Origin of the sequence: Nannocystis exedens (genome assembly GCF_002343915.1) — a bacterium.
Classification (GTDB): domain Bacteria; phylum Myxococcota_A; class Polyangia; order Nannocystales; family Nannocystaceae; genus Nannocystis; species Nannocystis exedens.
In genome coordinates this window covers 11171350-11227127 of sequence record NZ_NETK01000001.1, presented here as the reverse complement: position 1 = coordinate 11227127, position 55778 = coordinate 11171350, and the positions used below count along the sequence as shown (strand labels likewise).

At 71.3% G+C, this 55778-nt stretch carries 59 protein-coding genes (2 of these 59 only partly in view); 26 read left to right on the top strand and 33 right to left on the bottom strand.

Going from position 1 to position 55778, the window contains the following annotated elements; genetic code table 11:
• Positions 1–659, bottom strand: the 5' portion of a protein-coding gene (gene nadB, locus NAEX_RS43790) for an L-aspartate oxidase (protein ID WP_096333421.1). 955 nt of this gene lie to the left of the window's left edge; the window shows 659 of its 1614 coding nt (coding positions 1–659); it begins with the start codon at positions 657–659; the stop codon falls past the left edge of the window.
• A gap of 89 nt (positions 660–748) precedes the next feature.
• On the opposite strand from nadB, the gene NAEX_RS43785 reads away from it, so the two are divergent.
• From NAEX_RS43785 to NAEX_RS43775, 3 genes are all read left to right on the top strand, one after another.
• The gene (locus tag NAEX_RS43785; RefSeq protein WP_096333420.1) at positions 749–1495 is read left to right on the top strand and encodes a lytic transglycosylase domain-containing protein; all 747 of its coding nucleotides are present in this window, start codon (positions 749–751) and stop codon (positions 1493–1495) included.
• A 78-nt stretch (positions 1496–1573) separates the two neighbouring features.
• Positions 1574–2173: a CDP-diacylglycerol--glycerol-3-phosphate 3-phosphatidyltransferase gene (gene pgsA, locus NAEX_RS43780; RefSeq protein ID WP_211302571.1), complete on the top strand. Its 600-nt coding sequence runs from the start codon at positions 1574–1576 to the stop codon at positions 2171–2173.
• The gene (locus NAEX_RS43775; RefSeq protein WP_096333419.1) at positions 2170–3435 is read left to right on the top strand and encodes a chorismate-binding protein; all 1266 of its coding nucleotides are present in this window, start codon (positions 2170–2172) and stop codon (positions 3433–3435) included. Before pgsA ends, NAEX_RS43775 begins: the two co-directional genes overlap by 4 nt.
• A gap of 475 nt (positions 3436–3910) precedes the next feature.
• On the opposite strand, the gene lspA (NAEX_RS43770) is transcribed toward NAEX_RS43775, so the two are convergent.
• The 5 genes from lspA (NAEX_RS43770) to NAEX_RS51685 all read right to left on the bottom strand — a co-directional run bounded on the left by lspA (NAEX_RS43770) (position 3911) and on the right by NAEX_RS51685 (position 8167).
• Complete coding sequence (lspA, locus tag NAEX_RS43770) at positions 3911–4501, bottom strand: signal peptidase II (RefSeq protein WP_096333418.1); 591 nt, start codon at positions 4499–4501, stop codon at positions 3911–3913.
• Positions 4502–4633: 132 nt separating this feature from the next.
• Entirely contained in the window at positions 4634–5170 is a 537-nt protein-coding gene (lspA, locus tag NAEX_RS43765) for a signal peptidase II (protein ID WP_096333417.1), read from the bottom strand.
• Between the two features lie 580 nt (positions 5171–5750).
• Positions 5751–6647 (bottom strand): hypothetical protein, encoded by an 897-nt coding sequence (locus NAEX_RS43760; protein WP_096333416.1) that lies wholly within the window; start codon positions 6645–6647, stop codon positions 5751–5753.
• Positions 6648–6689: 42 nt separating this feature from the next.
• A complete protein-coding gene (locus NAEX_RS51690; protein WP_256254110.1) occupies positions 6690–7571 on the bottom strand; it encodes an NAD-dependent epimerase/dehydratase family protein in 882 nt (293 codons plus the stop codon).
• 11 nt (positions 7572–7582) lie between these two features.
• A complete protein-coding gene (locus NAEX_RS51685) occupies positions 7583–8167 on the bottom strand; it encodes a hypothetical protein (protein WP_170136508.1) in 585 nt (194 codons plus the stop codon).
• A gap of 467 nt (positions 8168–8634) precedes the next feature.
• On the opposite strand from NAEX_RS51685, the gene NAEX_RS43750 reads away from it, so the two are divergent.
• Entirely contained in the window at positions 8635–9231 is a 597-nt protein-coding gene (locus NAEX_RS43750) for a hypothetical protein (RefSeq protein WP_096333415.1), read from the top strand.
• A gap of 39 nt (positions 9232–9270) precedes the next feature.
• Here NAEX_RS43750 and NAEX_RS43745 read toward each other — a convergent pair whose 3' ends face one another.
• The 7 genes from NAEX_RS43745 to NAEX_RS43715 form a co-directional block, all read right to left on the bottom strand.
• Positions 9271–10182 carry an NAD-dependent epimerase/dehydratase family protein gene (locus NAEX_RS43745; RefSeq protein WP_096333414.1) on the bottom strand — a complete coding sequence of 304 codons (912 nt, stop codon included), beginning with the start codon at positions 10180–10182 and terminating at the stop codon, positions 9271–9273.
• Positions 10179–11090, bottom strand: a complete 912-nt coding sequence (locus tag NAEX_RS43740; protein ID WP_096333413.1) for a lysophospholipid acyltransferase family protein — start codon at positions 11088–11090, stop codon at positions 10179–10181. The genes NAEX_RS43745 and NAEX_RS43740 overlap by 4 nt, the downstream gene beginning before the upstream one ends.
• A gap of 261 nt (positions 11091–11351) precedes the next feature.
• Positions 11352–12452 carry a DUF4215 domain-containing protein gene (locus NAEX_RS43735; RefSeq protein WP_143141292.1) on the bottom strand — a complete coding sequence of 367 codons (1101 nt, stop codon included), beginning with the start codon at positions 12450–12452 and terminating at the stop codon, positions 11352–11354.
• 162 nt (positions 12453–12614) lie between these two features.
• A complete protein-coding gene (gene sucD / locus NAEX_RS43730; protein ID WP_096333411.1) occupies positions 12615–13508 on the bottom strand; it encodes a succinate--CoA ligase subunit alpha in 894 nt (297 codons plus the stop codon).
• On the bottom strand, positions 13505–14704 hold the full coding sequence (gene sucC / locus NAEX_RS43725) for an ADP-forming succinate--CoA ligase subunit beta (RefSeq protein WP_096333410.1): 1200 nt from the start codon (positions 14702–14704) through the stop codon (positions 13505–13507). Before sucC ends, sucD begins: the two co-directional genes overlap by 4 nt.
• Positions 14704–15669 carry a malate dehydrogenase gene (mdh, locus tag NAEX_RS43720; protein ID WP_096333409.1) on the bottom strand — a complete coding sequence of 322 codons (966 nt, stop codon included), beginning with the start codon at positions 15667–15669 and terminating at the stop codon, positions 14704–14706. The genes sucC and mdh overlap by 1 nt, the downstream gene beginning before the upstream one ends.
• Before the next feature lie 178 nt (positions 15670–15847).
• Positions 15848–17665, bottom strand: a complete 1818-nt coding sequence (locus NAEX_RS43715) for a M20/M25/M40 family metallo-hydrolase (protein WP_096333408.1) — start codon at positions 17663–17665, stop codon at positions 15848–15850.
• A 583-nt stretch (positions 17666–18248) separates the two neighbouring features.
• Between NAEX_RS43715 and NAEX_RS43710 the strand changes: the two genes are divergently transcribed.
• Entirely contained in the window at positions 18249–19445 is a 1197-nt protein-coding gene (locus tag NAEX_RS43710; protein WP_143141293.1) for a PQQ-binding-like beta-propeller repeat protein, read from the top strand.
• 264 nt (positions 19446–19709) lie between these two features.
• Here the strand turns inward: NAEX_RS43710 and NAEX_RS43705 are convergent, their stop codons facing one another.
• Positions 19710–21416, bottom strand: coding sequence for a M3 family oligoendopeptidase (locus NAEX_RS43705; protein WP_143141294.1), 1707 nt, complete (start codon positions 21414–21416; stop codon positions 19710–19712).
• Between the two features lie 545 nt (positions 21417–21961).
• Positions 21962–22585 (bottom strand): TetR/AcrR family transcriptional regulator, encoded by a 624-nt coding sequence (locus tag NAEX_RS43700; protein WP_096333405.1) that lies wholly within the window; start codon positions 22583–22585, stop codon positions 21962–21964.
• Between the two features lie 92 nt (positions 22586–22677).
• Here NAEX_RS43700 and NAEX_RS43695 point away from each other — a divergent pair, with 92 nt between their 5' ends.
• Positions 22678–24240 carry an FAD-dependent monooxygenase gene (locus NAEX_RS43695; protein ID WP_096333404.1) on the top strand — a complete coding sequence of 521 codons (1563 nt, stop codon included), beginning with the start codon at positions 22678–22680 and terminating at the stop codon, positions 24238–24240.
• Between the two features lie 6 nt (positions 24241–24246).
• Here the strand turns inward: NAEX_RS43695 and NAEX_RS43690 are convergent, their stop codons facing one another.
• A complete protein-coding gene (locus NAEX_RS43690; RefSeq protein ID WP_096333403.1) occupies positions 24247–24609 on the bottom strand; it encodes a hypothetical protein in 363 nt (120 codons plus the stop codon).
• A gap of 76 nt (positions 24610–24685) precedes the next feature.
• On the opposite strand from NAEX_RS43690, the gene NAEX_RS43685 reads away from it, so the two are divergent.
• Positions 24686–25468, top strand: coding sequence for a dienelactone hydrolase family protein (locus tag NAEX_RS43685; RefSeq protein ID WP_096333402.1), 783 nt, complete (start codon positions 24686–24688; stop codon positions 25466–25468).
• A 115-nt stretch (positions 25469–25583) separates the two neighbouring features.
• Here NAEX_RS43685 and NAEX_RS43680 read toward each other — a convergent pair whose 3' ends face one another.
• The 9 genes from NAEX_RS43680 to NAEX_RS43640 all read right to left on the bottom strand — a co-directional run bounded on the left by NAEX_RS43680 (position 25584) and on the right by NAEX_RS43640 (position 31985).
• Positions 25584–26165 (bottom strand): PepSY-associated TM helix domain-containing protein, encoded by a 582-nt coding sequence (locus NAEX_RS43680; RefSeq protein WP_096333401.1) that lies wholly within the window; start codon positions 26163–26165, stop codon positions 25584–25586.
• A complete protein-coding gene (locus NAEX_RS43675) occupies positions 26158–26880 on the bottom strand; it encodes a molybdopterin-dependent oxidoreductase (protein ID WP_096333400.1) in 723 nt (240 codons plus the stop codon). The genes NAEX_RS43680 and NAEX_RS43675 overlap by 8 nt, the downstream gene beginning before the upstream one ends.
• Before the next feature lie 43 nt (positions 26881–26923).
• Entirely contained in the window at positions 26924–27328 is a 405-nt protein-coding gene (locus tag NAEX_RS43670; RefSeq protein WP_096333399.1) for a hypothetical protein, read from the bottom strand.
• On the bottom strand, positions 27325–27507 hold the full coding sequence (locus tag NAEX_RS43665; protein ID WP_096333398.1) for a hypothetical protein: 183 nt from the start codon (positions 27505–27507) through the stop codon (positions 27325–27327). Before NAEX_RS43665 ends, NAEX_RS43670 begins: the two co-directional genes overlap by 4 nt.
• 98 nt (positions 27508–27605) lie before the next feature.
• Positions 27606–28337: a response regulator gene (locus NAEX_RS43660; RefSeq protein WP_096333397.1), complete on the bottom strand. Its 732-nt coding sequence runs from the start codon at positions 28335–28337 to the stop codon at positions 27606–27608.
• 279 nt (positions 28338–28616) lie between these two features.
• Positions 28617–30113 carry an AAA family ATPase gene (locus NAEX_RS43655; protein WP_096333396.1) on the bottom strand — a complete coding sequence of 499 codons (1497 nt, stop codon included), beginning with the start codon at positions 30111–30113 and terminating at the stop codon, positions 28617–28619.
• Positions 30110–30853, bottom strand: a complete 744-nt coding sequence (locus tag NAEX_RS43650; protein ID WP_096333395.1) for a hypothetical protein — start codon at positions 30851–30853, stop codon at positions 30110–30112. Before NAEX_RS43650 ends, NAEX_RS43655 begins: the two co-directional genes overlap by 4 nt.
• A gap of 1 nt (position 30854) precedes the next feature.
• On the bottom strand, positions 30855–31331 hold the full coding sequence (smpB, locus tag NAEX_RS43645) for an SsrA-binding protein SmpB (protein ID WP_096333394.1): 477 nt from the start codon (positions 31329–31331) through the stop codon (positions 30855–30857).
• A 15-nt stretch (positions 31332–31346) separates the two neighbouring features.
• Positions 31347–31985, bottom strand: coding sequence for a ComF family protein (locus NAEX_RS43640; protein WP_096333393.1), 639 nt, complete (start codon positions 31983–31985; stop codon positions 31347–31349).
• 321 nt (positions 31986–32306) lie between these two features.
• Between NAEX_RS43640 and NAEX_RS43635 the strand changes: the two genes are divergently transcribed.
• The 7 genes from NAEX_RS43635 to NAEX_RS43605 all read left to right on the top strand — a co-directional run bounded on the left by NAEX_RS43635 (position 32307) and on the right by NAEX_RS43605 (position 37659).
• Positions 32307–32792, top strand: a complete 486-nt coding sequence (locus tag NAEX_RS43635; protein WP_143141598.1) for a hypothetical protein — start codon at positions 32307–32309, stop codon at positions 32790–32792.
• A gap of 278 nt (positions 32793–33070) precedes the next feature.
• Positions 33071–34186 carry a GRAS family protein gene (locus tag NAEX_RS43630; protein ID WP_096333391.1) on the top strand — a complete coding sequence of 372 codons (1116 nt, stop codon included), beginning with the start codon at positions 33071–33073 and terminating at the stop codon, positions 34184–34186.
• A complete protein-coding gene (locus tag NAEX_RS43625) occupies positions 34183–34725 on the top strand; it encodes a hypothetical protein (RefSeq protein ID WP_096333390.1) in 543 nt (180 codons plus the stop codon). Before NAEX_RS43630 ends, NAEX_RS43625 begins: the two co-directional genes overlap by 4 nt.
• 1 nt (position 34726) lies before the next feature.
• Positions 34727–35653 carry a PP2C family protein-serine/threonine phosphatase gene (locus tag NAEX_RS43620; RefSeq protein ID WP_096333389.1) on the top strand — a complete coding sequence of 309 codons (927 nt, stop codon included), beginning with the start codon at positions 34727–34729 and terminating at the stop codon, positions 35651–35653.
• The gene (locus NAEX_RS43615) at positions 35650–36165 is read left to right on the top strand and encodes an ATP-binding protein (RefSeq protein WP_096333388.1); all 516 of its coding nucleotides are present in this window, start codon (positions 35650–35652) and stop codon (positions 36163–36165) included. Before NAEX_RS43620 ends, NAEX_RS43615 begins: the two co-directional genes overlap by 4 nt.
• Positions 36162–36569 carry a hypothetical protein gene (locus NAEX_RS43610; protein ID WP_096333387.1) on the top strand — a complete coding sequence of 136 codons (408 nt, stop codon included), beginning with the start codon at positions 36162–36164 and terminating at the stop codon, positions 36567–36569. The genes NAEX_RS43615 and NAEX_RS43610 overlap by 4 nt, the downstream gene beginning before the upstream one ends.
• Before the next feature lies 1 nt (position 36570).
• Positions 36571–37659 (top strand): adenylate/guanylate cyclase domain-containing protein, encoded by a 1089-nt coding sequence (locus tag NAEX_RS43605; protein WP_096333386.1) that lies wholly within the window; start codon positions 36571–36573, stop codon positions 37657–37659.
• Positions 37660–37854: 195 nt separating this feature from the next.
• Here NAEX_RS43605 and NAEX_RS43600 read toward each other — a convergent pair whose 3' ends face one another.
• From NAEX_RS43600 to NAEX_RS43580, 7 genes are all read right to left on the bottom strand, one after another.
• The gene (locus tag NAEX_RS43600; RefSeq protein ID WP_170136507.1) at positions 37855–38439 is read right to left on the bottom strand and encodes a YdcF family protein; all 585 of its coding nucleotides are present in this window, start codon (positions 38437–38439) and stop codon (positions 37855–37857) included.
• A gap of 11 nt (positions 38440–38450) precedes the next feature.
• A complete protein-coding gene (locus NAEX_RS43595; RefSeq protein WP_143141589.1) occupies positions 38451–39398 on the bottom strand; it encodes a hypothetical protein in 948 nt (315 codons plus the stop codon).
• Between the two features lie 213 nt (positions 39399–39611).
• Positions 39612–39737: a hypothetical protein gene (locus NAEX_RS54160; protein ID WP_256254122.1), complete on the bottom strand. Its 126-nt coding sequence runs from the start codon at positions 39735–39737 to the stop codon at positions 39612–39614.
• A gap of 71 nt (positions 39738–39808) precedes the next feature.
• Positions 39809–41890, bottom strand: coding sequence for an alpha/beta hydrolase (locus tag NAEX_RS43590; protein ID WP_096333383.1), 2082 nt, complete (start codon positions 41888–41890; stop codon positions 39809–39811).
• A 233-nt stretch (positions 41891–42123) separates the two neighbouring features.
• Complete coding sequence (locus NAEX_RS43585; RefSeq protein WP_170136506.1) at positions 42124–43413, bottom strand: tetratricopeptide repeat protein; 1290 nt, start codon at positions 43411–43413, stop codon at positions 42124–42126.
• Positions 43414–43575: 162 nt separating this feature from the next.
• Positions 43576–43719: a hypothetical protein gene (locus NAEX_RS51680; RefSeq protein ID WP_170136505.1), complete on the bottom strand. Its 144-nt coding sequence runs from the start codon at positions 43717–43719 to the stop codon at positions 43576–43578.
• Positions 43716–44525, bottom strand: coding sequence for a helix-turn-helix domain-containing protein (locus NAEX_RS43580; protein WP_096333381.1), 810 nt, complete (start codon positions 44523–44525; stop codon positions 43716–43718). Before NAEX_RS43580 ends, NAEX_RS51680 begins: the two co-directional genes overlap by 4 nt.
• Before the next feature lie 182 nt (positions 44526–44707).
• On the opposite strand from NAEX_RS43580, the gene NAEX_RS43575 reads away from it, so the two are divergent.
• The 12 genes from NAEX_RS43575 (at position 44708) to NAEX_RS43525 (ending at position 55481) form a co-directional block, all read left to right on the top strand.
• Positions 44708–45211, top strand: a complete 504-nt coding sequence (locus NAEX_RS43575; RefSeq protein ID WP_096333380.1) for a hypothetical protein — start codon at positions 44708–44710, stop codon at positions 45209–45211.
• Positions 45208–45561 carry a hypothetical protein gene (locus NAEX_RS43570; protein WP_211302570.1) on the top strand — a complete coding sequence of 118 codons (354 nt, stop codon included), beginning with the start codon at positions 45208–45210 and terminating at the stop codon, positions 45559–45561. Before NAEX_RS43575 ends, NAEX_RS43570 begins: the two co-directional genes overlap by 4 nt.
• Positions 45558–46478 (top strand): hypothetical protein, encoded by a 921-nt coding sequence (locus NAEX_RS43565; protein ID WP_096333378.1) that lies wholly within the window; start codon positions 45558–45560, stop codon positions 46476–46478. Before NAEX_RS43570 ends, NAEX_RS43565 begins: the two co-directional genes overlap by 4 nt.
• A 65-nt stretch (positions 46479–46543) precedes the next feature.
• Positions 46544–47662: a hypothetical protein gene (locus NAEX_RS43560; protein WP_096333377.1), complete on the top strand. Its 1119-nt coding sequence runs from the start codon at positions 46544–46546 to the stop codon at positions 47660–47662.
• Positions 47663–47716: 54 nt separating this feature from the next.
• Positions 47717–48643, top strand: a complete 927-nt coding sequence (locus NAEX_RS51675; protein ID WP_170135324.1) for a hypothetical protein — start codon at positions 47717–47719, stop codon at positions 48641–48643.
• The gene (locus NAEX_RS51670) at positions 48640–49695 is read left to right on the top strand and encodes a M23 family metallopeptidase (protein ID WP_170136504.1); all 1056 of its coding nucleotides are present in this window, start codon (positions 48640–48642) and stop codon (positions 49693–49695) included. Before NAEX_RS51675 ends, NAEX_RS51670 begins: the two co-directional genes overlap by 4 nt.
• A 9-nt stretch (positions 49696–49704) precedes the next feature.
• Positions 49705–50586 carry a hypothetical protein gene (locus NAEX_RS51665; RefSeq protein ID WP_170136503.1) on the top strand — a complete coding sequence of 294 codons (882 nt, stop codon included), beginning with the start codon at positions 49705–49707 and terminating at the stop codon, positions 50584–50586.
• A 153-nt stretch (positions 50587–50739) separates the two neighbouring features.
• On the top strand, positions 50740–51330 hold the full coding sequence (locus NAEX_RS43545; protein WP_096333375.1) for a hypothetical protein: 591 nt from the start codon (positions 50740–50742) through the stop codon (positions 51328–51330).
• On the top strand, positions 51327–51620 hold the full coding sequence (locus NAEX_RS43540; protein ID WP_096333374.1) for a hypothetical protein: 294 nt from the start codon (positions 51327–51329) through the stop codon (positions 51618–51620). Before NAEX_RS43545 ends, NAEX_RS43540 begins: the two co-directional genes overlap by 4 nt.
• A complete protein-coding gene (locus tag NAEX_RS43535; protein WP_096333373.1) occupies positions 51621–53309 on the top strand; it encodes a hypothetical protein in 1689 nt (562 codons plus the stop codon).
• A gap of 158 nt (positions 53310–53467) precedes the next feature.
• Entirely contained in the window at positions 53468–54298 is an 831-nt protein-coding gene (locus NAEX_RS43530) for a hypothetical protein (RefSeq protein ID WP_096333372.1), read from the top strand.
• Positions 54299–54374: 76 nt separating this feature from the next.
• Positions 54375–55481 carry a hypothetical protein gene (locus NAEX_RS43525; protein WP_143140142.1) on the top strand — a complete coding sequence of 369 codons (1107 nt, stop codon included), beginning with the start codon at positions 54375–54377 and terminating at the stop codon, positions 55479–55481.
• 2 nt (positions 55482–55483) lie between these two features.
• Here the strand turns inward: NAEX_RS43525 and NAEX_RS43520 are convergent, their stop codons facing one another.
• Positions 55484–55778, bottom strand: the end of a protein-coding gene (locus tag NAEX_RS43520; RefSeq protein WP_143140141.1) for a hypothetical protein. 1352 nt of this gene lie beyond the right edge of the window; 295 of the gene's 1647 nt are visible here — the last part of the coding sequence; the start codon falls outside the window, past its right edge; its stop codon occupies positions 55484–55486.

Sequence of the window (55778 nt, the reverse complement as noted above, 5' to 3'; positions counted from 1 at the left end):
GTGGCGACCGCCGGGTTGGTCGTATAGCGGTAGACGCGGCCGGCCCCGCCGGTGGCGAGGACGGTGATCGGGGCGACGAAGGCCTCGACGCGATCGGCGGCGTTGTTGAGCGCGTAGACGCCGAAACAGCCGCGGCTGCCGTCGACCTTGGTCCAGCTCAAGAGGTCGATGACGGTGTGGTGCTCGTGGATCGTGATGTTCGGGTGCGCGTGCGCGGCGGCCAGCAGGGCGCGCTCGATCTCGTAGCCGGTGGTGTCGCGGTGATGCACGACCCGCCGGCGCGAGTGCCCGCCCTCGCGCCCGAGCTCGAAGGGGGCGTGCTCGTCACCGCCGACGCGGTCGAAGCGGACGCCGTAGCGCTCCGCCAGGCGCCGCACGAGCGTGGGCCCGCGCTGGACGGCGTAGGTGACCATGTCGCGGTTGCAAAGGCCGGCGCCGACGGTCAGCGTGTCCTCGATGTGCTCCTCGAGGGAGTCGTCGCCCGCGAACACGGCCGAGATCCCGCCCTGCGCCCAGCGGGTGTTGCTCGACTCGGCGCGGTGCTTGGTGAGGATCACCACCGGCCCGCGATCCGCGACCTCGAGGGCGAAGTAGAGGCCCGCGAGCCCGCTGCCGAGCACGAGGTAGCGCGCGTGATGGATCGGCGTGCCGGCGGTCATGGTCGTGGAGCGAAAGTAGCAGAGCGGCGGGGCCGGTCGACAAGGGTCCGCGGCGGCGATAGGCTGGGCCGGTGGGAGCGGATCGGCCCATGTCGCGGCGACTGGCCTGGAGGGCGCCGGGCGCCCGCGCGGCGGTGCTGGCGGCGATCCTGATCGCGCTTCCGGGCGGCCCGGCCGGCGCGGCCGAACCGACCTACCGCCGCTACACGGACGCGCAGGGGGTGGTCCACGTGACGCCCGTTCGCGCTGTCGGCGCGGGCCGGCGCGAGGTCGAGGAGATGCCGGGCAGCGGCGGCGAAGGCGGGGCGCCGAAGACGGCGGCGTCCGAGGCGGAACCGTCGGCGCCGCGCCGCGACCCACAGGTCGAGGTCGCCGAGGCGCTGGCCGACGAACGCTCGCGCCGCTGGGAGACGCACATCCGCGGGGCCGCGCGGCTGTACCAGCTGCCGGAGTCGCTGGTGCGCGCGGTGATTCACACCGAGAGCAACTACTATCCCGGCGCGGTCAGCAGCACGGGGGCGATGGGGCTGATGCAGCTGATGCCGTCGACGGCGCGCTTCCTCGGGGTCCAGCAGCCGTTCGACCCGCGCCAGAGCATCTACGGCGGGGCCAAGTTCCTGCGACTTTTGGCCAACCGCTTCGGCGGCGACATGGTGCTGGTGGCGGCCGGCTACTTCTCGGGCGCCGGCGCGGTGCAGAAGTACGGCGGGGTACCGCCTCACGCGGGGGTGCGGGCGTACGTGAAGGCGGTCCTGCGCCGGTTCTATGCGTACGAGCGGCTGCTTCAGGACGGGGCCGGCGGGGCGAGCCCCGCGCGGGCGATCGCCGGGCCGTGAGTCGCCGCCGATCTCGCGGCGCCCCGCGTCTTGTCTTGGACCTGGCCCGGGCTTCGCGGTAGGCTCCCGCGGCTTTCTGTGAAGAGGTACGAAGGCTTCCGCCGGGAGATCCTGAATCTCCCCAACATGATCACCATCGGTCGGGTGTTCCTCATCCCGCCGGTGCTCATGCTGATCGACAAGACCGATCCGTGGCGCTGCGTGCTCGCGTCGCTGCTGTTCACGGTCGCGTCGCTGCTCGACCTCATCGACGGCTGGCTGGCCCGCCGCTCCGGCCTGGTGACGGTGTTCGGCAAGTTCGTCGACCCGCTCGCCGACAAGATCATGGTGGCGGCGGTGCTCATCTACCTGGTGATGGACGACCGCGCGCCCGCCTGGCTGGTGGTGCTGCTGCTGACCCGCGAGTTCTACATCAACGGCCTGCGCTCGCTCGCCAGCTCGGAGAACATCATCATCGCCGCCAGCGCCGGCGGTAAGGCGAAGACGGCGTTCCAGCTGACCGGCATCTCGTTCCTGCTGATGCACTACCGGTACCGCCTGCCGGGCGTCGAGGAGGCGCTCGACTTCCACCGCGTCGGCCTGGTCCTGCTCGGGCTGTCGGTGTTCGTGTCGATCATCAGCGCGGTCGACTACACGTTCGGCTTCCGCGAGGCGCTGGCGCAGAAGAACACCGAGTGAGCCGGGCGCGCCAGATCGCGGCCCTGGCCGCGTCGGAGCCGGGCGGGGCGCTGGCGTGGCTGGACGGCGGCGCAGGGCGAGGGTTCGTGGCGCTCGAGCCCGACCTCGAGGTGGTGGCCGACGACCTGTCGGCGCTGCCCACCATCGAGGCCTTGTGGCGGGCCGAGCCGGCGCTGCCGTGGTTCGGCTGGCTGACCTACGAGGTCGGCACGGCGGCGCTGCTCGGCCGTCCGCCGACCGCGGCGAGCCTGCCGGGGCTGGTGCTCCGCCGCTACCGGGCGGCGCTCGAGCTCGGGGCGGGCGAGCGGATCCACGGAGATCCCCGTGCCGGGGCGGAGCTCGTGGGGCGACTGGGGGCGAGCCAGTGGCCTTCGGGACAGGGGTGGCCGCTCGGCCCGGTCGAGGCGCTGGTCGCCGCCGAGGACTACCGCGCGCGGGTGCGCCGGGCGCAGGAGTTCATCGCGGCGGGAGAGACGTACCAGATCAACCTGACGCAGCCGTTCGTGGCCGGGTGGTCGCCGGAATGGGCGAGCCGGCCGCTGGCGGCCAGGGCGGCCGCCGTGTATGCGGCCGTGCAGGCGGCGACCCCCGCGAGCATGGGGGCGCTGCTGGCGGTCGAGGCCGGGCGACCGTGCGGCCGTTGGGTGATCTCCAACTCGCCGGAGACGCTGGTGGCGATCGAACTGGGGGCGGGAGAGGACGGGGGCGACCTGGCTCGCTCCTGGCCGATCAAGGGGACCAGGCCGCGAGGGGCCGACCCGGAGCAGGACCGGGCGGCTCAAGAAGAGTTGAAGCAGAGCATCAAGGATCTGGCCGAACATGTGATGATTGTTGACCTTGTTCGCAACGATCTCGGCCGTATCGCGCACCCGGGTTCGGTCCGCGCGCCGGCCCGTCCGGAGCTGGTGACGCTGCCGACGGTGCATCACCTGGTGTCGGAGGTCCGCTGCACGCTGCGCCGGGGATGGACGCTGGCAGAGGTGGTGGCGGCGGTGTTCCCGGGCGGGAGCGTGACGGGAGCGCCCAAGCGGCGGACGGTCGAGCACATCGAGCGGCTCGAGCAGCGCGCTCGCGGGATCTACTGCGGGGCGATCGTGGCGCTGCTGCCCGACGGGCTGCGCTGCAGCATCCCGATCCGCACGGGGGTGGCCGACGCGGCCGGGCTGTGGCTGCAGAGCGGCGGGGGGATCGTGATCGACTCCGATCCGGAGGCCGAACGCCGCGAGTGCTGGGCCAAGGTGCGCGCGTTCGAACGCGAGTGAGCGGCTCGGCGCAGTGGCCCCTGCGTCCCGGACAGCGACACATTTGTCGATCGCCTGGATGCGGGTTGGGCTGGCGCCCAAGCGCCCCGTGGAGGGCCGAGGCTTTGAGGCGCGTGGCCTCGCCCGCGAGCTGCGGGTCTGAGTCGTTCGGCTTCTCGCTCGTGCTGCGGGCCGGGATTCAGCGCCGCGCCGCGGCTCTTGCCTCGCTGGCGCGGCGCCGGCAGTTCACGAAGGCGCCGGCGAGCAAGGGACGAGCTCCGGCCGGCCCCTTGCCTCACTCGCCCGGCTCCGGCGGTTCGCCGTGGTGCGGGCGGCTGGGGGCCATCTCCGGCCGTCCCAGCCTCGCTCGGGCCGGTCGTGCCTGTGGACTCCGGGCGCCGCGATGTTGTCCGGGGCCAGCGCGCGAGCGACGCCCGGACCACCCTGTCGTCGGCGGCGGCGGACCTCGTTTCGGCCGACCGGGTCCTGCGGACCCTCAGGTCGCGGGTTTTGCTTCCGGAGAGTCCTCTTTGGTTTCCGGCGGTTGCGCGTGGAACATCAAGTAGGGGATGAGCAGCGCGACGCCGACGACGAGGGCGATGTCGGCGACGTTGAAGTTGGGCCAGCACAGACCGCGGGGGTTCCACGGGGCGCACACGCGGATGAAGTCGACCACGCCGTGAGTGAGGTTGCCGTGGGGGTCGGTGTCCTGGCGCAGCAGGCGGTCGTGCATGTTGCCGAGGGCGCCGCCGATGATGCAGCCGATGGCGAAGAAGCCGTAGAGGCGGTCGGTCGGCAGCTTGCGGACGAGGGCGGCCATGTAGACCACCGTCACCAGGGTGACGACGATGAACAGGGGCCGCGAGAAGTCCTGGCCGCGCAGGAAGCCGAAGGCGGAGCCGGTGTTGAAGCTGTAGGACCAGTGGAACCAGTTGCCGATCGCGGCGATCGACCGGTTCGGCGGCCGGAGGTTGTCCCAGGCCCAGCTCTTGGTCACGAGGTCGAGGATCAGAAACACCGCGGCTGCAGACGCGGTGACGAGGATCGGCCGGAGCCGGCTGGACTTCGAAACGGGCGTGTCGCTCATGTAGGGCCGAAAACCTGGCCAGTGTACCCGAGGCACCAGGGCGGGCAAGCGCAGCCACCGCTGGCGGGGAGAGCCCCGGAGGTGGGCAGAATTGCAGCCGGCGGCCTGCGCGGCGTGCTACGGCCGTCCGCCTCAGGCCGTGGTCCGACCGTCGGCGGGCGCCTCGGTGCGCGGGAGCACGAGCAGGAACAACAACACGCCGGCGACCAGGACGGCGTCGGCAATGTTGAAGGCCGGCCAGGTCTTGCCGCCCCAGAGGTAGACGACGATGAAGTCGACGACGCAGTAGTCGCCGGCGTAGACCCGCACGAGCCGGTCGTGCAGGTTGCCGAGCGCGCCGCCGGCGATGAGACCGATGGCGACGAAGGCGGCGCGGCTGGTGGTCGGCAAGGTCCGCGCGAGGTGGACGAGGTAGCCCACCGCGGCCAGGGTGATGACGATGAAGAAGTAGCGCGCCCAGTCGACGTCGTTGAGGAACCCGAAGGCGGAGCCGGGATTGCAGGCGAAGTCGAAGTGCAGCAGCTTGTCGCTGACCTTCCAGGCGGCCTGGTCCCGCAGGTTGTTCCAGACCCACGCCTTGCTCCAAAGGTCGAGGCCGAGGCTGAGACCGGCGATCACCGCTGCGAGGGCGATCCGCGGTCCGCGTGTGGGTTCGGGTGGGGCGGCCATGGCGGGCGCGGAGCATACCAGGGTCGCGCCCGCCGTGAACCCGTTCGCGAGGCGAGATCCGTGACAAGGGCCTCGCCCGCACCCGGCGCCAGCGACGGGCGGCTCCAGAGCGGTGGAAGGGATCGAACCGTGAGGACGGGGGGCCAGGGCTGGCTACCGGCGTCCTCGGACGACCTCTCGGCCTGCGGGCGGTGCTGGCCGAAACGAGGCCGCTGCTGGCGAGAGGCAGCGAATGCTTGGGTACGCGCCGACGAACCCTGCGCGCGGCCCCTGGTGCCCGCCGAGGTGCTTGTCACCGAGCCACACACGGGTGGCTCGCCAGATGGAGGCGTGAAACCCGTGGCTGCGGCGCGCCGGGGCGCCGCTTGGAGGCTACACCGTCGACCGGAACGCACCTGAAGCGGAGCGTGGCAGAGCGGCGGACGGTCTGCCTCGTGTGCCCGCAACCGTGGCGATCATCCCGCGACAACCAAAAAATCCGACAGCGAGCGCGCGAGAGACCTCGGCGAGGCGGTCAACCGGCAGGGGCGCTGGCCGTCCGAGGGAGGACGCTGTGGATGGGGTTCGGGCGGGGCGAGCTTCAGGCGCGCTGGAGCAGATCGAACAGGGCCGGGCGGCGGCGGCGCGGCCACGTCGACCGCGGGTGGGCGAGCGCTCGCCGACCGCGAGAGACGCGCTGGTCCATGGCCTGGCGAGTCATGCCGTCGAGGGCGACGGGGCGCTCGGCCTGCAGTTCGGCGAGCTCACGCCGCTCCTCGCCGAGCAGCGCGGCCAGGGCGTTCTCCAGCAGGACGGCCTCCGGCAGGCGGAGCTCACGGAGGGCGGCGCGGAGGCGGGCGCGCATGCGCAGCTCCTCGCGGGTGTCCTCGCCCGTGTCGCGCAGCTCCTCGGCGCGTGACTGGGCGTCGCGGGCGAGCGAGACGGACGCGGACGCGAGCAGGACGGTCAGCGGACGGACCTCGGGATCGGCGAGCTCGGGCCGGTGCAGCAAGGTGGCGACCTCGGCGTAGGCGATCGCGTCGACGTCGGACTCCTCGCCGCCGACGACCTCGAACTCCTCGCCGCGGAAGGCGGTGACGAACAGGCGCAGGCGGATGGCCTCGAACACGAGCAGCTCGGCCAGCGCGGCCTGAAGGGCGCTGCGCCGGTCGTCGTCGCCGCCGCGGGCGAAGTCGACGAGCATGTGCTGCAGCGGGGGATTGCCGGCGCCGTTGGCAGCCAGCCGCGCCCACGGCTCCAGCTCCTCGGGTATCTCGAGGAAGAGGGCGTCGCGCAGGCCCTGGTGGAAGCTCTGGAGCGCCGGAAAACGCGGGTCGCGGACCGCGGCCAACAACGAGAGGCCCTGGCGGCGCGCGCGCAGGGCCTCGTCGGCGAGGACGTCGAGCTCGGACTGGAGCTCCACGGTGTCGAGGGGCGCGGCGACGCCGCCGCCGGCCGGAAGAGGAAGGAGGTGGGTGACGGCGGCGGCGACGTTCATGGCGTGCTCAGGGGTTTAACCACCCGCCAAGGGCACGCAAGATCAGGGGCTCGCCGGGGTGTGAGAGGGATGCCGGAGGACCACGCGCAGGAGCGTCTTCAGGCGCGCGTTGCCGACCCGCTTGCCGACCGCGGCCGGACCTGCGGGCCGCTCCCATCGCGGAGGCGGCCGACCGGCGAGGGCGGCGAGGCGAGCGAAGATCTCGCGCCGGGGGGTGTGGTCGTCGTCGACGACGTTGACGACGCCGCGCTCGTCCGGCGCGAGGGTCAAGGCGGCGAGGACGGCCTGAACAGCGTCGTCGCGATGGACGAGGTTGGTCGGCTGCATGCCGTCGCCCGAAAGGACGCCGTCGTCGCCGGCGCCACGGTAGAGGCGGAACAGCTCGCGACCCGGACCGTAGAGGCCGCCGAGGCGGAGGATCGTCCACGGCAGGTCGTGGCCTGTGCAGGTGTCGCGTACCAGCTCCTCGGCCTCGCGCTGGACGCGACCCCGCGGCTCGTCGGGCCAGTCGGGGCAGTCGTCGTCGAGCCAGGCGTCGCGGTCGGGCAGGGCCGAGGTCGACGAGGTGTAGACGAGGCGAGTGAGCGGGAGCGTCGCCGCAGCCGCGAGCAAGCGACGGGTGCCCTCGACGTAGAGCTCGCGGCGGTCCTGCTGCTTGCCCGGGGCGTAGCAGACGACCAGCGCGCGCGCCCCGGCCAGGACCGCGGCGATATCTGGAGGGGAGAGCGCGGCGACGTCGAGCGGGCGGAGCTCGATGCCCCCGGGGACATGTCCGTTCGGCCATGTCCCGGAGCGCGTGGTCGCAAGGACAGGTGGATCGCCGGCGCCCGCGGTCGCCGCGAGCGCGGCGGCCACGGGGGCGCCGAGGAAACCGGCGCCGACGACGGCGATCGGACGGGCGAGAGGGGACGCGCCGCTGGGCACGCGCGGCTCGCTCAGAACGACACGCCGCCGCCGAGCAGGAGGTTGAGGCGGGCGATGAAGAAGGCCGGGCAGTAGGCGCCGGGGACGGCACCGCAGCCGTAGCCGTAGCGCGGGCCGAAGCTCATGTCGAACTGCGGGAACTGCAGCCACACGATCCAGCGGTCGTCGAGCATGAGCTTGAGACCGACGCCGAACTGCAGGTTCGCGGCGTGGTTGGTGTAGTGGTAGTAGGCGCCGTTGTAGTAGTTCCAGCGGTCCGACAGCAGGTGGTAGCCCAGCGAGACGTTCGGCGAGATGTAAAGGCCGAGGTCCCGCTTGGGCTGGATGTCGTACGTGAATTTCGGCGCGACGACGAAGCCGAAGCGGCGGTAGCCGAACTCCTCGTTGAGGAGGATGCCGAGCGCGGGACCCGAGGCGTTGCCGCTGAAGTGGCCGCTGAACTCCTGCGTCAGCTTGAACGAGCCCCAGTAGCCGAAGCTGCCGTAGCGACAGGGGAAGCCGGGGGCGCCGCAGCCGGGGCCGTAGTAGCCGGCGTCGTAGTAGTACGACGAGCCGCCGATGCCCCACGAGGGGCCGAGGCCGAACAGGAACTGCATCGGTCGCGTGCCTGGTCGCAGCACGCGGGGAACGGCTGCTTCAGCGTCCGTCGGGGCGACCGTGCTGCCGAGGAGGGCGGCGCCGAGGGCCGCAGCGGCGAGGCCGAAGCGACGCCGGCGACGACCAGAGGTGACAGGCAGGGGACGGTCCGAGGTGGTGGCCTGGGTCATGGGGACTCCTGCGAGCGAGGGATGAGGCACGCACCGTAGACCGGGGCGCGCGCGGTGATTCTAACGTGTTTTGCGGCAGGTGCGGAAGTTCGGGGTTGTTCGGAGAAGCTCAGGGGGTGAGGGCACCCAAGACACTGCCGCCGACGCGAGTGTGATCTACGCTGCGGTCGGTGCCAGTGGATAGAGGCGACGAGGCGGCGATAACGATTCGGGCGCAGACGCGCACCGCTCGCCACCAGCGGCTCGCTGCTGCGATCGAGTCGCGCCGGCTGGAGCGCCTCAGGCGAGCGAAGATTTTGACGATCTGGGCGCTGGTGTCGACGAGCGCGGTGGTCGTCACCGCCCTCATCCGTGGCGTGTTTGACCCGCTCGAGCTGGTGTTTTTCGCGACCACGCTGGGCACGATCGCGTTCGCGTCATTCTCGGGGGTGCTCGCTCGTCCGCTACCCCTGATGGAGCGGCAAGCGCTGGCCGGCGCGGACGCGGCGTTGGCCCTCGACCACCTGCCGCCCCGCGTGGCCGAGCTGGCGCGAGAGACACGTGCGCTGCGCCTCGCGGTGGAGGCCGCCGACCCCGCGGACGCGGCCATCGACGCCTGGGTGTGGAGCTGGATCCGCAGCGTGCGCGAGCTGGGGCCCGACGAGCGCGAGCTGATCGCCCACGTCGGGATCTCGACCCACGACATCGAGGCGGTGCTGCTCGGCGAGGCCCTCGACGCTGGGCCGACCGACCTGCCGGCGCTGCCGGCGAGGCGAGCGAAGGGCCATGGTCCGCGGCTGGCGCCGGTCGAGCTGGCGGCGCTGGTCCGCCGGGTCGAGCTGCTGGCCGAGCACTTCGAGGCGTTCGAGGTGGCGCTGCTGCGCTACCGGCCCGGGACGTACCGCGGCTCTTGAGGACATGTCCCTCGTGACATGTCCATTGCAACATGTCCTTCAGGACTCGCGGAAGCTGACCATGACGGCGTGGGCGTCGTGCTTGTGCTCGAAGTTGGTGGCGCGGCGGAAGGCGGTGGCGTCGACGACGATCGGGTGCTTGATGTGGGCGACGGCGCCCGGCGGCAGATAAGGCAGGCCGAAGCGGCCGGCGCTGTACTTGAAGAGCGGCTCGGGGATCGGGATCGGCTGGCGCCCGGTGCCGCGGGCCAGCGTCGACAGGGGGACGGGCGGCGGGCCGGCGACGTTGTAGATCCCGCTGAGCTGGTGATCGACGGCGCGCACGATCGCCTCGACGCCGTCCTCGTCGTGCATGAAGTGGTAGAGCGGATCGAAGCCGAGGATCATCGGCACGCGCGGGCCGGCGAGGAAGCTGGCCAGGGTGCCGCGGTGCGTCGGGCCGAGCATGTAGACCATGCGCAGGACGGCGGTCTTGAGCCCGGGCCAGCGCCACAGCGCGGCGGCGGCGAACAGGTCGGCGGCGACCAAGTCGGCCAGCTCGGGGAAGGTCGAGACGGCCAGCGGCGGCTCCTCTTCGGTGCGGTACAGCGGCGCGTCGGGGGCGGCGCCGTAGATCGTGTGGCGCCCGACGAACACGGCCTGCTTGACGCCGAACTCGTGGCAGTACTCGAACACGAGGCGCGTGCCGTGGAGGTTGATCCGCAGCCGCTCCTCGGCGCTGGCGGTGAAGTGGGTGATCGTCGCCATGTGGATGACGACGTCCGGCCGGTGCTGGCGGAACACGTCGGCGGCCGGCCGCTTGCGCACGTCGGTCTGGAACACGTGCACGCCCTCGGGCGCGTCGGGCCAGGGGCGGCGGTCGATGCCGAGGATCTCGTCGCCGCGGGCGCGCAGGCGCAGGGCGACCATGCGGGCGTGGGCGCCGTTGATGCCGGTGATCAGGATCTTCATGGTTCGGAGTCGGTCGGGCCGGAGGTCGAGGAGGGCGCGGAGGAGGACGAGCCGGAGCTGTCCTCCGGTTCCTGTGGGAAAGTCCCGTCGTTGCGCTGACGGTGGAGCGCGCAGCCGCGGAGGACCAGCAGCTCGACGACGCTCTTGACCTGCTCGACGTAGCCCTCGATGACCTCGTCGGGCTCGCGGCCGGTGCCGGGGAAGTGCATCGGCTTGCCGTAGTGAATCTCGCAGCCGAGCGGCAGCGGGAACGGGACGAGGTAGGGCGGGACCGGCCAATACGGCGCGCCGACGAGCTTGGCCAGCGTCTTGGCGTGGTAGACGGTGGGAAGGGCTTCCTCGCCGCCGATGAAGGCGAAGGGGACGATCGGAGCGCCGGTCTGCAGGGCGATCCGCATGAAGCCGGTGCCGAACTGCACGAGGCGGTAACGATCCTTGAAGAGCTTGCCGGTGCCGCGCGCGCCCTCGGGGAAGATCATCAGCAGGCGGCCGTCCTGCAGCAGCCGCACGGCGTGCTCGGGCAGGCCGGGCAGCTGACCGACGCGCGAGAACCACTCCGACACGAACGGCCAGTTGCCGGCGAACTTCTCGACCATGCCGGTGGCGTGGCGCGGGAGGTCGCGGGCGAAGAACAGCGAGGCGAGCACCATGCCGCCGTCGACCGGCAGGCCGCCCGAGTGGTTGCCGACCAGCATCGCGCTGCCGCGCTCGGGCACGTTGTCGATGCCGAAGCACTTCACCCGGAAGTAGTTCTTGTAGAACACCTCGAGCATCGAATAGAAGACGCCGAGGTGCTTCTTGGAGATCCCGAACGGATCCATGCCGTATTGATTGAACGGGAGCTCGAGACGTTCGAGGCGGTCCCGGACGTCGCGGCTGGTGAGAGTCTCGAGGCGGAACGGTCCCATCCGGCTCGAGGAAGTCTCAGGCGGCGCGGGTCCTGAAGCAAGTCGCACGCGAGAAGCCGCGACGAGCGAGGTTCTGCGCGGCTCAGGACGCTGCGGTCCGGACCGCGCGCCGGGGCCGACCCACGGTCGAGACCGCGGCATTTCGAGCAGCGCTCGCTCGTCTCGGCGGCGCGGCTCGTCGCGCCGGTCTCGGCGCACGAGGCCTCGCGCTCGCGCGATCGGACCCGCGCGAGGATGACGGACGACGCCGCGGCTGCGGCTCTACGGCGAGCACTTCAGCGTGCTGCCGAGGACGGTCGAGCTCGCGTTGCCGCCGTGCGAGGTCTTGATCTTGGCCACCTGATAATACGCCGTCTTGGTGATGCCGAAGTCGGGCAGCGGGCCGAGGGAGATGCGCGGGTCCTTGCCGTCGAGCTCGATGGGGACGCCGATGTTCGAGCACGGGAAGCCGCCGGCCTCGAGCGGCGCGCCGAGCGTGAACGCAGTGGCCTTCGCGGCCGGGTCGCCGGTGCGCAGCTTGCAAAACACGTCGGCGTCGGCCTGGTCGCAGCCCGACGCGCCGCCCCAGGTGCAGGTGCCGGCGCAGTACAGCTGCGGGACCTGCGAGAAGTCGTAGATGCAGTCCTCGGTGCAGCCGACGCCCATGAACGGGTCGGCGCCGTCGCAGTACTCGAAGCCCTTGGGCAGGTTGATGTCGACCTTGTCGACCTTGCCGTCGCCGCAGTGCGGGCCGAGCTTGCCGCAGCCGGGGGCGCAGCCGTTGTAGGTGTTGTCGTTGAAGCCGTCGTCGCAGACCTCGACGCCGTCCCAGAGGATGCCGTCGCCGCAGGCCGCGGCGACGCAACCCTCGAGGCAGGCGTCTTCGTCGCTGTCGTTGCCGTCGTCGCAGTCCTCGCCGGCCTGGGCCCAGCCGTCGCCGCACACCGGGAACAGACAGTTGACGGTGCACTCGTCGGTGCTGTCGTCGTTGCCGTCGTCGCAGTCCTCGCCCTCGTGCATGATGCCGTCGCCGCACTCGGGCGGGCGACACAGCGAGGTGCAGCTGTCGAGGTCGTCGGCGTTGCCGTCGTCGCACAGCTCGTCGCCTTCCACGACGCCGTTGCCGCACTCGCCGACGGGCCCGGTGGTGGAGGTGGTGGGCTCGCTGCTCGGACCCTGCGAGGTGACGCCGGTCTCGGTGGGATCGGTGGCGGTCGCGGTGCTTTCAGTGTCGACGGTGGTCGGATTGCCGGTGACGGTCTGGATCCCGGTGCCCTGGTCCTCGGTCGTCGAGCCGGTGGTCGACATCGGCGACGCGGTGGTCATCATGTTTTCCGTCGGCGTGCAGGCCGCGAGCGCCAGCATCCATCCCAATCTGCGCATATCCGAACGTTAGGCCGGGTAGTGCGCGATTGCAAGCGTGTTTGCCGCGGGTCCGCGCCGCTTCGGCAGAGAAGGTGGATCGGAGCGCAACTGCGCGCTGACCAAACACGCAGGGCCCGGATGTCGCCAGGACATCGCGGGCCCGCGTGCGCGCAACGAAGATTACGCGCTGGTCTTGGCCCCGAGCACGCGGGCCATCGTCGAGCCGAGGTCGGAGGGCGTGTCGGCGATCGTCACGCCGGCCTCGCGCAGCGCGGCCAGCTTGGCGTCGGCCGTGCCCTTGCCGCCCGAGATGATGGCGCCGGCGTGGCCCATGCGCTTGCCCGGCGGGGCGGTGACGCCGGCGATGAAGCCGACCACCGGCTTGGTGACGTGCTCGCGAATGAAGGCCGCGCCGTCCTCCTCGGCCGAGCCGCCGATCTCGCCGATCATGATGATGCCCTCGGTCTCCGGGTCATCCTGGAACAACTTGAGGCAGTCGACGAAGTTGGTGCCGTTGACCGGATCGCCGCCGATGCCGATCGCGGTGCTCTGGCCGAGGCCGAGCGTGGTCAGCTGATGCACGGCCTCGTACGTGAGGGTGCCGGAGCGCGAGACGACGCCGACGCGGCCCGGGGTGTGGATGTAGCCGGGCATGATGCCGATCCGGCACTGCTTCGGCGTGATGATGCCGGGGCAGTTGGGGCCGAGCAGACGCGAGCCGGGCTTGTCCTGCAGGAACCGCTTGGCCTTGACCATGTCGGCCACCGGGATGCCCTCGGTGATGCAGACGATCAGCGGCACGCCGGCGTCCGCGGCCTCCATGATCGCGTCGGCGGCGAACGGGGGCGGCACGAAGATGACGCTGGCGTTGGCGCCGGTCTTCTCGACGGCGTCGCGCACGGTGTGGAACACCGGGACGCGGCCGTTCAGCACGGTCTCGCCGCCCTTGCCGGGCGTGACGCCGCCGACGACTTGCGTGCCGTAGGCGAGCGACTGCTCGGCGTGGAAGAGGCCGACCTTGCCGGTGATGCCCTGGACGATGAGGCGGGTGTTCTTGTCGACGAGGACGCTCATGGCTTGACAAGCTCCACGATCTTGGTGGCTGCGTCGCGCAGGCTGCTGGCGGTGGTGATCGCAAGGCCGCTCTCGTCGAGCATCTTCTTGCCGAGCTCGACGTTCGTGCCCTCGAGGCGGACGACCAGCGGGACCTTGAGGCCGACCTCCTTGACGGCCGCGATCACGCCGGTGGCGATCGTGTCGCACTTCATGATGCCGCCGAAGATGTTGACGAGGATGCCGCGCACGTTCGGATCGCGGGTGATGATCTTGAACGCCGCGGTCACGCGCTCGGCCGTCGCGCCGCCGCCGACGTCGAGGAAGTTGGCCGGCTTGGCGCCGACGTACTGGATGATGTCCATGGTCGCCATCGCCAGGCCGGCGCCGTTGACCATGCAGCCGATGTTGCCGTCGAGCTTGACGTAGCTGAGGTCCCAGCTCTTGGCCTCGAGCTCGCTCGGGTCCTCCTCGTTGGGGTCCCGCAGCTCCTCGAGCTCCTTGTGGCGGAAGGTCGCGTTGTCGTCGAACGAGACCTTGGCGTCGAGCGCGAGCACCTGGTCGTCGCCGGTGACGACGAGCGGGTTGACCTCGAGCAGGGCGCAGTCGAGGCGGTCGTAGGCGGCCGCGAGCGCGAGCAGGAACTTGACGAAGCGCGGGGCGACCGGGTCGACGAGGCCGAGCGCGTAGGCCAGCTTGCGCGCCTGGAACGCCTGCAGGCCGACGGCCGGGTCGATCGACTCCTTGAGGATCTTCTCCGGCGTGTGCGCGGCGACCTCCTCGATGTCCATGCCGCCCTCGGTCGAGGCCATGACGGTGTTGCGACCGGTGGCGCGATCCAGAGTGATGGCCAGATAGAGCTCGCGGGCGATGTTCATGCCCTGCTCGACCAGGACGCGCTGGACCTTCTTGCCCTCGGGACCGGTCTGGATGGTCACGAGGGTGTTGCCCAGCATCTTCTCGGCGATCTGCGCCGCGTCCTCGGCCGACTTGACGACCTTGACGCCGCCGACGTCGGGCTGCTCGACGAAGCGGCCCTTGCCGCGGCCGCCCGCGTGGATCTGCGACTTGACGACGACGACCGGGTTGCCGGTGCGCTGGATCAGGTCGGCGGCGACGAGCTTGACCTCGCCGGGGGTGAACGCGACGCCGCCCAGCGGCACGGGCACGCCGAGGCCGCGCAGCAGCTCCTTGCCTTGGTACTCGTGGATCTTCATCAGGTCGCCTGGCCTTTCCCGTAGGGGAGGAGGGCCACCAGCTCGCGCACGGCGTTGGCCGAGATCTCGAGCATGCCCTTCTCCTTGTCGCCGAGCTTCATCTCGATCACCTTCTCGACGCCGCCCTTGCCGAGCACGCACGGGACGCCGATGAAGAGGTCCTTGTAGCCGTACTCGCCCGACAGCAGCGCGGCGCACGGGAGCACGCGCTTGCGGTCGCGGACGATCGCCTCGACCATCGCCACCGAGGCCGCCGCCGGCGCGTAGTAGCCGGAGTAGCCGAGCAGACCGACGATCTCGCCGCCGCCGCCGCGCGTGCGCTGGATGATGGCGTCGATCTTGTCCTGCGGCAGCAGCTCGGTCAGCGGGATGCCGGCCACCGAGGTGTGGCTCGGCAGCGGGACCATGGTGTCGCCGTGGCCGCCCAGCACCATGCCGTGGATGTCGTCGACGCTGACGTTCAGCGCCTCGGAGATGAAGTACTTGTAGCGCGCCGTGTCGAGCACGCCGGCCATGCCGATCACGCGCTCCTTGGGGAAGCCCGACTCGGCGTACATGACGTGGCACATGGCGTCGAGCGGGTTGCTGACGCAGATCAGCACCGCGTTCGGCGAGCGGCTGGCGATCTCGCGGGTCACGCCGCCGACGATCTTGCGGTTGATCTCGACCAGCTCGTCGCGGCTGGTGAACTTGCCGGTCACCGGGTCCTTCTTGCGCGGGACGCCGGCGGTGATCACGACGACATCGCTGTCGGCCGTCTCGTCGTACCCGTTGGTGCCGACGATCTTGAGGTCGAAGCCCATGACCGGCGCGGCCTCGGCGAGGTCGAGCGCCTTGCCCTGCGGTACGCCCTGGACGATGTCGACGAGGACGATGTCGCCGAGGTGCTTCTGGGCGGCCCAGTGCGCGGCCGTCGCTCCGACGTTGCCGGCTCCCACGATCGTGATCTTGTTGCGACGTGACATGTGCGAGATCTTTCCCCCTAGGAGGTCCGCGCTGCATATACCAGCCGCACAGGCATCGGAGCAACGGCGGCGAAGCGGCCGATGAACGCTGATCTCGCGCTCCTTTGCGAATCCCCGCGAAAGGTGCGGGATCGCGCCGGTCCCGGACGGCGGGCCGACGCCAATTCGGACCCGGCGACTACCGACGCGTGGGAGCCGCCGGCGTGATCGTCAGCTCGACCTTCGCCCCCTCGCGCTCGACGACCACCGGCACGGCGACGCCGGGCTGCAGCTCGCCGAAGCAGGCCATGTAGTCGTCGATGTTGTGGATCTCGCGCTTGCCGATCTTGACGATGACGTCGCCGGCCTTGAGCCCGGCGGCCTCGGCGGGGCTCTGCGGGCGCACGCCCGACAGCTTCATGCCGTCGGCGTTGGCGGCGTAGTCGGGCACGGTGCCGAGCGAGACGCGGAAGCCGCCGCCGCGCGGAGCCGTGGCCGCGACCTTCTTGAAGTCGAGGACGGGCTGCTCGCGCAGCATCAAGGCGACCAGGCGGACGCTGAGGTCGGCGATCGCGGCGGCGCCCTCGAGGTTGATCTTGTCGAAGTCGTCGCTCGGCCGGTGGTAGTCGTCGTGGGCGCCGCTGAAGAAGTGGAGGACCGGGATGTCGGCGGCGTAGTAGCTGGCCTGGTCGGAGGCGCCGAAGCCGTCCTCGCTCGGCTTGACGACCAGGGTCCGCGCGGCGTCCCGCGGGTCGACCTTGGCCCGGTCGAGCAGGCCCGGCCAGGCGCTGCTGGTGCCGGTGCCGACGACGACGACGGTGTTGTCGCGCACGCGCCCGACCATGTCGAAGTTGAGCATGGCGACGATGTCCTTGCGGGCCTCGGGCGAGAGCGACTCGACGACGCGCTTGCTGCCGAGGAGGCCCATCTCCTCGGCGGCGAAGGCGACGAACTGGAGGTCGAAGGGCCGCGCCTCGGGCGGGAGCTGGGCGAGCGCGGCGGCGACGCCGAGCAGGGCGGCGACGCCGGAGGCGTTGTCGTCGGCGCCGTTGTGGATGGCGTCGACGCCGGGCGCGAGCGAGGAGCTGCTGCCGCGGCCGAGGTGGTCCATGTGCGCGCCGAGGACGATCCGCTTGCGACCTGTCCCTTTGAGCAGGCCGGCGACGTTGGCGGTGGTGGCGGTGACGCGCTCGACCGGGCTGTGCAGCGAGCCCTTGGCGACGGCGCCCGGCTTGAGGCCGCCGTGCGGGTCGGCGGCGGTGACGGGGCCCTTCTTGCCGAAGGCCTTGAGCAGGTCGGGGGTGCCGGCGGCCGACACGGCGAGCGCGGGCAGCTGGAGGTCGTTGGCCTCTCCGTGGTTGGGGTAGGGGACGGTGGCGTCGGGCTCCCAGAGGATGAAGCCGACGGCGCCGCGATCGCGCGCGGCGATGACCTTCGACTGGACGCGAGTCTTGGCCGGGTCGAGGTGCGGGTCGGCCGGAGCGCCGCTGCGGGCGACGACGATCGCGCCCTTCACCTTGTCGAGGAGCTTGGCGTAGTCGCCGCTGTCGGGGCTGTCGCCGGGGATCCCATGGCCGACGTAGACGACTCTGGCGCCGACCGGGGCGGCGCTGGCGGCAGAGAAGGGGACGAGGGTGTGGGCGACGGGCCTGCCGCCGAGCTGCAGGACGCTCTGCTCGCCGGCGCGGAGGGCGACGCCGTCGGTGAACTCGAAGCTCTGGCGGTAGCTGTCCCCAAAGCCAGGTTGGAGGCCGAGCTGGCGGAAGGCCTGCTCGATGTGCTCCGCGACCCGCTGGTCGGCGGCGGTGCCCGGCGGGCGGCCCTCCTGGGCGTCGTCGGCGAGGAAGGCGAGGTGACCGCGCAGGCGCTCGAGCTCGACCGGCGGCGGGTCGCGCCAGGCGGCGCGCGAGCCGTCGCTGGCGGGCGCGGGCTCGCCCGTCGGAGCCTGCGCGGGCTGCTCGGGCCGGCACGCGAGCAAGGAGGCGAGGAGAAGCCAGGTGGCGCGGGCGGACGACATGGTGCGAGAGGATGCGCGAGCGCGGGCGAGCGGCGCAAGAGGTGGGGCCCGGGCCGGCGGCGCGAGCGAGCTGGCCTCGAAGACATGACCCTCCAGACTCGTGACAGGCGCGGGCGCCGACCCGGTGGGGGCGCGGCGGTCGTGACCGGACTTACAGGCGAGGACGCACGGCCGAGAGGATTGGGGGATTCTCGGGATCATTGAAAGGTACGGCGTTTGCTTGGGGACCTCCGCAGATGCGGCGTCGCTCCGGGCTCGCAGTGGCAAGTCTCCCCGCGGGGGATCGCCCGGCGCGTGCTCGAACCTGTCTCTTCGGGCAGCTCCGAGGCGGCGCCGCCGAGGATGACAGGGTCGGGCGCGGGGGACGAACCCGCAGCAGGTGCCGACCGGGCGGCCGGCCGGAGCGAGGTGCTTTGCGCCGGCTCGCCGCGGAAGGCCGAGCGTGACGCGGCGGTCCGGCGAGCGGCGACGCCAGGTCGTCCGCGGCCCGGCGACGAGGTTCCCGCGGCCGTGGCGGCCGCGAGCGAACGAGGAGAGAAGTATGCGGCTTAGAACATGGTATATTGGACATGTCCTTGGGTTTATGGCTTTGGTGACAGGTTGCGATCCGAAGGACCCGGGGGTCACGGGCGGGACCGTCAGCGAAGGGACGACGACCGGCGGGAGCGACAGCGGCGGGACGACCGGCGGCGGCGGGAGCGACAGCGAGGGGACGACGAGCGCGGTAGAGACGACCGACGGGCCGGACGAGACGACCGGCGGAACGGGCGAGGCGACGACCGAGACGACGTCGGGGGGGCACGACACCGACTCGGGGTCGACGCCGGACGACTTCGCGTGCGAGGGCGGCGCGTGGCTGTTCGTCGATCCGGAGAAGAGCGGCGCGGGCCTGGTGTCGCTCGCGGCCGACGGGCGAGCGCGGGTGTTCAGCGAGGGTCTGTCGCGCGAATTCGATGCGGCGGGGACGCTGGTGGCGACGGTGCCGATCCCGATGGGCGCGCTCCACTGGGACATCGACGCCGAGGGCAACGGCTACGGGATGTTCCGCGACGAGGACGGCGTGTCGCCGCGGAAGCGGCTGCGCAAGTTCGACCCCGAGGGGGTGATGCTGTGGGAGCGCGACCTGGGACCGCGCGATCAGGGCTACTGGTGGGGCTATGACCTCGCCATCGCGGCCGACGGGACGACGGTGTACAGCGACCGCGCGGCGGTGGGCGACGGGACGCGGATGGTCAAGCACGCGGCCGACGGGACGCCGCTGTGGGACCTCGAGGTCGCGGATCAGCTCGAGGTGTCGGCGATCGGAGCGTCGGGCGCGATGGTGGCGCTGGTGTGGAACGAGGGCGTCCGGCTGCTCGACCCGTCCGGCGAGGAGCTGTGGACGCGCCCGTGGGAGCTCTCGGTGCTCAGCACGGCGGCGATCGACGGCGCGGGCGCGGTGGTAGTCGGAACCGAGATCGGGTCGTCGGCGGTGAAGATCGGGAAATTCGCGGCCGACGGGACGCCGCTGTGGGACACGATCATCGAGGGGATGTGGGGCTTCGGCGACCTCGCGGTCAACGCGAGCGGCGAGATCGCGGTCGGCGGCGAGTTCAACAACGAGCCGCCGTTCCGCGGGATGGTGGCCCGGCTCGACCCGTCCGGCGCGACCCTCGCGACGCACAGCTGCGACAGCGGGTCGTGGGAGGTCAACGTGGCCATCGGCGACGACGGCACGATCTTCGCCTCGGGCGCGGTCGACTTCGACGCCTATCACCTGTACGTGACGGCGTACGAGTGAGTCACGGGGCGAGGAGCTCCGCGGCTTATCCTTTGTGCGTGACGGCGAGCGAGTGACGGGTCGAGGCGCTTCGCGGCCCGTCACCGGTGCGTGATGGCTCCGGAAGGAGTCACGGATCGAGGCGCGCCGCGGGTCCTCACGCGCGCGGGACGGCGTGCGAGTGAGTCACGGTCGAGGCGCTCGCCGCACGCGGGCCCGACCGGGTCCGAGGCACGGTCGAGCAGCGCAGCGACTTGTCGATCGTGCGTGAGGTGTACGAGCGCGTCACAGGTCGAGGAGCTCGCGGCAGGCGGCGGCGGCCCGGCCGACGGAGCTGCGATCTGTCCCGAAGTGCAGGCCGGCGGCGGCGAACAGATCGGGGAGGCGGGCGCGGGCGCCGAGCGCGAGGGCGCGGCGGAGGTCGGCGACGGCGGCCGCCGGCTCGGCGAGGGCGCGGCGGTGCAGCTGGACGGCGCCGAGGCCGGCGAGCGCGTACTCGATGTAGTAGAAGGGCAGCTCGAACACGTGCAGGCGGCGCTGCCACAGGGCGGCGCGGTCGGCCTCGGCGCCGCTCCAGTCGACGCCCGGGCACAGGCGCCGGTGCTGCGCGAGCCAGGCGGCGTCGCGGGCCGCACGATCGCGGGCCTCGTCCGGGTGGGTGTAGACCCAGTGCTGGAAGGCGTCGATGGCGGCGGCGTGCGGCAGGAAGAGGACGAGCTGCTCGAGCTGGTGTCGCGCGGCGCGGGCGCAGGTGTCGGCGTCGTAGAAGGCGCGCAGGTGGGGCGCAGCGAGCAGCTCCATGCCCATGCCGGCGACCTCGCAGAACTCGATCGGCGGGTGACGGTTCCAGATCAGCGGATCGCCGGCGCAGGCGAGGGCGTGGAAGGCGTGACCGCTCTCGTGCAAGACGGTGAGCAGGTCCTCGTGGCGACCGACGGCGCCGGCGAACACGAACGGGAGGCCGCTGGCGTGGAGGTGGAGCTGGAAGGCGCCGGCGGCTTTACCTGGCCTCGACATCAGGTCCAAAAGGCCATGTTCGGCGAGGCGCGAGAACTGGCGGGCGAACTCGGGATCGACGGCCTCGAAGGCGCGGGCGCAGCCGGCGATCAGCTCCTCCTCGCGGGTGAACGGGACGAGCGGTCCGCCGGGCAGGACCGCGAGGTCCCACGGGCGGAGGAGGTCGAGGCCGAGCGCGGCGGCGCGGCGGCGGAGGACGCGGCCGGCGAGCGGGACGAACTCGGCGGCGATGGCTTCGTGCAGGGCGAGGCAGTCGGCGGGGCCGTAGGCGAGCCGGTCGAGGCGGCGGAAGCGATAGGCGCGGTAGTCCCGCAGCTCGGCGGCGGCGGCCTGGGCCCGGCGGTTGTCGAGCAGGCGGTCGAACAGGTGATCGAGCTCGGGCTTGACAGCGCGAAAACCCGCGGCGACGGTGCGCCAGGCGGCCTCGCGCCGCGCCCGGTCGGGATCGTCCTCGCTGCGCTCGACCTGGGCCAGGGACACGTCGGCGTCGTCCCAGTGGAACCGCATGCCGGCGCGCAGTTGGCCGTAGGCGGCGCACAGGTGCTGCTCGGCGGCCTCGAGCGGGACGAGGGCGGGGCGGTGGAGGTCGGCCTGGTTGCGCAGCACCGCGAGGGCGCAAGCGTGACCAGGCGGGAGGCGAGCCGCCGCCGGGTGCTCGGCGAGCCGCCGCGCGAGGAGGTGGCGCAGCGGCTTGCAAGCGGGGTCCAGGACGTCGACGTGCACTTGCCAGGCGCGCGCGGCCTCGAGGTCGTCGGCGCTGCAACTGGTGGCGATCTGCCGCCGCGCCCGGGCCTCGGCCAGGTGGCTCTCCAGCTCCGACCAGTCGCGCAGCCACTGCTCGAGGGTCCACGGATCGTCGGCCGGCAGCGGCCGCTCACCGAGCTCGCCGTAGCAGGCCTCGAGATCGGCGAGCCGATCGAGCCGCACGCGGGGGGGCAAGTAGCGCCGCGGCGGCGGCGGGAGCGATCCGAACACGCCCCGTCAGGGTAGCACCGCCGGGCGCCGGGGCCGGTGGCCGAACTGGGGCGTGACGGGCAGACGCAGGTGCAGGTCGACGTCCACGGGGCGCGTGGGTGAGGCTGGTCGAAAGGACAGGAGCGCGACGGACGGGCGCAGGAGTCCGGCGAATTCCACGGGAAGTGCGTGCGCGAGGCTGGTCGAAAGGACAGGAGCGCGACGGGCCGGCGCAGGAGCACCGCCACTTCTCCGCGGCGCGGGGGTGAGGCTGATGGAGGGGCGAGGACCTCGACAGACGGGCGCAAGAGCACGATGACGCCCCCGGGCGCGTGTGAGGCTGGTCGACAGGACAGGACCGCGGCGACGGGCGCAGGAGAAGGGCGAGGGGCCGGAGGGGCGCGTGCGGCTGGTCGACAGGACGGGACGCCCGACGGACGGGCGCAGGAGTCCGGCGACGGCCCGGGGGTGCGTGCGTGAGGCTGGTCGAAAGGACAGGAGCGCGACGGGCCGGAGCAGGAGTCCGGCGAATTGTCGGGCGCACTGAGGCTGGTCGACAGGACGGGTCAGTCGGGGCGCAGGCCGCGGGCCACCACGCGGATCGTGCGCTCGATCTCGAGGTCGTCGTCCCACGGGTAGTCGGGGAGGATCGCCAGGCGCGTGATGATGTAGCCGCCGAGCGCGCTCATGAGGATCCGCAGGACGGTCTCGGGCGGGTCGTTCCGGATCTGCCCGCGCGCCTGGTACTTGCGGATGACGGCCAGCAGCTCGGGGAAGACGTGGCAACCGATGTGGCGGAACACCATCGCCCGCAGCTCCGCGCTGAGCGGGACCTCCTGCAAGAAGATCCGCAGCGCCGGCACGTGCTCGCGCGCGACCGAGAGCCGGTTGTGGGCGAAGGCCCGCAGGAAGTCGGCGAAGTCCGGGTAGTCGGTGTCGATCAACCGGTGCAGGTCGCGGAAGGCGATCGGCGCGAGCACCCGCTCGACGAACGGCTCGAGGATGTGGTCGAGCAGCAGCTGCTTGGTCTTGAAGTGGCGGAAGATCGTGCCCTCGGCGACCCCCGCTCGCCGGGCGATCTCGCTGGTCGCGGCGCCTCGAAAGCCGCGCTCCGCGATCACTTCGATCGCGGCGCGGACGATGCGCTCGACGCCGCGCACCGGCTCAGGATCGTCTTCGCGCGTGGCCATGACCCGGAAAGGATGGCCTGAGTGAGCACTCACTTGCAACTGGCAGGAGGCCGTGGCACGGTGAGTGAGCACTCACTTGCAGGAGCGGAGCGATGGAGTCGATCGATGTGCTGGTGGCGGGGGCAGGGCCCACGGGCTTGACGATGGCGTGCGAACTGCGGCGGTACGGGTTGAAGGTGCGGGTGGTCGATCCCGCGCCGCGCACGACCGAGCACTCCAAGGCGCTGGTCGTTCACGCGCGCACGCGCGAGGTGTTCGAGGCGATGGGGCTGCGCGCGGCGGTCGAGGCCGAGGCGCAGGCGCTGATGGCGGTGCAGCTGTACTTCGAGAAGCAGCTGCTGGGCACGCTGGACGTGAAGCGGTTCGGGCCCGACGTGCCGACCCCGGTGTTCCTCGACCAGAGCGCGACGGAGCGGATCCTGGCCGAGCACCTGGGGCGCCTCGGCGGGGCCGTCGAGCGCGGGCTGCGGCTGCTGTCGTTCCGCGACGAGGGCTCACAGGTGGTGGCGACGATCGGCGGCGAGGACGGTCGCACCGAGACGGTGACGGCGCGCTGGCTGGTCGGCTGCGACGGCGCCCACAGCGTGGTGCGTCGCGGCCTGAGCCTGCCGTTCGAAGGCTCTGCCTATGAGGACATGTTCGATCAGGCAGATCTGAAGATCCGCTGGGATCGCCCGCCGGGCGTCGGTTACGGGTTCCTGCGGTCCGCGGGGTTGGTGGTGTTCGCTCCGTTGCCGCGCGATCGCTATCGCATCATCGCCATGGGCGGCGAGGGGCACGCGCCCGAGCCGACGCTCGAGATGTTTCAGAAGCTGGCCGACGAGCTGGTGCCCGGGGCGGTGCTGCACGACCCGGAGTGGATCCTGCGGTTCCGCCTGCACCACCGCATGGTGCCGCGGATGGCGGTGGGCTCGGTGTTCCTCGCCGGCGACGCGGCGCACATTCACAGCCCCGCGGGCGGGCAGGGGATGAACACGGGGATCCAGGACGCCTTCAACCTGGCGTGGAAGCTGGCGATGGTGGCGCGCGGCGCGGCGAAGCCGGAGCTGCTGGCGACGTACGACGCGGAGCGGTTGCCGGTGGCGAAACAGACGCTCGAGCTGACCGATCGCCTGTTCCGCGGGGCGACGAGTCGGCGGACGATGGTGCTCCGCAAGCTGATCGTCGGCACGGTGCTGCGGTCGCGCGCGCTGCAGCAGCGACTGGTGCGGCGCATGTCGCAGACGGGCGTGTCGTATCGCCGGTCGACGGCGGTGCTCGATGCCCGCCGGTGGCCGCGTCCGTCGCCGCAGGCCGGCGAGCGAGCGCCGGCGGCGACTCTCAGCGCCGGCGACACGACGATATCGCTGCACGCGCTGGTGGCGAGCGAGGCGAAGCTGACGCTCTTGCTCATGCACGGATCGTCGCGCTCGCCGGCGCTGACGAGCGCGGGTCAGGAGCTGGCGGAGAGGTGGGGACGGTCGCTGGTGGTTCGCGACCTGGTCCTGGGTACAGGCGACGCGGAGACCCTCGGCGATCGTTCAGGCGCAGTGGTCCGCGGGTGGAGAGTGCGCGCGCCTGAGCTCGTGCTGCTCAGGCCCGACGGACACATCGCCGTGCGCGCGCCGCTGGCTCGCCTCGAGGTGCTGCGGGCTTACGCGGCGCGCTGGTTCTAGCGCGCGTCACTTGTGGTTGAGGCCGAAGTAGGCGGCGAGGAGGCCGAGCAGCGGCGCGACGAACCACAACACGCGACCGGCGCCGGGCTTGCGGGCCACGAGGGCCGGAGCGGCCGCGAGGCAGATCCACGCGAGCAGCTTGGGGTGAACCCAGCCCGGCATGGCCCCGCCGTACTTCACGCCGAGCATGCCGAAGCCGGCCGCGACGATGAGCAACGTTCCGACGCCGTGCGTGGCAGCGACGAGGCCGCGCGCGGGGTTGGTCTCGCGTGTTCCGCCGGCGATGCCATGGAACGCGAGGCCGCCGAGGCCCATAAAGAGGAGGACGATGCCGAAGATGTGGAGGACCAGGAAGAGCTCGTAGGACACGGCGGCGCCGAGCCTCGCACGCCTCTGCGCGATTTGACAAGCTCGCGCCGGCCCGAAGGCTGATACACTCGCGCCGATGTCGATCCAGGGCTACAGCGCATCGGAGTTCACCCACGAGGGCGTCACCAAGACGGTCTATCGGCGCGGGCGTGGCCCGGGCGTCGTCATCATCACCGAGGTCCCCGGCATCCACGAGGCGGTGGTCGCGTTCGCCAACCTGGTCGCCGACGCGGGCTTCACCGTGGTCCTGCCCGACCTGTTCGGCGAGCCGATGAAGCCGGTGTCCGGCGGCTACCTCGCCAGTACGATGCTCAAGCTGTGCGTGAGCAAGGAGTTCAAGCTGCTCGCCGGCAACGAGTCGAGCCCGATCACCAACTGGCTCCGCGGCCTGGCCCGCGCGCTGCACAAGGAGCTCGGCGGCAAGGGCGTCGGCGCGATCGGCATGTGCCTGACCGGCAACTTCGCGCTGTCGATGGCGGTCGAGCCGTCGCTGATGGCGCCGGTGATGTCGCAGCCGGCGCTGCCGCTGCCGGTCGGCAAGGCCCGCCGCGGCCAGCTGGCGATCGCGCCGGATGAGCTCGCCACGGTCAAGCGCCGCGTCAAGGACGAGGGCCTCAAGGTGCTCGGCCTGTGCTTCACCCACGACGGCAAGGTCCCGCGCGAGCGGTTCGAGACGCTCAAGCGTGAGCTCAAGGAGGGCTTCGAGGCGATCGAGATCGACTCCGGGCCCGGCAACGCCCACGGGATCAAGCCTTCGGCCCACAGCGTGCTGACGGTCGACCTCGTGCGCGAGACCGGTCACCCGACCGAGCAGGCGCTGCAGCGCACGCTGTCGTTCCTGCGCGAGCGGCTGCAGTAGGCGGGGGCAGCGCCCGTCGGCGCTGCGCTCGCGGCCGTGGTCGCGGGAAGAACTTCAGGGCATGCCCGTTCGGGCATGCCCTTTGGCGCATGTCCGAACGGGCATGTTTTCGAGGTCATGGCCCGCCGGACAGGGTCACGTACAGCACGGGGACGGCGATCCCGAGCAGGACGAGCACGCCGCCGCGGCCGACCAGGCCCTTGCGGCCGGGCAGCATGAACAGGCCCGAGGCGGCGAGGAACAGCAGGAACACGGCGTAGCCGTCGGCGATGTAGGTCCAGGCCTTCTTGCCGCGGTTCAGGTGGAGCCAGTTGGCGACCCGCAGCACCAGGCGCGGGCGCTGGCCGTCTTCGAGGACGGCGCCGCTGTCGAGGTCGACGTGGAGGGTGCTGCCCTCGAGGAGGATCGACAGCTCGCGGGCGTCGCTGCGGTAGACCTCGGTCGGCGGGCTCGTGATCGCCAGCTCGGCGAGCACCCTGTCGGCGGCGGCGCGGTCGTCCTCGGGCAGCGGCACGGCGACCTGGTGGCGCGCCTCGTAGTTGTGGAAGTTCGGGTCCCAGTCGGCGATGTGGTTGACCGCGAGGCCCGACAGCGCGTAGACGAAGGTGAGGCCGACAACGACGTAGCCGATGTCGCGGTGGAGGGCGCGCAGCCAGGGGCGCCAGCGAGCCGGGCGCCGGCGCTCGGGCTCAGGCATAGCGCTCTTCCTTCCACGGGTCGGCGTGGTTGTGATACCCGCGGGTCTCCCAGTAGCCGGGCTCGTCTCGGGCGACGAACTTGATGCCGGTCAGCCACTTGGTGCTCTTCCAGAAGTAGAGGCCGGGCACGACGGCGCGGACCGGGCTGCCGTGCGGGCGCGCGAGCGGCTTGCCGGCGTGGCGGTGGGCGACCAGGACGTCCGGCGCGAGCGCCTCGGCCAGCAGGACGTTGGCGGTGTAGCCGTGGGCGCCCTCGAACACGACGTGGCGCGCGGTCTTCTTGAGACCTGCCTTTTCGGCCAGGTGGCTGACGCGCACGCCCTTCCACGCCGCGCCGAGCAGCGACCAGCCGGTGACGCAGTGGACGTCGAGCTCGAGCTCGGTCTGCGGCTCGGCGAGCAGGCCGTTCCAGTCGAGCTCGAACGGCTTCTCGACCTCGCCGTAGACCTTGATCTTGACGTCGGCGGGGCTCGGCGAGCCGGGCACGCCGCCCATCGGCCGCAAGGCCTCGAGCACGCGCTGGCCGGGCGGGAGGCGCGGGCGGCCGTCGGCGAGGCTCATCGCCTTGGCCTCGCGCGTGAGGCGGTCGCTCAGCACCCACAGCATGCCGCCGCCCATCGCGGCGACGACGGTGCCGCTGGCGGCGCGGGCGAGGAAGTCGCGGCGGCTCATGGCGGCGGAGACGGCGGGGGGCAGCGGGCGAGAGGCGGACATCGTTCGACCTTCCGGCTCGGACTACGCGGGGCCCCGGCGAGTGTTACGCCGGCGGGCGGACCCGCAGCCGCAGGGTACCGTCGGCCGCCTGGGTGGTGTCGACGGCCAGGCCGGCGGCGCTCGCCGCGGCGCGCACGCGGGCAGCCGCCAGCGCCTGCGTGAGCGGGGCCACCAGACGCTCGGCCAGCACGGCGCGATCGTGCTCGCCGCACACGAGGACGAAAGTGGTGCCGGCCGCGCGCAGGCCGAAGTCGCCCACGGCCGTCAAGGTGCCCGCGGGCAGGCGCAGGTCGACCGGCTCTCCGGCGCACTCGAAGTTGCCCTCGAGCATGAGACCGCCGGGGATCTCCGCGACCTCGGCGCGGAGCCCCAGCTCGGCCAGCGCGGCCTCCAGGTCGGCCCGCGCGAGCTCACGGGCGCCGAGGTCGAGGCGGACGTAGCGGCTCATGGTTTGCTGTCCTTCGGGGCATGGCACAAAGGACATGCCTCTTCCGCGCGGAGCACGAGCCAGCCGCAGCGGGCGCAGGCGGTCGCGGGGGTCGGCTCCGGCAGGTCGACGGCGCCCGCGGGCTCGTCCAGCGCGGGCAGCTCGAGCTGCTGCTGGGCGAGGTTGCGCGCGCGGGACACGGCCAGAGGCTGACCCGAGCGGGCCGGCCTGGCAAATTCTCGCCGGATGAGCGCGCCGGGGGCCGTGCAGGAGCGCGCTCAGGGCGTGCAGGAGGGGCTCAGGGGCGGCCGGCGGCGGGCTGGCCGGCGAGGCCCTCGGTCGCCCACAGGACGGCGAGGCGGCGCAGCTGGTGCGCGCTGTGGGCCCCGAGCTTGAGCTTGAGGTTGGACTGGTGGGTCTCGACGGTCTTGATCGAGATCTTGAGCGACTCGGCGATGTTGCGGGTGTCGTGGCCGCGGCCGAGCAGCTCGAACACCTCGAGCTCGCGGTCGCTGAGGTTCTCGATGCCGGTGCCGGCCCGCGGGCGCGAGACCATCGCGTTGAGCATCGTTTCGGCGAGCTGCTCGCTCACCGCCAGCTCGCCCTTCAGCGACTTGCGGATGGCGCCGACGATCCGCTCGGCCGGCACGTGCTTCATCAGGTAGCCGTGCGCGCCGGCCCGCAGCACCCGCTCGCCGAACAGCTGCTCGTCGTGCATCGACAGCACCAGCAGCTTGAGCTCGGGCCAGGCGGCGCGGATCTGTTTGATCAGATCGATGCCGCTGCCGGTCTTGAGCGAGAGGTCGACGACCGCGAGGTCGACGGGCTTCTCGCGCAGGATCGCCAGGGCGGCCTCGGCGTCCTCGGCCTCACCGACGACCTCCAGGTCGGTCTCGGCTCCGAGGAGCTGCGACAGGCCGAGGCGGAAGATCGGGTGGTCGTCGACGAGGAGGACCCGCGCCGGCGACGAGGGCTGGTCCGCGGGTCCTGTTCCTTGAGACAGGGGAGTGATCGGCGGCTGCACGGTCATAATGAGCGCTCGTACAGTATCCCATAGCCGTGATCACAGTGTCACGCACCTGGAGTTCGCGGGATGGGTGGGACCTCAGCGCGCAAATTCCCACAAGCCTCGCAGCAGGTTTGCCGGTGCGAGTCACGTCCGCTAGCGACATCGTGCTCGCTTGAATTGTGTTCAACAGCACACTCTGCGAACCACCGTTCGCCGGCTCTGCTCGGGCGATTGACGCGGTTGTGCAGGCATTGCGCGCCCGCGGGCCACGCACTGTATTGAAACTTAAAGACAGGTTGCTCAGGCCCTGCGGGCCGCAGCGCTCGCCCACGCCCGAAGAGCCGCGATTTCTCCGGCGCGGCTGCGACTCAGCGGGACCGTCGCGGTGAGCGCGCGAGCGAGGTCTACGCGCGCGAGCGGTCGCGACTCGGCGAACGCGTCGAGGCGAGCCTCCACGATCGCGCCCTCGATCTCGGCGCCCGAGAGCCCGTCGGCCGCGCGCACGAGAGCGACGAGGTCGGGCAACGGATCAGCGAGGACCGGGGCGGCGCCCATGTGCGAGCGGGGCGCATGCTCGAGATGGATCTCCGCGATCGCAGCGCGTTCGTCGGCGTCGGGCAGGTCGACGAAGAAGATCTCGTCGAGACGACCGCGGCGCGTCAGCTCGGGCGGAAGGCGCGAGACCTGATTGGCCGTGGCGACCACGAACACCGGTCGGCGGCGCTCCTGCAGCCACGTGAGCAGCCCGCCCAGCACCCGCGCCGCCGTGCCCGCGTCGCTCGCCGGGCCCTCGCTGCCGGCCAGGCCCTTGTCGAGCTCGTCGATCCACAGCGCGACCGGAGCGATGCGCTCGACCGTCTCCGTGACGCGGCGCAGGTTGGCCTCGCTCTCGCCGAGCGTGCCGCCGTAGAGCCGGCCCGGCTCGAGCCGCAGGAGCCCGAGCCCGAGCGCGTGGGCGCAGACGCGGGCGGCCAGGCTCTTGCCGCAGCCCTGCACGCCGACGAGCAGGACGCCGCGCGGGTCGGGGATCGCGGCGGCGCGGGCCTCGGGGCGGAGGGCGAGGGCGCGGCGAGCCAGCCACTGCTTGAGCTGCGCGAGCCCGCCGAGCATGTCCGAAGGGACAGGTTCGACGCGCTCGAGCAGGCCGCCGCGGCGCAGCAGCTCGGCCTTGCCGGCGCCGAGCTCGGCCAGCGCGACGGCGTCGTCGCTGGCGTGAGCGGCCCGGCGCAGCAGCCGGCGCGCCTGGTGCTCGGACAGGCCGAGGGCGGCGCGGGTCAGCTGCGGCGCGCGGCGGTCGAGCGCGGCCGCAGGGCCGGGTCGGCCGGCGATCCGGAGCTCGTCGACGAGGTCGGCCGCGAGGCCGGCGAGCTCGTCGGCGTCAGGCAGCTCGAGATCCACCAGCTCGAGCTCGGGGGTGGCGACGAGCGCGGGGGCGAGGTCGCCGACGACGACGACCGCCGGACCGACGCTGCGCTGCGCGAGCTCGCGGAGGGCCCGCAGGGCGACGGGCTCGAGCGGCGGCGGATCGAGCAGCACCCACAGGCCGGGATCGGGGTCGCGCAGGAGGCCGCGCAGGAGGTCGACCAGCGGCTCGGGGGCGCCGAGGCCGTCGCGCCCGCCGGCCGCGCTCCAGGTGTGGACCGGCCAGTCGAGCCGCTCGCCGACGTCCTCGCACAGACGCACCGCCCGCGCCTCGTCGACCGCGCGCAGGCCCACGCCGCGCGACCCGGCCTGCAGCGCGTCGCGCAGGCGCGCGCCCGCGCGGGCGAACGGGGTGTCCTTGAGGTCATGTTTCATGGCGCATGTCCTTCGGACCAAGTCAACCACGCGGCCAGCAGGTGGCCCTGGGCGGCGACCGAGACCGGGCCGTCGTCGGCGAAGCAGAAGCCGTTCAGCCACAGGCGGGTGCCGCGGAGGCGGGCGAGGCGGCCGTGGAGCAGCGCGAGGTCGGCGGCGCAGGCGCGGGCGAGCCCGGCGCGGGCCCGCGCCGGGAGCGTATCTGGCCAAAAGGACAGGCGGTAGGCGGGCTTGCCGTCGACGCGGAGGACGTCGAGGCGCAGGGCGCCGCTCGGATCGGCGGCGACGAGCTGGGCGCGCCGCAACAGGTCGGGGAACGGCCGCGCCCGCGAGCCGCGGAAGTCGAGGGCGAAGAACACCGGGGCGGCGGCGGACCCGGGCAGGGCGCGGGTCAGGCCGCGGGCCAGGGCGCGCGCCACCGCCTCGAGCGCGCCGGGGACCTGCGGCAGGGTGAGCAGGCCGGCCACCGCGGCCGGACCGCCCGCGGCCGCGAGGGCGCCGACGACGGCGCGCAGGCGGCCCGGGGCGCGCGGCGCCAGGGCCACCAGGCGCGCGACGGCGGGCTCGTCGAGCTCGCCGCGGGCCAGCAGGGCGTCGAGCTCGCGCAGGACCTCGTCGGCGTCGCCGGTCGGGGGCGGGGCGGGGACCACCCAGAGGTGCGGGCCGGGCTGGTCGCGGGCGCGGTCGAGGGCCGCGAGGGTGTCCGATGGGACAGGTCCGTCCGAGCGCCGACCGCTCACGTCACCGCTCCCGCATGGCCCTGTCGATCTCGCGCTTTTGCTCGCGCTCCTTGATCGAGGCCCGCTTGTCGTAGGTCTTCTTGCCGCGGCACAGCGCCAGCTCGAGCTTGATCCGGCCGCTGCGGGCCACCAGCGCCAGCGGGATCAGCGTGAGGCCGGCCTGGTCGACCGCCTCGGCCAGGTGGTCGAGCTCCTTGCGGTGCAGCAGCAGCTTGCGCGGGCGCAGCGGCAGGTGGTTGCGGTCGTGGGCCTGCGTGTACTCGCCGATGTGCGACTGATAGAGGAAGAGCTGGTCGCCCTGGAACTGGCAGTACGACTCGCCCAGGCTGGCGCGGCCGTCGCGGATCGACTTGACCTCGCTGCCCATGAGCGCGAGGCCGGCCTCGTAGCGCTCGAGGACCTCGTACTCGAAGGTGGCGCGGCGGTTCTGGACGAAGATGTGGCCGTCCTTCGTCGCGGTCTTGTCGGTCTTCTTCACGGCGGGGGTGGAAAGCTACAAAGCGGACCGCAGGAGGGCAAGCCCGGCGGCGCGGGCAGCCCCTGCCGCCCGCACCGCGCGGAGGCAGGCGGCCTGGGTGGCGCCGGTGGTGGTCACGTCGTCGACCACGAGCACGCGCCGGCCGGCGAGCGAGCGCCCGGGCCGGACGACGATCGCGCCCGCGAGGTTGTCGCGGCGCGCCGGACCGTCGAGCTCGCTCTGCGGCGGGGTGGCGCGCACGCGCTGCAGCAGGCGCGGGTCGACGCGGGCCCCGGTCGGGTGCTCGCGCGCGGCCCAGCGAGCCAGCAAGGCGGCCTGATTGTAGCCGCGGGCGAGGGCGCGGCGCCAGTGCAGGGGGACCGGCGCGACGAGATCCCAGCCCTCGCGCCACACCGGCGCGTGGGCGAGGAGCCGGCCCAGCGGCCCGGCGAGCTCCAGCTCGCCGCCGAACTTGAGCCGGCGGACGGCCGCCGCGAGCGGACCGTCATAAAGGAAGCAGGCCTCGACGTCGCCGACGCGCCGCGCGGCCGGGTCGAGCGGCGCGAGCTCGGGGGCGCAGCGACTGCACAGGGGCGGCACGCCCCCGGGCGGCGGGGTCCGGAGCAGGTGACGACAGGCGAGGCACACCGGCGGCGCGAGGAAGTCGAGGAGCACACGGAGAGGTCGTGCGAACCGCCGTCGTTGTTGCACGCGCAAGAGATCGCGCTGGAGATCGCGTCGAATTCGCCGCGCGAGGGGCGTGTGAAGATCATTTCGCCGTCCGATGCAAGCGGGCCGTCGCGCGGCCGATCACCGCGCCGTCCGAGAAATTCGCCGGATCTGCGGCGATGCTCGCGATCCTCGGCGGAGGAAGACGCACACATCGCCGCTGGGCGTGATCTGGCGTGCAAATCGCGGCTGTGGGCGGCACGCTAATTCCCAGGAGGCCGCGTCATGCTCGCACACGATCTCGGATCTCTCAGCGTCGGAACGGTCTTGACGACTTCCACGTTCACGGTGAAGCCGGCCGATCTGACCGCGCATGTGGAGTCCAGCTTCTTGGGACAGGTGGTGGGTTGCGGAGAGGAGATGCTGTCGACCGGGAGCGTGTCCGGCGGCGGCGCGCCGGAGCCGTGGGGCCGAGTTTGTCCGCTCCCGGTCGCGCTCGGCCGGGCGCTGTCGGCCCTGGCCCACAGCGAGCCGTTCCGCGACGTCGCGCTGACGCTGCGCAGCATCAGCCGCGTGCGGCGCTTCGGAGAGATGCTGGTGGGGGAGCCGCTGACTGCGATCGCGACGGTGCGCTTCCGCAGCGGCAGAGTACCGAATGCGACGCACGTGACGCTGGCCGTCGAAGTTCACCGCGAGAGCCAGCGCGGCCGCGTCGGCGCGACCGCCCTGAGCTTCGAGGTCGGGCTCGAGCTGCGATCGCTGGCAGGCGCATCTACAGAGACGCGGATCGCTGGCGGCGCCGCCGCCGCGTGAGGCGTGCGGCCGGGCCTCCGAACGCCTCGGCCCGGCTTGCTGCGCCGGGTCATGGTTTTCGGACCATGTCTCAAGATGCAGTCCGTCGCGTGCGTCGCCGTCCTCCGACGCACGCGACCTGCGCAGTGGCCCGCGGTCCGGTCGCGCCGCTGGGTGGTCTTTGAGACAGAGGCCGACGGGGGCCTGTCCGGCTTCGCGGCGCGTTTCCGCGCGAGGGCTGAGATAATCTTCTCGGCCACGATCGGGTGCGCATCAGCTTGCCAAGGCGGATCCCCTGTGTGACCTTCAGTCTGCGGCGCATGCTCTACGAGGACCGCTACAAGCTGATTTTGGCCGCGTGCCAGGACATTCGCCGGCATCGCGAGCAGGTCGCCAAGACGGTGATAGCGAGCCAGCTCCTCGACGCCCTCGACGTCGATGTCCCGAGCGACGCGCTGTTGTCCCACATCGTCGCCGAGTCGCTGCTCCGGCGGATCGATCGCAACCTGCTCTCGGGTCGAAACTTGTACCTGCAAGCCGAGAAGCGGCCGCAGATCGATCTGTTCACGCTGCTCCAGCGCGCGATCCCGGCCGTGCCGCAGGGCTACGCGCTCGCCAACCAGTACCTGGTCCACGCGATGCGGCAGTCGAGCACGCCGGCGCTGCTCGAGATCGGGATCGGCAAGGGGCTGCAAGTGGTCGCGCTGCTGCGGGCGCTCGCGCGCGACCCCGGCAAGATCGAGCGCGTCCGCATCATCGCGCTCGAACCGAACCGCACCGCGTTGAACGAGGGCGTGGCCGCGATCGACGAGGTTCGCGCCGAGCTGCCGTTCGACATCGAGATCTATCCGCTGGTCAAGCTGATCGAGGTCTGCGAGGATGCCGACTACGCGCACTTCGAGGCGCTCGCCGAGGGGAGCTTGTCGATCAACGCGGCCTACACGCTGCACCACACCACGGGCCCCGACAGCGACGCTCGCACCCGGCTGTTGCGGCGGCTGCGGGCCCTGAAGCCGCGGGTGTTCACGCTGGTCGAGCCGAGCTCGGACCACGACACCGAGCACCTGACCCGGCGCATGCACCACTGCTGGCAGCACTTCGCGACGGTGTTCGACCTGGTCGACCGCAGCGACGCGTCCCCCGACGAGAAGTTCGCCATCAAGGAGGGCTTCTTCGGCCGCGAGGTCCGCGACATCCTCGGCACCAGCGACGCCTTCCGCACCGAGCGCCACGAGACGCTCGAGTCGTGGCTGCTGCGCCTCAAGAAGGCGGGCTTCGTGCCGTACCCGGCGATCGACGTCGACGTCGACCTCCCGGAGTACTGTCGCTCGAACGTCAGCTCGGGCCTCGTGCGGCTGTCGTACCGCGGGGTGCCGATCATCGCGGTGTTCGCGTTCGCGGGGGAGGCGGGATGAGCGACCAGTCCGAGCCGCGAGAGCCGGTGGTCCACGGGACGCTGATGGCCGGCTTCGCCCAGGCGTGCGTCAACCTCAATATCGTCGCCGGTCGGCGGGCCACCGCGCTCCTGGCCGACATCGACATGGGGCGGTGGTTCCCGCTGGCCAAGTGGATGGAGATCGAGCAGATGGTCGGCGAGTCGTACGCCAACGTCGAGCCGATCCGCCTCAAGCTCGGCATCGAGATGATGACGCTGTGGTACCACCACGGCCCCGGCAAGGCGCTCATCCATCGCGGCGCGGATTTCCTGCACTTCCAGACCGGCAGCCACGGCATCGCCAGCGTCATCCGCGGCCCGCGCGAGGTGGTCGGCTCGTTCGACCTCGAGGAGTTCGACTCGGCCCGCGGTCACGCGGTGATCCGCTCGTCCACGCCGTTCGACAAGACGATCGAGCGCGGCGTGCTGATCGGCGGGGTGATGGCCCCCGGCGACCTCTACTACGTCGACGTGACGAACGACGGCGACCTCAACCGCCTCGTGGTGGAGTTCCATTGAGATGACGCTCGACGAGATCCTCCAGGGACGAGACCCCGACCGCCTGTCCGAGCTGTCGCGCGAGGACCTGCACCGGCTGTTCTGGATGTACAAGGGCCTGGTCAAGCGGGTCGAGCGCGACACCGCGTACTGGCAGGCGACCAACGACAACCTGCGCACCGCGTACGAGCGGCTCGACGAGCAGGAGCGCGAGCTGGCCCGCGCCTACCAGACCATCCGCCAGGACCTCGAGATCGCCCAGCAGGTCCAGCACGCGCTGCTGCCCAAGGACCACCCGGAGATGCTCGCGCGCTTCGAGTTCTCGGTCTATCACAAGCAGATGACCGAGGTCGGCGGCGACTACTACGACTTCTACCGCCTGCGCGACGGCAGCCACGCGATCGGCGTGTTCGACATCTCCGGCCACGGGGTGTCGGCGGCGCTGATCATGGCCTACCTCAAGGCCCAGCTGGTGCAGACGATGGAGCAGGTGTCGCGCCCGCGCGACATCGTCGAGTACCTCAACAACGCGACCGTCGGGTTCCTCCGCGAGGTCCGCCGCTACGCCACCGTCAACTTCGTCGCCTTCGGCGAGCGCACGTTCCGCTACGTGTGCGGCGGCGGCTACGGGGTGCTGGTCCGCGGCGGCGAGGTCCACACGTTCAACAAGGGCGACCCCTTCATCGGCCTGCGCCGCCGCGCCTACAGCGAGTACGAGCTGCCCTTCGAGACAGGCGACGTGCTGGCGCTGTACACCGACGGCATGGTCGAGGCCCAGGACAGCGCCGGCGCCGACTACAGCACGCGCCGCCTGCACGAGCTCGTGCGCGCCAACGCCGAGCTGCCGGCCAACCAGATCCTCCAGCGGTGCCTCGACGACTACGGGCAGTTCCGTCGCGTCGACGCCGACGACATCACCCTCATCGTGCTTCGGAGGCGGGCAGCGTGAGTGAGCACGAGTTCGACGACGACCCGATCACGACCAGCGTCGGCTTGACGCTGACGGTCGCGCCCATGGGCGACGCCCGCGGCAACCTGGCGACGACCGTCGGCGAGTCGCTGCTGGCGATGCTGACGGTGTTCTACCCGCAGGCGCTGTGCAAGAAGGCCAACGTGGTCATCACCGAGCTGGTCCAGAACGTGATCGACAACGTCAGCGATCCGGGCAGCCAGATGCGCGTCGACCTGCGCATCGACGGCGACGCGCTGCAGGTCCAGGTCACCAACAAGGCGACCCCCGAGCAGTACCAGGACGTCAAGGACCGCGTCGACCGGCTGACGGCCGCGACCGACCCGAAGCGCCTGTTCGCCGACACGCTCCGCGCCCGTCGCATGCAGCGACTGCGCGGCGGGCTCGGCCTCATCCGCCTGGTGTCCGAGAACCGCTTCCGCTTGTCCGCGACCTATTCGGGCGAGAACCTGACCATGCAGGCGGTGTTTCCTTTGCGAGGTGCGCAATGAACGTCCTCACGTACGGCGAGATCATGGACGGCGGCGTCAGTGTGTTCCACTGCGTCGCGCGCGAGGACGAGGGGAACTTCTCCCTCACGTTCTCGGGCGTGGTCCGGATCGACAACCCTTATCGCTATCTGTCGGCCCTGCTGCAGGACCTGCGCGAGATCCTGCCGAAGCGCGAGATCCAGCGCAGCGTGCTCGACTTCACCGAGCTCGAGTTCTGCAACTCGAACGGCTTCTACGTGATCATGGACATCGTCGAGCTGGTCTATCTGCTGCTGCCCGGGCCGGTGCTGGTCCGTCGCCTGCAAGAGGACGACTGGCAGCAGGAGACGCTGCCGATCCTGCTCAACCTCGACGAAGAATCGATCGCCGCCCGGACGACCTTCGAGGACGTGCGAGAGTTCTGACATGGTGGCGATCCTCGAGCTGGTGGAGCCCATCGCGTTGCGCGTCGATGCCGACGGCCGTGTGACCCCGGCGTCGCCCGCGGCGGCCCGCTGGCTGGCGGCCCGCCCCGGCGCGCCCAGCCTCGGCGCGCTGTTCGGCGCCGCGTCGCCGGCGTTCCTGCGCAGCCTGGCCGAGAGCAGCGGCAAGGCGGTGCCCGAGAACCCCTGGCCGGAAGGACCTGTCGCCTGGGACCTGTCCTTGGAGCCATCCGATGCGGTGCTGGCGGTCGGCGTGGCGATCCGCCCGCCGCGGGCGCTGGCGTCGCAGCTGGCGCACGCGACCCTGCTCGACAAGAGCCTGGCGCTGGCGGTGCTGCCGCGCGAGTCGGCGGCGCCGCTCGGCGAGCGGCTCCAGCCCAAGGCCTACCGCGAGTCGACGGTGATGTTCATCGACGCGGTCCAGTTCTCGCGCCTGGCCGCCCGCGTCGACCCGGTCACCTGCCTCAAGCAGCTCGACTTCTTCTTCTCGGCCTTCGACCAGATCACCTCGGCGTTCGGGGTCGAGAAGCTGCGCACCGCCGGCGACACCTACGTGGCGGTCTCGGGCATCCCGCACCGCCGCCTGTCGCACGCGGTCGACGCGACGTTCGCCGCGCTCCGCTGCGCTCAGGTGGTGGCGTCGGGGCTGACGCCGAGCGTCGACGAGTGGGACTGGAGCTTCCGCATCGGCCTCCACTCCGGGCCCTGCATCTCCGGCGTGCTCGGCTCCAAGAAGCCGGTCTACGACCTGTGGGGCGACACGGTCAGCGTCGCCAGCCACGTCGAGCGCGTCGGCCAGCCCGACTCGGTGTGCGTGTCGGGCGCGGTCCGTCAGCTCATCGAGCCGTTCTTCTCGCTCGAGTTCATGCAGACGACGGTGACCCGCAGCGTCGGCGAGATCGAGGTCTACGCGGTCCGCGGGCTGCTCCCCGAGCTGCAGGCCGACGGGCAGGCGGTCGTGGCCAACGCCGAGTTCACCGCCCGCTACGAGGCGCGCTTCGCGTCGCCGTGCCCGGCCGCCGCGCAAGAGGCGCTCGGGGTCGAGCTCGGGCAGGGCCTCGACGAGTTCTGAGCGGGCGAGGCGCTCCGACCGAGGATGCCTGTTCGAGCATGTTCGGACGGGCATGATTTTTCGGGCATGCCGTAAGGAGCATGTCGTATGGGGCAGCCGGCCAGCCGTGCGAGCTCCTGCGCCCGCCCGTCGCCGCGCCGCGGTGACGCCGTCGCTCTCGCGGGAGAGGATGCCGGCCGGCGCGGGCCGCTCCGATCAGTCGAGGCGGTAGTCCTTGAACAGGTAGGCGTAGAAGCCGACGACCTCGCGCAGCAGCGACCACGGCTCGCGCAGCTCGAGCTCGAGATCCGCGTGGGCGCCGGTGGCGTCGACGCCGAAGCGGCGCAGCGCCAGCTTGGTGCGGGTGAGGTGGTAGTACTGGCTGACGGCGATCGCGGAGCGCTCGCCGCGGGCGCGCAGGTCGGCGGCGACGAAGCGGGCGGTGGCGTGGGTGTTGACGCCGCCGCGGTCGACGGCGATCCGCTCGGCCGGGACGCCGCGGGCGACCAGGTAGTCGCGCATGACGTCGGCCTCGTACGGGCTGCCGGGATCCTGGCCGCCGCTGACGATGAGCCGCGGGACGAGGCCGGCGGCGTAGAGGGCGGCGGCGCGATCGAGGCGCAGCCGCAGGCGACGCGCGGGCTCGCCGGCGGGGCTGACGTGGTTGCCGAGCACGACGGCGACGTCGGCGGGGCGACCCTCGTCGGTGCAGCCGTCGACGCAGAGGACCAGGAGGTGGACCAGGCCCCAGGCGCACAGCAGGGCGAGGAGGCGGAGGATGTACGTTCGCACCTGGCGCATGGGACCTGTCCTCATGGACCTGTGACTTCGGCCTCCGGCGGGCGCACGGGCAGGCAGCTGAGCTGGGCGGAGTCGGGGTCGTAGCGGAAGGTGTCGTGGAGGGCCAGGAGGCGGCGCGCGTAGCTGTGGAGGCGCTCGGGTCGCATCGCTCGCCAGGCGACGCCGGCGGCCCCGGTGGTGTCGAACACGTGCACACGGCCGAGGCGATCGCGGGCGGGGTCGACGATCATCATGTGATGGTACATGCGCTCGCCGCCGCGGGCGCGGGCGCGGTGCGAGACGCTGCAGAGGTGGAGGACGTCCGGGACCAGGGCCGCGATCAGGGCCTCGGGGCCGAGCTCGGCGAGGCGGAGGTCGAGCACCTCGAGGCCGCGCGGGAGGACGCCCTCGGGCAAGCGGGCCGCGATCTGCAGGAGGGCGGCGCGACCGGCCTGGGCGCCGTCCCGACACGACTCGAAGCCGCCCGGCGGCTCGCAGGGCACGAGGTCGGCGAGCTCGAGCCGCGGCAACCACAGCAGGCGGACGCCCTCGAGGAAGCCGCCGAGGCAGCCGAGGTCGTATGTCCCGGAGGACAGGCGCACGGGCCGGCCGGCGTCGGTGCGGCAGAAGCCGGCGGGCTCGGCGAGGCGGATGTGCCCGAGGCGCTCCCAGGCGTCGACCTCGGCCCAGCGATCGGGCTCGAAGGCGAGCTCGAGGCCGCGGAAGATCGCGGCGGGGTCGCGGGCGCGCAGGCCCGAGGCGAGCGCCGGCGGGACGCGGGGGTAGTGCGCGAGCGAGGGCCAGCGCTCCAGGAGGTCGGCGTCGCGGGCGTCGACCGGCTCGAGGTGCACGGCCGGGCGCGGCGGGGCGGGCGAGGGCGGTGGGTCAGGCGGTTCGGGCTCGGGAAAAGCGGCAGGCGCCGGCTCGCCGCACGCGAGCGCGGCCGCCAGGCCAGCCGTGAGCACCCGTGGGCCGCGCACGCCGTGCATCTAACCGCAGCCGGACGGATTCGTCGAGGCGCGCGGTCGTACCCCGGGACGCGACGACCGCCGCCGTCCCGCAGGAGCCTGGCGGGGTTGCCGGCCCGGCGATGCTCGCGTCGCTGGTGTCCGGCGACGAGCCCGTGCGGGCCGAGGAGGCAGGGCGCGGGCACGCGTCGAGTCGTGCCTGCCGTGGTGCGGCGCCCGGGCGTTTCAGCGGCGCTGGCTGCGGGCCACGCTTTGCCGCTGCTCCAGGGCCGAAGGGCCGAGCCACGGCGCGGGCAGGTGCGACTCGAGCAGGTGCGCCACGGCCGTGTTCGCCGCTGGCCCGAAGGACATGCCCGTCAGGTCATGCCTCGATCGACATGTCTTTATGAAAATGTTCGATAGGGCATGGCCTTTCAACCATGTCAGTGCGAAGCGGCGATCACGGTGACCGTGCGGCGCAGCACCAGGGTGGTCCAGGTGTCGGTCAGCGGCAGGGCGGGGATCGTGACGCTGCCGTCGGGGCCGGCGACCACCTCGCCGTGGTCCTGGCCGAACGACCAGGCGATCCGCTCGCCGGGGCGACAGCGGAAGGCCTGGGTGCGGCGCGGGGTCACGTCGACGAAGGCGGGCAGCTCGGCCATCACCCGGTCGCCCTCGCTCGGGTAGCCCGGGGCGGGCGGGTCGGCGCCCTCGCCGGCGTGGACACGCAGGGCGAATTGCAGGCGGTCGACGGTGTCGACGACCGAGGCGCCGTCCCAGCGGAGGAACCGGCCGAGCGCGCCGGCGATGGCGCCGTCCCAGCCGGTGTCGCCGGCGACCGCGACCTCGCCGGCGAAGCCCGCGTTGGCGCTCCAGTCCTGCTTGCCGTTGCCGGCGCCGACGCCAGGGTCGTCGTCGAGCGACGAGTAGGAGAACGCGGGGAACGCCCGGTCGCGGCGCAGGGTGGCCTCGTCGCCGCTGATCGGCGCCCACGAGCCGGCCCACCAGCTGTCTCCGAGGACAGGATCGGCGACGCCGTGGCCGCCCTCGTCCCAGATGGCGAAGTGGCCGACGCCGCGGCTCTGCAGCGCCTCGTAAAAGCTCTCGCCGGTGCGCGGGCTCGGCAGCACGGTGGCGCCGAAGTGGATGGTCGGGTCGTCCTTGCCGTGCTTGAGGAACAGGAATTGGTCGCGGGCCTCGCTCGACTCGGCGAGCGCGCGCGTCAGGTCCATGTGGTCCCACGCCGACAGGCCGCCGCCGCCGTCGAGGTCGAGCTCGGGCGCGCCCCACCACCCGGACAGCTGGGTGATCCGCGACGGCCGGTGGTTGCGCGCGATCGCCTGGCCGAGGCGCGCGTCGACGTAGGCGAAGTGACGCCCGCGCAACAGGCCGAGCAGCATCGCCCCGGCGCCGCCCATCGAGCTGCCGTAGACGTAGACCCGCTGCGGGTCGGCCTCGGGGTGGTGGCGCAGCACGTACTCGACGAGGTGGAGCACGCGGCGCATGGTGTAATCGGGCGCCGCGCCGCCGGCCGCGGGCTCGGCCTCGGGCAGCGACGACGCGTAGCCCCACCAGTAGGTGTTGTCGGGGTCGTGCGGGGAGATCCGGATCTCGTTCGCCGAGCCGGTGCCGCCGGGGTTGGCGGTGGCGAAGCCGTGCAGGCCGATCCGCACCGGTACGCCCTCGGGCGGGACCTCGAGCGGGACCATGACCTTGGCGACGAACTCGCGGCCGGCGTAGCCCGGGCTGTCGAGGTAATCATCTGTCTTTTGCGACAGGGTGTAACGGACATACCCGCTGGCGTCGAGGAACTCGGTGTCGACGACCTCGGGCCACGGCGGCTGGATGGTGTCGCGGACGACGACGTCGAAGGCGGTCTCGACGCGCGACTCGCCGTCGTTGGCGAGCACGGTGACCGTCCAGCGATCGCCGCCCTGCGTGAAGTCGGGGGTGAAGCGGAAGGTGCGGGTCGACTCGTCCCAGGTGGCGCCCGGCGGCAGGCCGAGCAGGTGGATCCGCAGGGCCTTGGGATCGGCGACGTCGACGACGTCGATGACGAGGCCGACCTCGGTGTCCTCGTCGACCCCGACCTCGGCGGGGACGAGGATCCGCGGGGCCGAGCGGTCGACGGCGAGGGTCAGCGGCCGCGACTCCTCGTCGCCGCGGCGGACCACGACCTCGTAGTCGCCGCGCTTGCGCGGGCCGCTGCGGGCGTGCAGCTCGCCGCCCGAGACGAACGTGGTCGGCAGCTCCCGGCCGGCGAAGACGACGACGCTGGAGGTGGTGAAGCCGGCGCCGGTGACGTGGAGGTCGAACTCGACGCCGCCCGGGGCGGGGTCGGGCGAGAGCGCGTCGAGCTCGAGCGGCGCGAGCTGGGGGCCGCCCAGCGGGCCGTCGCCGACGGGCGGGCGAGACGGCGGAGACTGCTCGTCGATGGCGCCCGAAGGTCCGCTGTAACAGCCGGCGAGGGCGAGCCACGCGACCGTGAGGCACGCGCGCGAGACCAGGCCAGAGCACGACAACATGCGCTGATCTTTCCCACGACGTGTGCCGTTCCGCCAGCGCCGACCTGCAGAATTTCTGTGACGTGCTCGCAAGGCCGGCGAGCGGACGGCCTGCGATCCGGCGCACAAGGTAGTCCGCGGGGCGCACAGCCGGGGCGAGAGGTCGCCGCGACCACCGGAGCGTCGCCCCCGCTCGTTCCCCTAGGGTCGCCGCCGGATGTCGATTGCGACATGGCGGAAAGGACATGCGAGGATCAGCCCGGGTGACGCTCGAGCCAGGCGTCGATTTCGGCCCGGTAGTGCTTCGCCCCTGCCTGACGGAACAGGGTCTGCGCCGAGACGGCGAGGGTGCGCGCTTTCGCGCGGTCTGCGCGGCTGTCCCAGAGGACCTGTGCGAGCTGGAACTCGGCGTGGGCGCGCTGGATCGGGGCGTTGCGCGGGTCGAGCAAGGCGAGGCTGCCCTCGAGGTCGCGGCGGGCGTCGTCGAAGCGTCCCTGGAGCTGCCGCACCCTGGCGCGGGGGGTCAGGACCTCGGACATCCACAGCGAGCCGGCGCCGTAGTTGCGCTCGATCGAGGCGACGGCGGCGTCGGCCTCGCGCTCGGCCCCGGACAGGTCGCCGAGGCCGGCGAGGGCGACCGCCCGCATCGCTCGACTGACGGCGGTATAGAGGTTGTCCTCGCCGAGCACGGAGATGGAGAGGGGCAAGGCCTTGTCGGTGTGGTCGCGGGCGGCGGCGTAGTCGTCGCGGGCGAGCTCGATCTGGGCCAGGGCGAGGTGGGCCAGCACGGTGCCCTGGGGGTCGGGGCTCTGCGCCGAGCTCCAGATGACGAGCGCGCGGGTGGCGTGCTGCTCGGCCAGTCCGAGCTCGCCGCGCACCAGCTGGACCGAGGCGAGGCGCTCGAGCATCGCGGCGACGCGGGTGCTCCGGGGGCCGAAGTTGTGCTCCCAGATCGCCCGCGCCTCGTCGAAGGCGTCGAGGGCCGCGCCGAAGTCGCCGCGCTGGGCGGCGATGTCGGCCAGCGCCGAGAGCGGGTAGGCGAGCCGCTCGTGGCGCGGGGGCAGGGCGGCGCGCAGGATCGTCAGCGCGGCGCGCTGGTGCTTCTCGGCGGTGTCGAAGTCGCCGCGCAGGGTGGCGACGTTGCCGAGGTCGGACAGCGAGAAGGCGTTGTTCGGGTGACCCTCGCCGTAGATGTCGCGGCGCAGGGCCAGGAGCTCCTCGAAGATCGCCTGCGCCGGCCTGCTCGACCTGACGAAGGACGCGCCCTCGACCTCGTCACCCGCCTGACGGTGACTTACGCGCAGCTTTACGCCGAGCGCCTGATCCCCGTGCAGAGTCCTTGGGAGAGCCGCAGCGTCTCCGGCGGAACGATTGGCCTTCCGCTGCGGGCCAACAACTTCGGGCCCTACAAGGTGCGGGGCCATGGAGCACGTCGCGGTGGAGCGGCTGGCGACCTCCTCGTCCTCCTGGATGTGGTCTGGCCTGAGCGGGGCGACGCTGACCTCGCTGCGGCGCTCTGGCGCGTTCAGGGGAGCCCTGCGCAAGGCGCCCGCTGACGTCGTGTCGACGTGTTCCACGCGAGGCGCGAAAACGTTCCACGTGGAACACATTTACCTACATGCACGCAAAGCGGCGCCTGGAGCGGTCCTACGCGCTCCAAACGCCTGTCTTCGAGTGAACACGCGGGCCCTCGAAGACCCGGAACCCTACCCTCGCGCGCCGCCCGTCCAAAATTTCCGGAGAACTGCGCGCGCGTGCTGGCCGACCGCCCGCATGCCCTCGAACGCGTGCTCGAGGCGCACGGTGGTGTCCCGAGCCGCCTCGAGCAGGGCGTCGAGCTCCTGCTTCACGGCCTCGATCGCTTCGCTCGGTCGCTTTCGTTTGTCGTCCATGGCTCCCTCCTGTCCAGGTTCTCGGGGCGGACGCGGAGCATCGTCCCGGGCAACAGCGGCAAGGGCTCTGACAGGCACAGCTCGGGCGGCGGGGCGGCGCACGTCGTTGGATCCGCTGCAAGGCCGTGTTGAAGGACATGCAGCAGGCGTCGGTGCCGCGCCAACCCTGGGAGCCCCCACGCCGCCGCCCGGTCGAGTCGCTGCAGGCTGGCGTCCAGCGCGCAATAGACGTCCGCCTCGAGGCCGTGAACCGGCTGCCCACGCTCCCACGTGGCGATCGTGTTGTCGCTGACCGCGAGCAGCTGCGCGAGCTCTTTCATCTGGAGCCCAAGCCGTCGACGGACGCGCAGGCAGAGGCGCGGCGATGGCCCCTCCCCTTCGACCTCGAGCTCGTCGCGGGCGGCGACACGGTAGCGGATGCGTCCCTGCGGCTGAAGCGCCTCGAGGAATGTAGGGACCATCGAGACTCTGCCCAGACAGCTATCGCGGCTTGCTGTTGCCGCAGCGCGGAGGATCCAGACGAGTCGTTGACGCCGAGACAGCCACGGAGGGCCCCACGCTTGCTCAGGGCCCAGATGGCACATTGCGAATCCGAGCGCAGCCATGAAGTCGCCGGCGAGGCCGCTCGCCCAACTGCGCTGGCGCCGTTCCCAGTTGTCGACCGTCTTGGGGTACACCGCCAGGACGTCGGCGAGAGTTTTGACCGACAGACGCAGTCCCTTGCGGATCTGCGCACAATGGATGGGCGTCAGCTCCAAGTTCACCGCTCGCACTCTCGCGCCATCCTACCGGAAATCATGTGATCGGACTAGCCTAAATACCGGCGACTCGCATCATCAACTTCGTCACCTTCATCTCACCGAGCCGCGGTCGTGCTCGATGAGATGGAGGTCTTGTGACTGCTGCGCTTCATGCTCCCAAACCCCTTCGCGATGCGCTCGAGGACGTGTTCAAGACCCTCGGCAAGGGCGCCGACAAGGAGTCCAAGGACCTGGCTCGCGCCCACGTGGAGAACGCGCTCCTTCGCGGCGAAGTGAAGGACGCGCAGGAGAAGACGGCCCAGCTCACGGAGCGCGCCAACAACTACGCGGCGTCGCTGGGCAACCAGCTCGAGCGCAGCGTGGCCGACATCAGCGGGACGACGATGGTGCTCACCACCGCGGGCGCTGGCGTCGGGTTCATCGGCGAGCTCGTCCTCCCGTCGGTCATGCCGAACTACCCGGGCCTCGCCAAGTCGATCCCGTACATCGTCGGCGTGCTCGGGGCCGTGGGGTCCTACGTGCTCACCGAGCCGAGTGACCTTGAGCGGCAGCAGGGCGTGCGCGTCGACACGGCCACGCGGTACGCGGGCATCGGCACGTCGCTCGGCATCATGGCCGGCGCAGGCCTCGCCCAAGTCGGCACCACGATCTCCGACGCCATTCTGCAGGCGATTCCGCAGGGCTCGTGATGCTGCGCGCCCGCGTCATCGGTCGGAGCGACGACGGTCGCTTCCACGTGCTCCAACAGGAGACGGTCGGGGGCCCCATCTTCCGCTGGCCCGCCCGAGGCGAAGACGCTGCCGGGGCGGCAGCGCTGATCACCATTCGTCCCGCATCGGCGGCCTCGACCTCAACCTTCGAGGTCCTGCGCGCCGGGGGCTACCTGTTTTTTCGGTCACCTCACCTCGAGGTCCCGCTGTTCTTCGATCTCCTCCCTGCCCTGCCACCGGCAGTGGAGGTCTCCCTCGAGCTCCTGCCCGCAGAGGTGAACGAGGGCGTCGAGCCTGAGCCGGTGGCTCAAGGAGCTGCACCGCAATGAACGACCTGAACACCATCGTCCAGAACCTGCGCCGCGCCGGGTTCGGGCAGTACGTCGACGCCGCCGCCGAGAGCGTCGACTCGATCTGCCAGATCGCCGGGTTCCAGAAGGTGCCGGTGGCGAGCCTGCCGGCCCAGTCCGTGCCGAGCCAGACGCTCGTGGTCATGCCCGGTGCGGCCCCGGCCCCACAGCTTCCGCCGCAGCCCCAGGTGCCCGAGACGCCGCCGTTCCCGGAGTGCAGCGAGCTGATGACCCTCATCAAGTCGCAGTACATCGCCAACTGCGGCTTCTGCCCGAACCCCTGCCTCCTCCGCTGGATCGAGCTCGCCGTGCTCCTCAAGTCCTACGCCGAGGTGCGCGACGACTTCGGGATCCCCGACCTCAACCTCGTCCCCACCCTCCTCACGCCGACGGGCACGACCGCGAACGGCCTCCCGACGACCTTCGTGGCGAACTTCAACGTCGCGCCGGGCCAGTCCATCCTGCTGCGCACCCAGAACTACTCACTGCCGTTCAACCCGCGCTGCCTCTGGGGCGCGCTCGCCTTCAACGGCGGCGTCGACAGCGAGAACTACAAGCACGTCAACTTCAAGATCTGGGTCGGCCCCAGCAACGCCTCTGGCGCGTTCTCCATGCAGGGCGGTCCCCTGCGCGAGTGGGCTCCGCGGCGGTTCATCTACGGGTCCCAGTTCAGGTGCGGCGACAGCTGCACCGAGGTGCCGCTCCGCAGCTACACCGGTTGCACGGACGTCGACATCGTCGGCCTCGACTCGTCGGTCTTCATCCAGGTCGACAACCTGGCGACCGCCTCGAACGCGATCAGCGGCCAGCAGCTGGTCATCCGCCTGGGCGGCTTCGAGAAGCCCTGCTGCGACAGCTGCGCCGCCGGCAAGGCGTGCGGCTGCAAGAAGCACTGACGTCCGCGGTCGGCCCGCAGCGGCGCCAGGGCGACGCCAGACCATCCTGACCCAAAGGACATGCCATGAGCGACGAGCGCTACTACACCGTCCGAGCCTCCTTCGACCCGGCGATCTTCGCCGAGCTCACCATGCCCTGGACGCCCGAGGCGGGCGCAGGCCAGGATCCAAGCGACATGCGAGCGCGCCGTCTCACCACGGCACGGGTCGGAAGGTTTCGGCCCGAGCTGCTCGGTCGCAAGGCCAAGAGCACCAGCTCGCTCGTGCAGGTCTGGACCGACGGACCGGTGGGCCTCGCCGACCGGTACTTCGTGCTCGGCTCGGACAACCCGGCCGAGTCGAACCCGCCGAGCGCGCAACGAGGTGTCGCGGCGACGCTGACGACGGCGCCGAGCTCGGCCGAGCTCCTCGAGCTCGGCCCGACGGACCACCTGGCCATCCAGACCGCCGAGCAAACGACCTGCTACATCCGCGTCATCGACCTCGACGAGGAACAGCTCGCCCGGTGGCTCCGGTCGACGAGGAGGGTGCCGGCGCCCGGCGTCACCGACGCGACGATCCAGGTGGAGAACCAGGTCGACGACGCCGTCTTCGACATCCCCGAGAGCAACGTCGACCAGCTGCTCGTCCAGGTGGGCGCGACGGCCCGCACGACTCTGCGGCTCCCGCCGTGGGCCCTCTCGCGCCCGGGCCAGGAGCTGAGCTTCGCGCGGAACACCGACACCGAGGGGCTCGTGCGAATCGAGGTCAGCTCCGGTGACCTCCTGAACGTCTCCAGCTTCCCGCTCTACCTGCCGCTGCAGGGCGGCCTGGTCCGCCTTCGGCGCAGCTCGCAGGTGGGCGCGGGCGGCAACTGGGCCGGGCTGGCGACCATCGTCCCGAGGTACACGAACGTCGCGGCCGGCAACCAGGCATTCCTCTACGGGTGGCCGGGGCTTCGGGTCGTCCGCTTGCTGGACAGCGTGATGCCGCAGACCCTCACCCTGCCCCCGTACCTTGGGCTCAACCAGATCCCGCCCGGCTGCGCGCTGCGGGTCGTGAACCCGACCAACATCACCAAGACGATCTCGGTGACTGCGGGCGAGGTCATCGTGGGCCTCGGCACCCAGTTAACCACCCTCTCCGTTCCCGCGCAGACGTGCCGCGACATCGTGTACGGCGAGCTCGCCTGGACCGCGATCTGAGACTCCACGTCGGCTCGCTGCTGGTGGCGGGCCGTACCGACTCGTGAGGCCCCCATGCAGCCCTTCCCGCCGCTCGACGACACCCCCCTCCCCGCCCCGACGCACGGCCGCAAGCCGCTGGCCCCGGCGCCCGCGCCTGTGCCGGCGAGCTCGAGCAAGGCCTGGCTGTGGTTCGGCGGAGCGGCCCTCACCGCGGCTGCGCTGGCCGCCATTTTCTGGCCGTCCGACGCCAGCGCCGCGAGCGGCACCGGTGGCACAGGGGGAACGGGCACCGGCGGCACAGGCGGCACGGGCGGCACCGGCCAGGGCGGCACCGACAACGCAGGCCCAGGCGAGCCGGCCGACGCGAACAAGCCGATCGAGGAAGCGCAGGAATGCACCGCGGTGGCGGCGAGCAAGCCGCAAAACATCGGAGACGAGACGAAGCCGCCACAAGCCGCGCTCGATGAGTGGCTGGCGTACGTGGCGTATCGGCGCGTCTACCCCGAGGGGCCGAAGAACTACCTCAGCCTGCCACAGTACAAGGCCGCCTACGATCGGCTGCACGCGTGTGTGAAGCAGAAGCTCGGCCTCGGGCAGTCCGGCGACATCAAGGACGAGGCGCCCGACGCACCGCCGCCGCCTGGCCCCCAGTTGCCGGCGCCGGTCTCGGCCGAGCCGAAGCCGGGCTCGTCGTACCGGATCAATCCGCAGGACGCGAGCGCGCTGCTCCTCCTGTCCCAGAAGACATACGGCACCGCCGGCGGCACTCCGGACAACCTCAAGGCCGCGCGGCTCATCAACGATCACCCCTACAACAAGCGCTTCCAGGTCGTCGTCGACAACGAGAAGGGGTTGTTCCCGCCCGACGGCCGCCGGATCAGCTTCACGCCGATGTTCGGCGCGCTGACGAAGCAGCTCGCGGACGCCACGGGTGGCGCGCGCGGTCAGGGGCAAGAGTTCGCGGTGATCTACCTGCCGCCGAAGCCGGAGGCCTGGTGATCCCGCCGTTGCCACAGCAGGTGCTCCTCGAGCTCGAGGCGGTCCAGTGGGCCGTCGAGAACAAGCCCGAGGTCTACGACGGCTACCAGCGCAAGGCCGGCCAGGAGGACCAATACTGGTTCGCCAACGTCGCCTACTGGCGGGCCTACCCGCTCGCGCCGAAGCAGCTGCCGAAGACCCCGAAGCCCGACGAGAAGGTGTGGGTCGACACGTGGCTGCGCATCCATCAACTCGTCCTCGCCCGGCTCGCGGCGCAGCAGCCGGCGCCGGCGTGGAACGGTAGCTCGCCGCGTTGGCCGCTGTCGTCGCCGCCGAAGAAGTGGAAGCCCGGCTCCAAGTTCGGCGTAAAACGCCCGTGGGGCTCCGCCAACCCGACGCGGTTCCACTGCGGAATCGACCTCTCGGCCGGGCTCAGCACTCCGGTGCTCGCGCCCGAGTCCGGCGTGATCCTGGCGGTCGATCAAGGCTGGGAGGCGCCAGCGAAGGCCGTCATCCTGCACCTGGACAGCGGCCTCACCGCGCTCATGGGCGGCGTGGCCAAGGGCTCTTCGCCGCCGAAGGGCACACGCGTCTGTCCGGGCCAGATGGTTGGCTGCACGACCAACGTGGTGGCGAAGATCGGTCCGTATCCGAACGGGTCGACCATGCTCCACTTCCAGCTGTACAAGCGGCACCTGACCGTCTCCGAGCTGAACAAGCAGAAAGCCTGGTACGCGGACCGCTCCCAGCCGCCGGATCTCATCGACCCTGCGGACTACTTGACGGCCGCGATGAACGGCACGCCGCTGGACCCGGCGAACGCCGCCAGCGCCTTCTACGGCTTCACGCCTGAGGAACCGGCCGGCGACATCGAGGCCGCGGAACAAAACGAGGGCGGCGAGGACCTGGGCGACGGCAAGGACAACGGGACCAGCGAGGGCGGCCCGCCCGCGAAGGTCGCAAGTTCCTCGAGCGCGCTTCCTTGGCTTCTCGCCGGCGGCGTCCTCCTCGTGGGCGGCGCGGCGGCGTTTGCATTCACCGGCCGCAACACGTCCTCATCCTTCTCCCTGTAGGAGCGCGCCGTGCCCGATCGTCTCGCCACCCTCGGACCCCTCAACCCGCCATCGCACTCTAGCTCGAGCGGTTGGTGGTGGTTCGGGGGTCTCGTCGCTGTGGGCACCACGCTCGGGGTGGTCTGGTGGTCGCGGGCGAACAGCGCGAGCGCCAGCTCGGGCTCCACCGGCAGCTCGGGCAGCGGCGGCAATCCGCCGGTCGATGAGCCGAAGCCGCCCGAGCTCGAAGGCTGGCCGTTCCAGGTCGCCGTAGGGTCGACGCAGACCCCCAACAGCGCGCGGTGGTTCCGCTTCTTCCGGGTGACGCCGCCGAACGCCGTCGGGCCGGTCGTGTGGGTGCTGCACGGCCAGGACACGGACCCGCGCAAGCTCGCCCCGTGGATCCCGACGAGCCTCGCCGACGTCGTATTCGTCCAGGCGCCGCAGGGATGGCTCGCCGCGGGGACGGCGACCGCCGCGGCCTCCGAGTTGTGGTCCGACGCGAGCCTCGGCAAGCTCCCCGGGCCGTTTGACCACGGAAAGAAGACCCGTCCCTGGGTCGTGGTCGGCTACGACGTCGGCGCCGACGTCGCGCTCCAGATGGCCGCCTCGACCAACAGCGCTGCGTCGCCCGACGCGGTCGTCGCCGTGGCACCTCTCGAACCGGGCAAGCTCCCCGGAGCCGGCGGCGACAAGCGGTGGATCGCCTTCGTCATCGGAGACAAGGACCCGCAGCTCGTCTCCGTGCAGGCGGCGGCCGAGCTCGCGGGCAAGCCGGCGAGCGCCGGCGGGGCCGGCTACAACACGGCCGTGCGCGTCGTCGCGGGCGCCGGTCACGAGCTCCCACAGCTCGGTCCCCAGCTGCGCGACCTCCTGCTCGATCTCTTCTCGATGTACCCCTACCCCTCGTGACCCATGCCCGACCCGACTTGCACGCCTGTCGATCTTGGAAGTGGCGCGACGCTCGAGTCGCCCTGCACAGGGCCGCTCGGCTGGTGTACGGCCGCCGATTTCTTCCGGTCCCGTCGGGCGCTGCAGTTCGAGCGGAACAGGCTGGTCGGCCTCGTGAACAGCTTCACGAAGCTTGCCAACGAGGGCCAGGCCACGTGGGACGCCGCGACCTCGGCCGCCTACGACCTGCGCGACGAGAGCCGCGAGGTGCTGGAGAAGTTCCCCGAGGACTGGTGGTACGTCTACATCACCGGGAACGCGGGCGAGCTCATCGAGGCGATCTACGTATTCTCGAAGTTCGCGGCGGCGTGCCATCAAGCCGCGTGCGAGGTCGCGACTGCCCTCGAGGCGCTCGGCGAGGCGGTGCCGAAACCGCCGGTGCCGCCCCCGCCTGAGCAGGGCATCACCGACGCCATCGCCGAGGGCACCCGCAACATCGCCGACGCGGCCGCCAGCGCCGCGACCACGGCGTTCTATCTCGTCGCCGGCGTCGCCATCCTCGGCGGCGGCTGGTTCCTCTACCAGAGCCTGCGCTCCCCCGCTTCGCAGGTCCTGGTCATGCCGTCGTCGACGCCAGCGCCTCAGCAGGTGGCGTCGCCGGCGACGAGTTCACCGTTCCCTCCGCTCGCGGGTCCCGAGCATCCACCCTCGCGTGCGAGGGGGACGAAGGTGGACCCCTTCCAGCCCCCGAAGGACCTGCCATGAGCTCGATCATCGACATCCCGCCGGCCCCCCTGCCCTTGCACAAGTGGCGCGAGCTCCGTCGGCTGACCGCCGAAGCTCGCCGCTACGGCCTCGAGGCCGCGAGCGCCGACCCGGTGATCGGCGCCGAGTTCATCGCGGTCCTCGAGGACTTCGAGGTCGCGAGTCGCGTCTTCGACGAGTTCATCGCCATCTTCGAGTGCCGCGCGAAGGAGCTGGAGCAGGAGTGCATCGCGAACAGCTGCTTGACCTGCACCTGTCGCTGCGAGGCGCTCGCCGATGAGGCCTCGTAAATGTCGCTCCTTGACGACATCCGCCACGAGACGCGGCTGGATCTGCGGGACCCCGCGCTCATCGCCAACGTGCTGGCGCCGGAGCTGACCGAGCGCTGGACGCACGTTTATCGGGACGCGACGCGCTTGCTCGATGCCGCGAAGTCGGCCTACATCACGCTTCAGAACCTAAACAACGTCTCACCGCTGCAGGCCATTCAGATGGCCTACAACGCACTTGATACGGCCTGGCGGTGGATCTACGGCCAGGCCGGCAAAAAAAGCTTCGAGAACCTGGAGAGGCGCGCCAAGACGCGTGGTGAGTTCGTGCGGCGCTACTTCGGGATGCCGGTCGCAGGGGACGAGACGAACCGTCGCCCCATCTGGTCGCAGGTCCTCCGCTCGAGCAAGAACCCGAGCCCCGCCGATCTTCAGCTCCAGCTCGGCGCGAGCCAGGATGCGGCCGAGCATCTCTCCCAGTGGGATCGCAACTACGCTTTCCACGTGAGCCGCGTCGGTCGTCGGCAGACGATCAATCCCACGTGGTCGACGCCTCCCTACGACTCCCCCGCGGATCAACCCTCGCTGTGGCTCGGCGGCGTCTCCTACGCGCTGCCCTCGTTGCTCGGCGGGTTCAGCCCGTACCCGCCGCTCATCGCCAAGGCCCTCGGCGACGCCGCCTACCTCGACCGCCCGCCTGGTGTTCCCGCCATCCCCGAGAAGTATGAGGAAGACTACTGGGGAAATGCGCCCGGCGGCGGGGCCGTCGATGCCGACCCTCCGCGAGGTGACATGGGGCTCGACTGGTCGCCCCTCGATCGAGCCGTCTTCGCCAAGGGCTACGCGCCGCCACCAGGATATTCGTGGCTCTTCTCGTGGGGCACGTACCCCTACGTGTCCTGGTTCGGCACCGTCGGGCTTGGCGACGCGCGCGTCGATCTCTGCTCGGAGGCGGCCGTCCTGGCGATCGCCATCCACGCGTTTTCGCCGCTCCACGCGGCGATGGATGCCCGCGAGGTGGCGCAGTGCTATCGCCAGTTCCTGGCCTCCACTCAGCTGCGCTCGCTGCCCCTCGCCCCGAAGGGACAGGTGAACCTGGGCCTCTTCCTGAAGCGGGACACGCTCCTGCCGTGGAGCCCCCAAGCGGGCTGGCCGGTTCCGATCCCCGGCGGCGCTGTGCCGTTCGAGGTGGTGAGGGACATCGAGCTCGCGTTCCGCTCGTTCTTTCGCATCAGGAGAGCGGCTCTCTACCAGTTCGCGCTCACCGAGGCCGGCTTTAAGGCGGCCGCCCTCACCAGCCGTGACCCGCAGCTGCGCGCCGTTGCGGCCGGCTCTCCTCCGCCGAACTACCGCAAGTGGGACGCGCGCGACCCGCTCGGCGACGGCTGGCTCGACAAGCTGCAGCTCGATCAGGGACCGGGATTTTTCGGACCTGGTGGGCTCTCGACGGGCGAGCCGACCGGCGACGTCGTCAATCCCAACGGGAGCGGCGGTGGCGGGAGCGGCGGCGGCGTGCCGGGTTGGGCCCTCGCGCTGGCAGCGCTGGGGCTCGGCGGCGGGCTCGCCTACGCGGTCAGCCGCCGACGTGGTCCCATGAACTTCAGCCAGGGTGAATTGCCGCCCTCGTCGCCGTCACAGACCCGGGGTTCTTCTCCAACGTCGGCGAGCGACTGGAGCGGCCTCGACTGGTCCCCTCCTCGAGGGCGCTGACTGGCGGTCACGCCACGGTCGCCGTCGGGCCCGTCGCACGCCCTGGCCCCGCGCGCCTCAAGCCGAACGGGTCCCGTCGGGGAGCAACTGATCGGAACCAGGGTGCGGCGGCACTACTCGTCGTGCATCTCGAGCGAGCCCTCTGGTACCCTGCGATCATGTGGCGTTTGTCCGTCTTCGGGCTTCTCTTGCTGTCGAGCTGCTTCTCGCCGACTGGCACGACGCCGGACACCGCCACCTCCTCGAGCACCGGCTCGGATCCATCCGATACCGCCACTTCGACCACCGGCACGTCGTCCAGCTCGGTCACCTCGACCTCGCTCACGTCGACGACGCCAGCGACGACGCCAGCGTCGACAAGCGCCGGCTCGGAGTGCGGCGATGGCTTTGTCGACGGGCCAGAGGAGTGCGACGGCGAGGCTTTGAACGGCGTGACCTGTCAAAGCCTGGGCTTTCGCGAGGGGACCCTGGCCTGCTCGGCCGAGTGCTCGCTCGACACGAGCGCTTGCACCGGCGGCGGCGAAAAATACTCGGCGGTGGGGCCGCAGGTGAACGTGCCCGTCGCGGCGGTCGTCGGCTGGCAGGTCTGCTACCAGGACACGTTCGGGACGACGGGCCAGGCGGTCTCCGCGATCGTGGAGCAGTGTACGAAGGCCCAGCTCATGCTGGCGTGCCGCGAAGCAGGGAGCTCGACCTACAAGATGTTGGCCCATGCGCCACGAACCGCCGTGCTGCAAGTCACCGAAGCGGTCCAATTTCCTGCGTTGACCTCGGCCAACGGCTCGGACTGGTACTTCAATGAGGATTGGTCGTGGGGGTTCATCGTCTCCGGCGGCTTCGTCTCTCTCAACCGATGCGATGGCGGCAACACCGACAACGGCCTGTGCTGGCCGACGGTGCTCGGTGAGCTCCGCGACGGTTACCGCTGCGGGGCCGCTACCGGCTTGGTAGACGGCACTTGGGAACGGCTCCTCTTACAAGCCGACTGAGGCGAGAACGGCGCTCCGCCGTCTGTTGCTAGATGTCGGTATACCAAAAATAGACACTTCTGGTAGCGTCAGGTCCATGCGCCACGCTGGCCTTCTGTGCGCCCTGTTCCTCTGCGGCTGCGGGTCACCCTCGACAGCTTCGACGGGCTTCGGCATCGGCAACTCCGATCCCTCGCCGATGAGCTCGTCGACATCGTCGACATCGACCTCGTCGACCTCGTCGACGTCGACCTCGTCGGCCGCGTCGGGCGCGTCGGCCTCGGAGTCCAGCTCCGGCGAGCCGTCGCTGTCTTCGGGTGAGCTGCTCCCGGACTTCGGCGACGTGGCACCTCTTGGCTGCCAGGGCAAGGTCGACATCATCTTCAACATCTCGACCCAGTGGCCCATGAAGGACTATCAGCCGCGCTTGCTCGAGGCGTTCCCCGCGTTCGGGCAGGCTCTCGAGGAGCAACTCGGCAAGTTCGACCTGCACATCATGGTGCTCGACAACTCCTACACGTGGTCGATGGACGACTGCTCGTTGTGCCAGGACCCGGATGACTGCGATCCGAACGGCACCCCCGATCTCTGCGGCGCGACCATCGACGAGTGCGACTACACGATGGGCTCCGGCGAGACGTTTGCGAGCGAGCTCGGCTCGTCCGGTCGTCGATGCAAGCTCGCCGGCGGCCACCGCTACATCACGAGCGAGGAGCCCGACCTGAAGGCCGCGTTCGAGTGCATCGCACAGGTCGGGTACGGAAGCGCAGATCCGCAGACCTTCGACTCCCTCCTCGCGGCGCTGGGACAGAGCCTAGTCGAGCCCCCGCCGCCTGATTTGAACGCGCCGGGCGCCTGTAACGAGGGCTTCCTCCGGGACGATGCCCTCCTCTTGTTCGTGATCATCCAGGACGGCTACGAACAGTATTCCCTGGGCGGTCCTTACCAATGGCGTAAGGCTCTCTACGCCGCGAAAGGCGGCGACGAAGATGCAGTGATCGGGCTGGCGATCACGACCGATGCGGACATCTGGCCGAATGAGTGTGGTTACTGGCTCGATGGAAAAAACCGGATGCGCATCTTCATGGAGGACACCTTGAAGCACGGGCACATGGCTTCCATCTGCGCTCCTGAGTACGGGCTCTTCCTCGAAGAGGTCGCGGTCGAGGTTGGAAACCTCTGCGACCAGTTCATCCCTCAGTAGCGCTAGGGGTGATGGACGCGGGCCCAGGCTTGGGTTTCATGAGCGCCGACGATGACGCAGAACAGCCCGCGTGCATCGCAAGCTGCAGCAGTGGCAGCTGCGCCCTTAAGATTGTGATTGAATAAGAACGGGTCCGAGGCACCACGAAACCCCAACGCGTAAGCTTCGGCGAGATCGGAACTCGCTGCAGCCGCCACCTTCTGCTCGCGGTCGCATGCAACGCCTCGGATGGTCGTGTGGCTGAGCGCGTCGATGCGACGCTCAGCCGCGCCGCTACCGGCCAGGTCGAGCCAGCGC

Coding starts and splice junctions, on each gene's coding strand:
- NAEX_RS43700 (WP_096333405.1), bottom strand. CDS start 22,585: ATGGCCACGCGCGAAGACGATCCTGAGCCGGTGCGCGGCGTCGAGCGC.
- mdh (WP_096333409.1), bottom strand. CDS start 15,669: ATGTCACGTCGCAACAAGATCACGATCGTGGGAGCCGGCAACGTCGGA.
- NAEX_RS43785 (WP_096333420.1), top strand. CDS start 749: ATGTCGCGGCGACTGGCCTGGAGGGCGCCGGGCGCCCGCGCGGCGGTG.
- NAEX_RS43535 (WP_096333373.1), top strand. CDS start 51,621: ATGTCGCTCCTTGACGACATCCGCCACGAGACGCGGCTGGATCTGCGG.
- NAEX_RS43715 (WP_096333408.1), bottom strand. CDS start 17,665: ATGTCGTCCGCCCGCGCCACCTGGCTTCTCCTCGCCTCCTTGCTCGCG.
- NAEX_RS43655 (WP_096333396.1), bottom strand. CDS start 30,113: ATGAAACATGACCTCAAGGACACCCCGTTCGCCCGCGCGGGCGCGCGC.
- NAEX_RS51675 (WP_170135324.1), top strand. CDS start 47,717: ATGCAGCCCTTCCCGCCGCTCGACGACACCCCCCTCCCCGCCCCGACG.
- NAEX_RS43590 (WP_096333383.1), bottom strand. CDS start 41,890: ATGTTGTCGTGCTCTGGCCTGGTCTCGCGCGCGTGCCTCACGGTCGCG.
- NAEX_RS43610 (WP_096333387.1), top strand. CDS start 36,162: ATGAACGTCCTCACGTACGGCGAGATCATGGACGGCGGCGTCAGTGTG.
- NAEX_RS43735 (WP_143141292.1), bottom strand. CDS start 12,452: ATGCGCAGATTGGGATGGATGCTGGCGCTCGCGGCCTGCACGCCGACG.
- NAEX_RS51685 (WP_170136508.1), bottom strand. CDS start 8,167: ATGCAGTTCCTGTTCGGCCTCGGCCCCTCGTGGGGCATCGGCGGCTCG.
- NAEX_RS43680 (WP_096333401.1), bottom strand. CDS start 26,165: ATGCCTGAGCCCGAGCGCCGGCGCCCGGCTCGCTGGCGCCCCTGGCTG.
- NAEX_RS43560 (WP_096333377.1), top strand. CDS start 46,544: ATGAGCGACGAGCGCTACTACACCGTCCGAGCCTCCTTCGACCCGGCG.
- NAEX_RS43670 (WP_096333399.1), bottom strand. CDS start 27,328: ATGAGCCGCTACGTCCGCCTCGACCTCGGCGCCCGTGAGCTCGCGCGG.
- NAEX_RS43675 (WP_096333400.1), bottom strand. CDS start 26,880: ATGTCCGCCTCTCGCCCGCTGCCCCCCGCCGTCTCCGCCGCCATGAGC.
- NAEX_RS43695 (WP_096333404.1), top strand. CDS start 22,678: ATGGAGTCGATCGATGTGCTGGTGGCGGGGGCAGGGCCCACGGGCTTG.
- NAEX_RS43600 (WP_170136507.1), bottom strand. CDS start 38,439: ATGCGCCAGGTGCGAACGTACATCCTCCGCCTCCTCGCCCTGCTGTGC.
- lspA (WP_096333417.1), bottom strand. CDS start 5,170: ATGGCCGCCCCACCCGAACCCACACGCGGACCGCGGATCGCCCTCGCA.
- NAEX_RS54160 (WP_256254122.1), bottom strand. CDS start 39,737: ATGTCCTTCGGGCCAGCGGCGAACACGGCCGTGGCGCACCTGCTCGAG.
- NAEX_RS43620 (WP_096333389.1), top strand. CDS start 34,727: ATGACGCTCGACGAGATCCTCCAGGGACGAGACCCCGACCGCCTGTCC.
- NAEX_RS43760 (WP_096333416.1), bottom strand. CDS start 6,647: ATGAACGTCGCCGCCGCCGTCACCCACCTCCTTCCTCTTCCGGCCGGC.
- NAEX_RS43565 (WP_096333378.1), top strand. CDS start 45,558: ATGAACGACCTGAACACCATCGTCCAGAACCTGCGCCGCGCCGGGTTC.
- NAEX_RS43710 (WP_143141293.1), top strand. CDS start 18,249: ATGGCTTTGGTGACAGGTTGCGATCCGAAGGACCCGGGGGTCACGGGC.
- NAEX_RS43530 (WP_096333372.1), top strand. CDS start 53,468: ATGTGGCGTTTGTCCGTCTTCGGGCTTCTCTTGCTGTCGAGCTGCTTC.
- NAEX_RS43740 (WP_096333413.1), bottom strand. CDS start 11,090: ATGGGACCGTTCCGCCTCGAGACTCTCACCAGCCGCGACGTCCGGGAC.
- NAEX_RS43540 (WP_096333374.1), top strand. CDS start 51,327: ATGAGCTCGATCATCGACATCCCGCCGGCCCCCCTGCCCTTGCACAAG.
- lspA (WP_096333418.1), bottom strand. CDS start 4,501: ATGAGCGACACGCCCGTTTCGAAGTCCAGCCGGCTCCGGCCGATCCTC.
- sucC (WP_096333410.1), bottom strand. CDS start 14,704: ATGAAGATCCACGAGTACCAAGGCAAGGAGCTGCTGCGCGGCCTCGGC.
- sucD (WP_096333411.1), bottom strand. CDS start 13,508: ATGAGCGTCCTCGTCGACAAGAACACCCGCCTCATCGTCCAGGGCATC.
- NAEX_RS43625 (WP_096333390.1), top strand. CDS start 34,183: ATGAGCGACCAGTCCGAGCCGCGAGAGCCGGTGGTCCACGGGACGCTG.
- NAEX_RS43660 (WP_096333397.1), bottom strand. CDS start 28,337: ATGACCGTGCAGCCGCCGATCACTCCCCTGTCTCAAGGAACAGGACCC.
- NAEX_RS43745 (WP_096333414.1), bottom strand. CDS start 10,182: ATGAAGATCCTGATCACCGGCATCAACGGCGCCCACGCCCGCATGGTC.
- NAEX_RS43685 (WP_096333402.1), top strand. CDS start 24,686: ATGTCGATCCAGGGCTACAGCGCATCGGAGTTCACCCACGAGGGCGTC.
- NAEX_RS43525 (WP_143140142.1), top strand. CDS start 54,375: ATGCGCCACGCTGGCCTTCTGTGCGCCCTGTTCCTCTGCGGCTGCGGG.
- NAEX_RS43605 (WP_096333386.1), top strand. CDS start 36,571: ATGGTGGCGATCCTCGAGCTGGTGGAGCCCATCGCGTTGCGCGTCGAT.